The 57671-nt window shown below is 70.1% G+C and carries 49 protein-coding genes (2 of these 49 running past the window's edge); 33 read left to right on the plus strand and 16 right to left on the minus strand.

Annotated elements, in window-relative coordinates; genetic code table 11:
* A protein-coding gene (locus ABEA87_RS15005; RefSeq protein WP_345629958.1) for a glycoside hydrolase family 3 C-terminal domain-containing protein crosses the window boundary here: on the plus strand, positions 1–866 show its end. It extends 2884 nt beyond the left edge of the window; only the last 866 of its 3750 coding nucleotides appear in the window; its start codon lies beyond the left edge, outside the window; the stop codon is at positions 864–866.
* A gap of 130 nt (positions 867–996) precedes the next feature.
* Positions 997–2163, plus strand: a complete 1167-nt coding sequence (locus ABEA87_RS15010; protein WP_345629959.1) for an ROK family transcriptional regulator — start codon at positions 997–999, stop codon at positions 2161–2163.
* Between the two features lie 117 nt (positions 2164–2280).
* On the opposite strand, the gene ABEA87_RS15015 is transcribed toward ABEA87_RS15010, so the two are convergent.
* Positions 2281–3255 carry a GlxA family transcriptional regulator gene (locus ABEA87_RS15015; protein WP_345629961.1) on the minus strand — a complete coding sequence of 325 codons (975 nt, stop codon included), beginning with the start codon at positions 3253–3255 and terminating at the stop codon, positions 2281–2283.
* Positions 3256–3583: 328 nt separating this feature from the next.
* On the opposite strand from ABEA87_RS15015, the gene ABEA87_RS15020 reads away from it, so the two are divergent.
* The 5 genes from ABEA87_RS15020 to ABEA87_RS15040 all read left to right on the plus strand — a co-directional run bounded on the left by ABEA87_RS15020 (position 3584) and on the right by ABEA87_RS15040 (position 8563).
* Positions 3584–4276, plus strand: coding sequence for an HD domain-containing protein (locus tag ABEA87_RS15020; RefSeq protein ID WP_345629963.1), 693 nt, complete (start codon positions 3584–3586; stop codon positions 4274–4276).
* 59 nt (positions 4277–4335) lie between these two features.
* Positions 4336–5274, plus strand: coding sequence for an NADP-dependent oxidoreductase (locus tag ABEA87_RS15025; RefSeq protein ID WP_345629965.1), 939 nt, complete (start codon positions 4336–4338; stop codon positions 5272–5274).
* A gap of 209 nt (positions 5275–5483) precedes the next feature.
* Positions 5484–6674, plus strand: a complete 1191-nt coding sequence (locus tag ABEA87_RS15030; protein ID WP_345629967.1) for a cysteine desulfurase family protein — start codon at positions 5484–5486, stop codon at positions 6672–6674.
* A 102-nt stretch (positions 6675–6776) separates the two neighbouring features.
* A complete protein-coding gene (locus ABEA87_RS15035; RefSeq protein ID WP_345629968.1) occupies positions 6777–7520 on the plus strand; it encodes an AIM24 family protein in 744 nt (247 codons plus the stop codon).
* Positions 7521–7717: 197 nt separating this feature from the next.
* Entirely contained in the window at positions 7718–8563 is an 846-nt protein-coding gene (locus ABEA87_RS15040) for an HAD family acid phosphatase (RefSeq protein ID WP_345629969.1), read from the plus strand.
* A gap of 143 nt (positions 8564–8706) precedes the next feature.
* Here the strand turns inward: ABEA87_RS15040 and ABEA87_RS15045 are convergent, their stop codons facing one another.
* On the minus strand, positions 8707–8967 hold the full coding sequence (locus ABEA87_RS15045) for a hypothetical protein (protein ID WP_345629971.1): 261 nt from the start codon (positions 8965–8967) through the stop codon (positions 8707–8709).
* Positions 8968–9024: 57 nt separating this feature from the next.
* On the opposite strand from ABEA87_RS15045, the gene ABEA87_RS15050 reads away from it, so the two are divergent.
* The 5 genes from ABEA87_RS15050 to ABEA87_RS15070 all read left to right on the plus strand — a co-directional run bounded on the left by ABEA87_RS15050 (position 9025) and on the right by ABEA87_RS15070 (position 13957).
* On the plus strand, positions 9025–9663 hold the full coding sequence (locus tag ABEA87_RS15050; RefSeq protein WP_345629973.1) for a TetR/AcrR family transcriptional regulator: 639 nt from the start codon (positions 9025–9027) through the stop codon (positions 9661–9663).
* Positions 9664–9674: 11 nt separating this feature from the next.
* Positions 9675–9986, plus strand: coding sequence for a DUF6204 family protein (locus tag ABEA87_RS15055; protein ID WP_345629975.1), 312 nt, complete (start codon positions 9675–9677; stop codon positions 9984–9986).
* A gap of 603 nt (positions 9987–10589) precedes the next feature.
* Entirely contained in the window at positions 10590–11891 is a 1302-nt protein-coding gene (locus tag ABEA87_RS15060; protein ID WP_345629978.1) for a sensor histidine kinase, read from the plus strand.
* Positions 11892–11945: 54 nt separating this feature from the next.
* Positions 11946–12668, plus strand: a complete 723-nt coding sequence (locus ABEA87_RS15065) for a response regulator transcription factor (protein ID WP_345629980.1) — start codon at positions 11946–11948, stop codon at positions 12666–12668.
* A gap of 251 nt (positions 12669–12919) precedes the next feature.
* Positions 12920–13957, plus strand: a complete 1038-nt coding sequence (locus tag ABEA87_RS15070; protein ID WP_345629982.1) for a fatty acid desaturase family protein — start codon at positions 12920–12922, stop codon at positions 13955–13957.
* A gap of 109 nt (positions 13958–14066) precedes the next feature.
* On the opposite strand, the gene galE is transcribed toward ABEA87_RS15070, so the two are convergent.
* From galE to ABEA87_RS15085, 3 genes are read right to left on the minus strand one after another with little or no spacing between them, the layout of a single operon-like run.
* Positions 14067–15083, minus strand: coding sequence for a UDP-glucose 4-epimerase GalE (galE, locus tag ABEA87_RS15075; RefSeq protein WP_345629984.1), 1017 nt, complete (start codon positions 15081–15083; stop codon positions 14067–14069).
* Positions 15080–15829, minus strand: coding sequence for a polysaccharide deacetylase family protein (locus ABEA87_RS15080; RefSeq protein ID WP_345629986.1), 750 nt, complete (start codon positions 15827–15829; stop codon positions 15080–15082). The genes galE and ABEA87_RS15080 overlap by 4 nt, the downstream gene beginning before the upstream one ends.
* Complete coding sequence (locus tag ABEA87_RS15085) at positions 15826–17013, minus strand: glycosyltransferase (protein ID WP_345629988.1); 1188 nt, start codon at positions 17011–17013, stop codon at positions 15826–15828. The genes ABEA87_RS15080 and ABEA87_RS15085 overlap by 4 nt, the downstream gene beginning before the upstream one ends.
* Before the next feature lie 276 nt (positions 17014–17289).
* Between ABEA87_RS15085 and ABEA87_RS15090 the strand changes: the two genes are divergently transcribed.
* The gene (locus ABEA87_RS15090; protein WP_345629989.1) at positions 17290–17664 is read left to right on the plus strand and encodes a BlaI/MecI/CopY family transcriptional regulator; all 375 of its coding nucleotides are present in this window, start codon (positions 17290–17292) and stop codon (positions 17662–17664) included.
* Positions 17661–18716 carry a M56 family metallopeptidase gene (locus ABEA87_RS15095; RefSeq protein WP_345629991.1) on the plus strand — a complete coding sequence of 352 codons (1056 nt, stop codon included), beginning with the start codon at positions 17661–17663 and terminating at the stop codon, positions 18714–18716. The genes ABEA87_RS15090 and ABEA87_RS15095 overlap by 4 nt, the downstream gene beginning before the upstream one ends.
* 27 nt (positions 18717–18743) lie before the next feature.
* On the opposite strand, the gene ABEA87_RS15100 is transcribed toward ABEA87_RS15095, so the two are convergent.
* The gene (locus tag ABEA87_RS15100; protein ID WP_345629993.1) at positions 18744–19469 is read right to left on the minus strand and encodes an SDR family oxidoreductase; all 726 of its coding nucleotides are present in this window, start codon (positions 19467–19469) and stop codon (positions 18744–18746) included.
* A gap of 388 nt (positions 19470–19857) precedes the next feature.
* Here ABEA87_RS15100 and ABEA87_RS15105 point away from each other — a divergent pair, with 388 nt between their 5' ends.
* The gene (locus ABEA87_RS15105) at positions 19858–20694 is read left to right on the plus strand and encodes a helix-turn-helix transcriptional regulator (protein ID WP_345629994.1); all 837 of its coding nucleotides are present in this window, start codon (positions 19858–19860) and stop codon (positions 20692–20694) included.
* Between the two features lie 161 nt (positions 20695–20855).
* Here the strand turns inward: ABEA87_RS15105 and ABEA87_RS15110 are convergent, their stop codons facing one another.
* A complete protein-coding gene (locus ABEA87_RS15110; RefSeq protein ID WP_345629996.1) occupies positions 20856–21779 on the minus strand; it encodes an amidohydrolase family protein in 924 nt (307 codons plus the stop codon).
* A 277-nt stretch (positions 21780–22056) separates the two neighbouring features.
* Between ABEA87_RS15110 and ABEA87_RS15115 the strand changes: the two genes are divergently transcribed.
* Positions 22057–23166 (plus strand): ABC transporter substrate-binding protein, encoded by a 1110-nt coding sequence (locus tag ABEA87_RS15115; RefSeq protein WP_345629998.1) that lies wholly within the window; start codon positions 22057–22059, stop codon positions 23164–23166.
* 51 nt (positions 23167–23217) lie between these two features.
* Here ABEA87_RS15115 and ABEA87_RS15120 read toward each other — a convergent pair whose 3' ends face one another.
* Positions 23218–24009 carry an ABC transporter permease gene (locus ABEA87_RS15120; RefSeq protein WP_345630000.1) on the minus strand — a complete coding sequence of 264 codons (792 nt, stop codon included), beginning with the start codon at positions 24007–24009 and terminating at the stop codon, positions 23218–23220.
* Between the two features lie 340 nt (positions 24010–24349).
* Here ABEA87_RS15120 and ABEA87_RS15125 point away from each other — a divergent pair, with 340 nt between their 5' ends.
* The 3 genes from ABEA87_RS15125 (at position 24350) to ABEA87_RS15135 (ending at position 29253) form a co-directional block, all read left to right on the plus strand.
* Positions 24350–25300 (plus strand): hypothetical protein, encoded by a 951-nt coding sequence (locus ABEA87_RS15125; RefSeq protein WP_345630002.1) that lies wholly within the window; start codon positions 24350–24352, stop codon positions 25298–25300.
* Positions 25301–25550: 250 nt separating this feature from the next.
* Positions 25551–27599: a translation factor GTPase family protein gene (locus ABEA87_RS15130; RefSeq protein WP_345630004.1), complete on the plus strand. Its 2049-nt coding sequence runs from the start codon at positions 25551–25553 to the stop codon at positions 27597–27599.
* 193 nt (positions 27600–27792) lie between these two features.
* A complete protein-coding gene (locus ABEA87_RS15135) occupies positions 27793–29253 on the plus strand; it encodes a purine-cytosine permease family protein (protein WP_345630005.1) in 1461 nt (486 codons plus the stop codon).
* Between the two features lies 1 nt (position 29254).
* Here the strand turns inward: ABEA87_RS15135 and ABEA87_RS15140 are convergent, their stop codons facing one another.
* The 4 genes from ABEA87_RS15140 to ABEA87_RS15155 all read right to left on the minus strand — a co-directional run bounded on the left by ABEA87_RS15140 (position 29255) and on the right by ABEA87_RS15155 (position 32553).
* Entirely contained in the window at positions 29255–30040 is a 786-nt protein-coding gene (locus tag ABEA87_RS15140) for a helix-turn-helix domain-containing protein (RefSeq protein ID WP_345630007.1), read from the minus strand.
* Positions 30041–30085: 45 nt separating this feature from the next.
* Positions 30086–30847 carry an ABC transporter permease gene (locus ABEA87_RS15145; protein ID WP_345630009.1) on the minus strand — a complete coding sequence of 254 codons (762 nt, stop codon included), beginning with the start codon at positions 30845–30847 and terminating at the stop codon, positions 30086–30088.
* 9 nt (positions 30848–30856) lie between these two features.
* On the minus strand, positions 30857–31705 hold the full coding sequence (locus ABEA87_RS15150) for an ABC transporter ATP-binding protein (protein ID WP_345630011.1): 849 nt from the start codon (positions 31703–31705) through the stop codon (positions 30857–30859).
* Between the two features lie 107 nt (positions 31706–31812).
* Complete coding sequence (locus tag ABEA87_RS15155; RefSeq protein ID WP_345630013.1) at positions 31813–32553, minus strand: GntR family transcriptional regulator; 741 nt, start codon at positions 32551–32553, stop codon at positions 31813–31815.
* Between the two features lie 113 nt (positions 32554–32666).
* On the opposite strand from ABEA87_RS15155, the gene ABEA87_RS15160 reads away from it, so the two are divergent.
* From ABEA87_RS15160 to ABEA87_RS15195, 8 genes are all read left to right on the plus strand, one after another.
* Positions 32667–33713 (plus strand): Gfo/Idh/MocA family protein, encoded by a 1047-nt coding sequence (locus ABEA87_RS15160; RefSeq protein ID WP_345630015.1) that lies wholly within the window; start codon positions 32667–32669, stop codon positions 33711–33713.
* Positions 33710–34576 carry a sugar phosphate isomerase/epimerase family protein gene (locus ABEA87_RS15165; protein ID WP_345630017.1) on the plus strand — a complete coding sequence of 289 codons (867 nt, stop codon included), beginning with the start codon at positions 33710–33712 and terminating at the stop codon, positions 34574–34576. Before ABEA87_RS15160 ends, ABEA87_RS15165 begins: the two co-directional genes overlap by 4 nt.
* Positions 34576–35589, plus strand: coding sequence for a 5-dehydro-2-deoxygluconokinase (gene iolC / locus ABEA87_RS15170; RefSeq protein ID WP_345630019.1), 1014 nt, complete (start codon positions 34576–34578; stop codon positions 35587–35589). Before ABEA87_RS15165 ends, iolC begins: the two co-directional genes overlap by 1 nt.
* Positions 35579–36451, plus strand: coding sequence for a Cgl0159 family (beta/alpha)8-fold protein (locus ABEA87_RS15175; RefSeq protein WP_345630021.1), 873 nt, complete (start codon positions 35579–35581; stop codon positions 36449–36451). The genes iolC and ABEA87_RS15175 overlap by 11 nt, the downstream gene beginning before the upstream one ends.
* Positions 36448–37350, plus strand: a complete 903-nt coding sequence (iolB, locus tag ABEA87_RS15180) for a 5-deoxy-glucuronate isomerase (RefSeq protein ID WP_345630023.1) — start codon at positions 36448–36450, stop codon at positions 37348–37350. Before ABEA87_RS15175 ends, iolB begins: the two co-directional genes overlap by 4 nt.
* The gene (iolD, locus tag ABEA87_RS15185) at positions 37347–39224 is read left to right on the plus strand and encodes a 3D-(3,5/4)-trihydroxycyclohexane-1,2-dione acylhydrolase (decyclizing) (protein ID WP_345630025.1); all 1878 of its coding nucleotides are present in this window, start codon (positions 37347–37349) and stop codon (positions 39222–39224) included. Before iolB ends, iolD begins: the two co-directional genes overlap by 4 nt.
* Before the next feature lie 26 nt (positions 39225–39250).
* A complete protein-coding gene (locus ABEA87_RS15190) occupies positions 39251–40753 on the plus strand; it encodes a CoA-acylating methylmalonate-semialdehyde dehydrogenase (protein WP_345630027.1) in 1503 nt (500 codons plus the stop codon).
* Positions 40754–40860: 107 nt separating this feature from the next.
* Positions 40861–41712 carry a GNAT family N-acetyltransferase gene (locus ABEA87_RS15195; RefSeq protein WP_345630029.1) on the plus strand — a complete coding sequence of 284 codons (852 nt, stop codon included), beginning with the start codon at positions 40861–40863 and terminating at the stop codon, positions 41710–41712.
* Here the strand turns inward: ABEA87_RS15195 and ABEA87_RS15200 are convergent.
* The 4 genes from ABEA87_RS15200 to ABEA87_RS15215 form a co-directional block, all read right to left on the minus strand.
* Positions 41685–42182 carry a GNAT family N-acetyltransferase gene (locus ABEA87_RS15200; protein ID WP_345630031.1) on the minus strand — a complete coding sequence of 166 codons (498 nt, stop codon included), beginning with the start codon at positions 42180–42182 and terminating at the stop codon, positions 41685–41687. The genes ABEA87_RS15195 and ABEA87_RS15200 overlap by 28 nt on opposite strands.
* A gap of 100 nt (positions 42183–42282) precedes the next feature.
* Positions 42283–45381, minus strand: a complete 3099-nt coding sequence (locus ABEA87_RS15205) for an alpha-mannosidase (protein ID WP_345630033.1) — start codon at positions 45379–45381, stop codon at positions 42283–42285.
* A 23-nt stretch (positions 45382–45404) separates the two neighbouring features.
* Positions 45405–48185, minus strand: a complete 2781-nt coding sequence (locus ABEA87_RS15210) for a glycoside hydrolase family 38 N-terminal domain-containing protein (RefSeq protein WP_345630034.1) — start codon at positions 48183–48185, stop codon at positions 45405–45407.
* A 102-nt stretch (positions 48186–48287) separates the two neighbouring features.
* Entirely contained in the window at positions 48288–49559 is a 1272-nt protein-coding gene (locus ABEA87_RS15215; RefSeq protein ID WP_345630035.1) for an ROK family transcriptional regulator, read from the minus strand.
* A gap of 203 nt (positions 49560–49762) precedes the next feature.
* Between ABEA87_RS15215 and ABEA87_RS15220 the strand changes: the two genes are divergently transcribed.
* From ABEA87_RS15220 to ABEA87_RS15245, 6 genes are all read left to right on the plus strand, one after another.
* Positions 49763–50695: a carbohydrate ABC transporter permease gene (locus tag ABEA87_RS15220; protein WP_345630037.1), complete on the plus strand. Its 933-nt coding sequence runs from the start codon at positions 49763–49765 to the stop codon at positions 50693–50695.
* 10 nt (positions 50696–50705) lie between these two features.
* Positions 50706–51671, plus strand: coding sequence for a carbohydrate ABC transporter permease (locus tag ABEA87_RS15225; protein ID WP_345630039.1), 966 nt, complete (start codon positions 50706–50708; stop codon positions 51669–51671).
* 73 nt (positions 51672–51744) lie between these two features.
* Complete coding sequence (locus ABEA87_RS15230) at positions 51745–53097, plus strand: ABC transporter substrate-binding protein (RefSeq protein ID WP_345630041.1); 1353 nt, start codon at positions 51745–51747, stop codon at positions 53095–53097.
* A 33-nt stretch (positions 53098–53130) separates the two neighbouring features.
* Complete coding sequence (locus ABEA87_RS15235; protein WP_345630042.1) at positions 53131–55542, plus strand: glycoside hydrolase family 95 protein; 2412 nt, start codon at positions 53131–53133, stop codon at positions 55540–55542.
* Positions 55543–55575: 33 nt separating this feature from the next.
* Positions 55576–57390, plus strand: coding sequence for a right-handed parallel beta-helix repeat-containing protein (locus ABEA87_RS15240; RefSeq protein ID WP_345630044.1), 1815 nt, complete (start codon positions 55576–55578; stop codon positions 57388–57390).
* Positions 57387–57671 carry the beginning of a sulfatase-like hydrolase/transferase gene (locus ABEA87_RS15245; protein WP_345630046.1) on the plus strand. The gene runs 1026 nt beyond the window's last position, so only the first 285 of its 1311 coding nucleotides appear in the window; the start codon lies at positions 57387–57389; its stop codon lies off the right edge, out of view. Before ABEA87_RS15240 ends, ABEA87_RS15245 begins: the two co-directional genes overlap by 4 nt.

The following is a 57671-nucleotide window of genomic DNA, read 5'->3' on the forward strand; positions in this document are numbered from 1 at the left end:
CGCAGGTCTACCTCGGCGCCGGTCCGGCGGTCAGCGGCGTGCAGCAGGCGGTCCGCTCGCTGCGTGGCTTCGACCGGGTCACCCTCAACCCCGGCCAGACCCAGCACGAGAACATCCAACTCGACCAGCGCTCGTTCCAGTACTGGAGCGACCCGAAGCAGCAGTGGGTGACCGACTACGGCACCCGCGAGGTGCGGGTCGGCGACGCGGACTCACTGGCGAGCCTGCCGCTGTCGGGCACCGTCACCATCAACCCGACCCCGTCGATTGACAAGACGGTCAGCGTCAACGGCGCCAACACGGTGACCGCGAGAATCGCTCCCGCCAACCCGGGTGACCTGCTGGTGGCGTTCGTGGCCGCCGACGGCCCGTCCGGCAAGACGCAGAGCGCGACCGTCTCCGGCGGTGACCTGCACTGGACCCTGGCCAAGCGGGAAAACACGCAGTACGGCGACTCCGAGATCTGGACCGCACGGGCACCGGACTCGGCCGGCCCTGTCTCGGTCACCAGTAGCCTGGCCAGAACTGGCTACCGGCAGCAGTTGGCCGTGACCGCGTTCGCCTCGGCCACCGGTGTCGGCGCAGTCGCCGGTGCCAGCGCGGGTCGCGGCGCGCCGAGCATCACGCTGACCACCGCCGGCGCGGATTCGTGGGTGTTCGCCGTCGGCAACGACTGGGACCGCTCGGTGCCACGAACCCCGGCACCGGGGCAGACCATCCGCGCCCAGAGCACCGACTCCGTCGGAGACACCTACTGGGTGCAGAGCCCTGATGGCGTCACCCCGGATGCCGGTACCAAGGTCAGGATCAACGACACCGGGCCCAACAACGACCGGTGGAACCTGGCCGCGATCGAGATTCAGTAGCCCGAAGCGTCGCCGCCCGCCCTGCCTTGCGGCCGGGCGGGCGGCGTCGCCGGCAACGGCCGGCGCCGAACGGTGGGGCCGCCCGCGACGTCTCGCCCAACCGTGACCGACGGGTGGCTACCATGGTCCGGTGAGCCCACCCGTCGGCGCCGCGGAGATGATGCGCTCCGCCAACCGGACCCGCGTGCTCGACGCCCTTCGCGACAACCGCGCGGCCAGCCGGGCGGAACTCGCCAGACTGACCGGACTGTCGACCGCCACCGTGTCCACCATCGTCAAGGACCTGCGGCAGCAGGGCCTGATCGCCGACGCCGAACCGTCCGGTGACACCGACGAGCCGCGACGCGGTGCGGGACGGCCTCCCACCAGGTTGTGCCTGGCACCCGCGGCGGGATTGATCGTCGGTGTCGACCTCGGCGAAAACCACTCACGGGTATCCGTGGCCGACCTCGCCTACAACATCCTCACCGAGCAGGCCATCGACCTCGACTCCGGTTCGACCACGGACACCCGACTCGACGACACCGCTCACCTCATCCGCACCCTGCTCGACCGGCTCGCCATCGCACCGGAAACGATCCGCGCCGTGGCGCTCGGAGTGCCCGCCCCGGTCCACCCCAAGCTGCCGACCATCACCGACAGCAGCATCGCGTGTGGCTGGGCCAACCGCTCGCCCGGGGCGGAACTGGCTCAGCGGTTGGGAATTCCCGTCCGGGTGGAGAACGAGGCGAACCTCGGCGCGCTGGGTGAGGTCACCTTCGGCGCCGCCCGCGGCGTGTCCGACCTGATCTACCTCAACGTGTCCACCCGCATCAGCGCCGGCCTCATCCTCGACGGTCGCGTCTATCACGGGGCGCAGGGTGCCGCCGGCGAGATCGGCCACATCCGTTACGACAACCACGGGACCGTCTGCCGGTGCGGCAACCGCGGGTGCCTCGAATCGGCCATCGGCGCCCCGGAGATCCTCCGGCTCATCCAGCCGGCGCATCCCGATCCGCTGACCATCGCCCGCATCGTCGAACTCGCCGAGACGGATCCGGGCACGCAACGAGTCCTCACCGACGTCGGGCGCGCCGCCGGGCGCGTGCTGGCCGACCTGGCCAACGCGCTCAACCCCGCCGCGATCGTCATCGGCGGTCGGCTCAGCGCCGCCGGCACGCCACTGCTGGCCGGCGTACGGGAATCCCTCGACCGGTACGCACATCCGTTGGCGGCGCGTACCGCACGGGTCAGCATCGGTACCCTCGGCGACCGTGCCCCGATTCTCGGCGGACTCGCCCTCGCCGCGCGGAATTGAGCGGCCGGACACCGGCGCGACCCGCGGCGCCGGGACCCTTCCACCATCGCCGCCATCGCCGTCACCGACTCCATCGCCGTCACCGTCCGCTGGCTCCGATGACCTACCCGACCGGCGCTAGTTCGGGTTGGTGCGGCGGGCCGTGCCGAACCGGCGTTGGTAGGCGGCGGGGCTGATCGACAGCTTGGTGGCGAAGACCCGTCGCATGCTGTCGTAACTGGGAAACCCGGCCTGCGTCGCGGCCCGCGTCGCGGTGTGTCCCTGGTCGAGCAGTGCCCGGGCCAGGTCGAATCGGATGTTTTCCACGTAGCGGGCCGGGGTGGTGGACAGTTCGTCGTGGAAGAGCCGGGTGAGGTGCCGGGTGCTCACGTTGAGATGTTTGGCGAGTTCCGCGAGCGAGTGGTCACCGCCGGGGTTCGCCGTCACCAGGTCGGTGATGGTGCGCAGAGCCGGCGAGCGGGGCGGCGGTCCCTGCAACGGTGCCGAGAACTGGGACTGGCCGCCCGCACGTTGCATGTACACCACCAGCGCGCGGGCGACGTCACGCGCCAGGTCGGGCCCGTGGTCCTCTTCGACCAGAGCGAGCGCCAGATCGATGCCGGCCGTCACCCCGGCCGACGTGTACGTGGTGCCATCGCGAACATAGATCGCGTCGGGCTCGACGTGGCACGTCGGGCACCGGACGGCCAGCTCACGCGTGACCCGCCAATGCGTGGTCGCGCGCTTGCCGTCGAGCAGGCCGGCGGCGGCGAGAACGAACGCCCCGGTGCAGATCGACGCCACCCGGCCGGCCACCGCCGCCGGTATCCGTGCGGCGTCGGCCAGGTCGCCGCCGACCGGGGTACGCGGATAGCGGTCGGAACCGGGCACCAGCAACGTGTCGGGGGCCGGCTGCGAGGAGACGGCGCCGTCGACCGCCATCCGGACGCCGAGGTTCGACGTGACGTCCGCACCGCTCGGCGACAGCAGCACGATCCGGTAGTCGGCACCGAACCGGTTTGCCTCCTTGAACACCTCGGCGGGACCGGCGACGTCCAGCAACGTCACTCCGTCGTAGACGAGGATCGCGACGCGATGGGGGGAGGCGTTCACCACTCCGGAGCCTCAGAGCCGGATTCGTACGGTGACCGACCGGACCCGGTCGGCACCGACCGTCGTCGGGCCGGTGCATCGGGGGGCCTGGACACGGTTCATTGGTAGCACACCGTTACCGGAGGCGACGGGGATTCTGTGCCCTGTCGGGCGATTACCGCCTCTAAGCGAACTCTGACCGGCGACTCGACGTCGCGGGTGGGGTGGACCCCGGCCGGGCGAGTGCGGTGCCGCGCGTGGCCGGAGCCCCGGTTCGATTTCGCCCCGTCCGGATATCGGTGATTCCTGGCCGGACAAAGGCGGCGGCGCACGCCGATCGGTGGGCAGGATGGAAGCCGGACACCTTGTCCCCAGCCGACATCCTTCCGGAGAGTCAGAGATCATGTCAGAGGTCATCGCGGGATTGGAGATTCCTGAGACGGCGGCGGTCGCCGAGGCGACCAGGTTCGCGCAGGAGACGACCAGTCCTCTCATCTACCACCACTCCCGGCGGGTCTTTCTCTTCAGCCTGATCCACGCTCACCAGCTCGGCGTGCAACCGGATGCGGAGCTGCTCTACCTGGCGGCCATGTTCCACGACACCGGCCTGAAGACTCCCTTTTCCGAGGTCGAGCAGCGCTTCGAAGTCGATGGCGCCGACCACGCGCGCAAGTTCCTCCTGGGCCGGGGCTTCTCGGCGGCCGCCGCCCAGACCGTCTGGACGGCGATCGCGCTGCACACCACGCCGGGCATCCCCGGACGGATGGACCCGGAGATCGCGACCATGCACCTCGGCGTCCTGACCGATGTGATCGGCCTCGGCCTGGAACAACTGGAACGCGATCAGCTGGGTGAGATCCTCGCCGCCCATCCCCGTGGGGACTTCAAGAACGAGTTCCTGCGTGCCTACTTCGATGGGTTCAAGGACCGTCCGGAGACCACGAACGGCACCGTGAACTCCGACGTGCTCGAGCACTTCATCCCCGGCTTCAAGCGCGTGACGACGGTCGAGCGTATCGTCGGCTCGCCCTGGCCGAGCTGACCGGGCGCCGAGTCCGCACAACCACTCCACACCGACGACATTCTTGAGAGGACTCGAATATGCGAGCGATCACCGCGCGGGACCGTGACGCCGGCGTCGGCGGCCTCACCCTGGCCGACATGCCTTACCCGCACGCCGCGGAGAACGACGTCATCGTGCGCGTGCACGCCGCGGGCTTCACCCCCGGAGAACTCGAATGGCCGGCGACGTGGTCGGATCGTGCCGGCCGCGACCGGACACCCAGCATTCCCGGGCACGAGTTGTCCGGGGTCGTGGTCGAACTCGGCTACGGAACCACGGGCCTGTCCGTAGGCCAGCGGGTGTTCGGCCTGGCCGACTGGGCCCGCGACGGGTCGCTGGCCGAATTCACCGCGGTGGAGGCGCGCAACCTCGCCCCCCTCCCGGCCGACATCGACCACACCGTGGCCGCCGCGTTGCCCATCTCCGGACTGACCGCCTGGCAGGCACTGTTCGACCACGCCCACCTCACGACCGGCCAGACCGTCCTCATTCACGGCGCCGCGGGCGGCGTGGGCTCGATCGCCGTCCAACTCGCCCGGGAGGTGGGCGCCCGCGTGATCGGCACCGGCCGGGCCCACGACCGTGATGTCGCCCTCGGCCTCGGCGCGCAGACCTTCCTCGACCTGGACACCGAGGATCTGCGGGAGGTCGGGGAGGTGGACGTGGTGTTCGACGTCATCGGCGGCGACATCCTCGAGCGATCGACCGAACTGGTACGCCCGGGCGGCACGCTCGTCACCATCGCCATGCCACCTACCGTGCGGCCCAAGGACGGGCGAGCCATCTTCTTCGTCGTCGAACCCGACCGCGCCCGGCTGACCGATCTCGCCCAGCGCCTCCGGGACGGACGGCTCAACCCCATCGTCGGCGCCGTGCGACCGCTCGCCGAAACGGCCGCCGCGTTCGCCCGGCACGGCCGCCCGCCCGGCAAGACGATCATTCAGGTCGCGGACGAACCAGAGGCGCGGCACTCGTGATCGGTGCGCGAATCACGGCGCCCCGCTGATCGCCGGTACGGCGGACGGCACGCGGGAGGTCACCCGGAAGGAATTGCGCAACCGCCTCCGGGCGGGCGATGTGATAGTGCTGAACGGGTGGCCGGTGAGATCGAGGTTGTCGGGTGCTGCCGTGCCGGGTACGTCCATCGGGGTCCGGTCGGCGTTCCCGTTGACGCGGGGCGGCCGGCGTGACCCACCCTCCGCTTGCCGCGCACCCCGGACTGATCGGCGGGCGAGTCTATCTGGACTACAACGCCACCACTCCCGTCGACCCGCGCGTGGTCGAGGCGATGCTGCCGTACCTGACCGACCTGTTCGGCAATCCGTCCTCCGATCACTCGTACGCCGAGGGGCCGTGCAAGGCCCTCGCCGCCTCCCGTGATCAGGTCGCCGCCCTGATCGGCGCCCGAGCGAACGAGGTCGTGTTCACCGGCTCGGGATCGGAGTCCAACCTGCTCGCGCTGCGCGGCGCGGCACTGGCCGCCGGTCGTTCGCATCCGCACGTGATCACCCAGGCCACCGAGCATCCGGCCGTGCTGGCGACCTGCCGTGCCCTGGAGCGTCTGCACGGGGTCCGGGTGACGGTGCTGCCCGTTGACGACGACGGTCGGGTCGACCCCGCGGCGCTGGCCGCCGCCCTCACCGAGCAGACCGTGCTGGTGTCGGTGATGGCCGCGAACAACGAGACGGGTGCGCTGCAGCCGATAGCCGAACTGGCCGCGCTCGCCCACCAGCGCGGGGCGTTGATGCACTGCGACGCGGCACAGGCCGCCGGCAAGGTACCCCTCGATGTTCGGGCACTGGGCGTGGATCTGCTCACGGTCGTCGGGCACAAGATGTACGCGCCGAAGGGCACCGCCGCCCTGTACGTGCGCGAGGGGGTGCGGCTGGAGCCGGTCGTCTACGGCGGCGGCCAGGAACATGGTCTGCGTGCCGGCACCGAGAACGTCGCCCTGGCCGTCGCCCTGGGTGCCGCCGCCGAACTGGCCGCCGCCGAACTGGCCGACGGTGCGCCCGCCCGGATCGCGGCGCTGCGCGACGGCCTGCACCGGCGCCTCGGCGACGCGCTGCCCGGCCGGGTCCACCTCAACGGCCCCGCCACGCAGCGGTTACCGAACACGCTGAACGTCAGCATCGATGGCGTACGCGGGCACGAACTGCTCGCCGCCACGCCGCGGATCGCCGCCTCCGTCGGCTCGGCCTGCCACAGCGGCACCCACACCCCGTCGCCCGTCCTGACCGCCCTGGGCCTGCCCATCGAGCGCGCGCTCGGGGCGGTACGGCTGTCGTTGGGGCGCTGGAGCACAGCCGCCGACATCGACACCGCGGTAGCCGCCCTGACCAGCGCGACCGCCGCCGTCGAACGCCAACTGACCTGACGGCGGCGGGTACTGGAACGGACGACCAGCGGGCACCGATATCCGGGTTCGCTCCGGGACATCCCGGAAGCGTGGGTTGCGCAGGACTGGCACAGTCGTCATATGCGCAGCGATCTCTTCGCCTCTGACAAGCAGGAGCACGAGTCTCCGCGGGCCGGTCTCGCCCTGCAGAACAGCAAGATGCTGAAGGTCGAACTCGAGGGCGAGTGCCTGGCCCGGACCGGTTCGATGGTGGCCTACCAGGGGGACGTGCGGTTCCAGGCGCTCGGCTCCGGCGGGGTCGGCCGGTGGATTAAGCAGAAGGTCACCGGCGAGGGGGTACCGCTGATGCGGATCTCCGGCCGGGGTGACGTGTTCCTGGCCGACCGGGCGGCCGACATCCACCTCATCGACCTGGACCCGGGCGACTCGCTGACCATCAATGGCCGCAATGTGCTGGCCTTCGACGCGACACTCGACTACGACGTGCACATGGTCCAGGGCGTGGGCATGATGTCCTCGTCCGGCATGTTCAACTGCGTGTTCAGCGGCCAGGGCCGGATCGCCATCACCACCCGGGGCACGCCGGTGGTGCTGAGGGTGGACCAGCCGACCTACGCCGACCCGCAGGCGGCGATCTGCTGGTCGGCGAGTCTGCGGACCGGGTACCACCGGGCCGAGCAGCTCGGTCTCGGCACGCTGCTCGGCCGGCGTACCGGCGAGGCGTTCACGATGAGCTTCGCCGGCCAGGGATTCGTGGTGGTGCAGCCGTCCGAGGAGGACCACGGCCCGGGTTCCGGCGGTTCCGGCGAGGGCCAGCGCGGTTCGGGCAACCAGGGGCTGCTCGGGGGTTTGCTGGGCGGGTAGGCGGAGGGCTGCTGGGCGGGCGGGCCGCCGGGCGGAGCTCCCATGCGCACGGCCCTTCGGGCGCCGCCTGGCCGCGCTTCGCCGGCGGCAACCTGGACGCCGTGGTGTGGCGGCAATCCCAACTTGAGGTTAAGTTCCGGTGAACGGATCTCAAACGAGGGCTGCCGTGAGAGGCGTCCATGAAAGGAAGTCCAATCGTGCCCGTGCAGTTCTGGCGCAAACCCTCACGTCGAATGCTGGCGATCGGGGCCGCGGTCACCGCGGTCGCCGCGCTGGCCGGCGGCGGAGTCGCGTACGCCGCCACCCAGCAACCGGCTATCAAGACGAGCACACCGCGTTCGGCGAACCAGGTAACGAATCTGGATGTGCTGCGTCAGCAGATTCGCAACTACTATGGCGACCCGCTCGGCACCGGCATGGCGTCAGGGGACAGCAACTACGCGAAGGAGGTGCGGTCGGTCGAGGCCTCCGGCCAGCGGTGGCTCGCATCGGCGCATCACTCGAGGGGCACCAAGGCGATCGTCCTCGACGTCGACGACACCGCGCTGCTGAACTGGAACTACGAGGTCTTCAGCAACTGGGCGTACAACCCGACGACGAACGCCACGTTCGTGAACAACCAGCAGTTCCCCGCCGTGTTCGGGATGGTCGATCTGGTCCGGGCCGCCCAACGCGAGGGATACGCGATCTTCTACCTGACCGGCCGACCGGCCGACCAGGAGGCGGCCACCCTCGGCAATCTCACCTCCGACGGGATCGGGGTCGACGCCGGGTACCCGGGGCCCACCGTGCTTCGGGACGGCGAGGACGGGCTGTTCACCAAGCCGGCCGCGGCCAACTACCCGGGCTACCTGAAGGCCGCCTGTACCGACGATCCGAACGGGGCGTGCACGACCGTCCACTACAAGTCGGCGACCCGTGCGCACCTCGAGTCGCTCGGGTACGACCTCGTGGCCAACTTCGGCGATCAGGACAGCGACCTGGCGGGCGGGCACGCCGACCGCACCTTCAAGCTGCCCAACCCCAACTACTACCTGCCCTGATCCCGTCCGGGCTCCGGGCGGTGCCGGGCGCGCCGTCGCGAGAGTCGCCGTCGCTCGCCCGCGGGCCCCGTACCGCGAGCGGCGCCACCCTTCCTGGGGTTGGCGCCGCTCGCGCCGGTTCGGCCGCCTTCGGCCCTGGCGGGTCAGATCAGGTCGATGCGTTCCTGGGCGATGGGATAGCCGGCCTTCGCGAACGCGACGGACATGCGCGTGCAGCGGTGACCTGCGCAGCAGTTGCACCGCCGCATCCGGGTCGGTGAAGTCGAACCAGTCCAGCGCGAGCGGCCTGTCGTCCGTTCGGCCTGCCACCAGGCGGCTCGCGCCACGACGGTGCCGTCACGCAGGGCGATCCAGGTCCACTCCGGACGGTATTCGCCGACGCCGCTCACCAGCAAGGTAGCCACAGTCCATCCCATAATTGCAGTGGACTTCAGATTTGGTGTCCAGTTAAGATTCCGCCCATGGTCGAAGGGCTCCGGGAGCGCAAGAAGCGGCAGACGCAGCAGCGCATCTCCGAGGTGGCCACCAGCCTGTTCGTGGAGCGTGGTTTCGAGCACGTCACGATTGCCGAGGTGGCCGCGGCGGCGGAGGTCTCCGTGAACACCGTCTACAACTACTTCCAGGCCAAGGAGGACCTTGTCCTGGCGCCCGATCAGGCATCCGCGCAGCGGCTCGCCGACATCGTGCGGCACCGCCGCCCCGGTGAGTCCGCCACCCGCGCCGTGCTGGCCCACCTGCGCGATGAGGTGCATCGCCGCGACCGGAGACTGGGTCTGACCGAGGGGTTCGGCCGGGTCTACGAGATGATGCGGGCCGCACCCACGTTGACCGCCCGGCTGGAGGAACTCGGCCGTCAGATGACCGACGCGCTCGCGGTCGTGCTGGCCGAGGAGACCGGCGCCGAGCCGGACGACCCGATGCCCCGCGTGGTCGCCGCCCAACTCGGCTCACTCCACTCGCTGGTCTTCGCCGACATCGGCAATCTCACCACCGCGGGCGCGGGCCCAGACGAGATCGCCAAGGCTCTGCTGAAGCTTCTCGACGTCACAGAGGACCTGCTCAGCGAGCGCCTGCTGAGCTATGCCGTACGGAGGGACTGATCGTGTTCAGGGTGACGATCCAGGGAACGTTCGGCGACCTGAGCGCCGCCGGTCGCGCCAGCCTCCTCGCCGGGGTCGATGTCCTCCAGGCCGCCTACACCCCGGCGGGCACGTTCACCTGCGACCGGAGCATCTCGGCATTCACCTTCCGGTGCCAGGTGCCCGCAGACCCGACCGACGGTGAGCACGAGGCCGTCCAGCGGGCCGTCGCTGTGCTGGAAGCGCACGGGCACCCGTACCGGATTCTGCGCGTCGCGGCGACGGACCTGCGCGAGGTGAAAATCCGCCGAAAGGGCGGCAGCGGTGGCCCGGCCAACCATTAGGCCCAGCGACCGGCTCCGCTACAGGCCGGTCACGTCGTGCGTGATCCTGGCCAGTCGTTCCGCCAGCCGGGCCCGGCACGCCGGCCATTCCGACGCGAGGATCGAATACATCGCCGAGTCGCCGACGCGGCCAGCCACGTGAACCCCACCTCGATCGCGCACAGCCCGCCGCCGTCCGGCCACGGCCGGGGATCCCAGTAGGCCGTGGCGCCGCGAGCCGGGGCTCCGCGCTGGCACTCGTGACCTCGCGCGACCGTAGCACCACGGATTCACCGGCGCGGTCCCATAAGTACGCCGTGCCATGCCTGCCATGCCACCACAACGGCAGCTCCCGGAGCCGTAGCGGCGGATTCCCGATCGCGGCGCTAGGATTACGCTCGCATCACGGAAGCATGAACGGCTGTAGCCGTACAGGTTGCGAGAAGGGGAGGGGTGGCGCGCCATGGCGAAGAAGTCGAAGAAGGACAAGAAGAAGGACAAGAAGAGCAAGAAGAAGTAACGACCGGGTCCTTCCCTGCCGGGGCATTGGGTGGGGAAGGACCGGAGTGCGCGATGCTGGGCGGGGCGCCCGGGACGCGCACCGCGACCGGGTACGGTCGTGCGATGAGCAGCGTCGAGATTCCCGGCGTGCGACTGGCTGTCCAGGCGTTCGACGCGGTACTCGACGCCGCCGCGCGCACACCGGTCACCCAGGTGCCCGGATGGCCCTGGCCGGCGCGCCCGACCCGGGCCCGTCTGGTCGTCAGCATCATCTGGGCCGTGCTGGCCTCGGGTCTGACGGCAAGCGCGGTCGCCGAGCTCATCGCGGGCAGGATGCTGTCGTCCATCCTGGGCACCGTGATCGGGGTCGCGCAGTCCCTCCCGCTGCTGCTCGCCGTGCGCCGTCCCCTGGTCGCCTGGCGGATCATGGTGCTCGGCCAGTTCGCCGGGGTGCTCGCCTCCTACCCGCACGATCCGATCTGGCCCTGGCCCGTGGGCGGGTGCCTGGCGATGATCGTGGTGCTGTTCCAGGTCGCGGCGTCCTACCCGCGCCGCGCCGTGGTCGGCGTGGGCCTGCTGACGGCGGTGTTCATGCTGCTGCCCGCGGTACCGCTGGGGGACACCCCGCCGTGGCTGGTGTTGATCCTGTGCGGCGCGGAGGCTCTCGTACTGGTGCTCGGCGACGCCATCCTCGGCCGCCGTACCGCCGAGGCGCGCCTCGCCGAGCAGGCCGAGCTGCGCCGCCAGGACCTCGCCCGGCAGGCCGTGCTGGAGGAGCGCAGCCGGATCGCCCGGGAACTGCACGACGTGGTGGCGCACCACATGTCGATGATCGCCATTCAGGCGGAGGCGGCGCCACTGAAGATCCAGGACCTGCCGCCGGCGGCGCAGGCCACCCTCGCCGCCATTCGCGGCGCGGCGCGGGAGGCGCTCGCGGAGACCCGGCGGGTGGTCGGCCTGCTGCGCAACGGCGACGAGCTTCCCGAGCGGGTACCGCAGCCCGGACTGGCCCGGCTCGACGAACTGGTCGAGGCCGGCCGGGTGTCCGGGCTGGCCGTCGAATCGGCCGTGGTCGGGATGCCCCGCCCGCTCGAGGTCGGCGTCGACCTGTCCGCGTTCCGCATCGTCCAGGAGGCGCTGAGCAACGCGGCGCGGTACGCGCCCGGAGCACGGGTGAGCGTGCTGGTGCGCTACGGCCGGGACAGCCTGCGGGTGTCCGTGACCGACAACGGTTGCGAGGTGCCGCTGGTGGCCCAGGCGGGCGGGGGGCACGGGCTGGTGGGCATGCGGGAGCGGGTGGCCATGCTCGGCGGTACGCTGTCGGCCGGTCCGAGCGAGGACGGCGGCTTCGCGGTCATCGCGGACCTGCCATGCGGCGGGTCCGCGGCGGTGGGATGGCCCGGTCCGGGCGTGCCGGGGCGATAGCGGTGGCACGCTCCGGTGGCCGGGGTGGCCCGATTGGCCGCGTAGGGTAGCGGTGTGACCATTCGGGTCCTGGTCGTCGACGACCAGGAGATGATTCGTGACGGCCTGGCTACCGTGCTTTCCGCCGCGCCGGACATCGAGGTGGTCGGCCTGGCCGGCGACGGGCGCGTCGCGGTCGACCTGTGCCGGGAACTGTCTCCCGAGGTGGTCGTGATGGACGTGCGCATGCCGGTACTGGATGGGCTCGCGGCCACCGCGGAGATCCTTGGCGAGCGTGGTCGAATCGGCCCCTGCCGCGGTGACGCGGCCGCGCGGGCCCGACCCACGCCGCCGGAGGGGGACGCCTCCGCCTTGCCGAAGGTGCTGATACTCACCACGTTCGATCTGGACGAGTACGTCTACGAGGCGCTCGGTGCCGGCGCCAGCGGATTCCTACTGAAGGACGCCTCCGGTGCCGATCTGATCGCGGCGGTACGCGTGGTGGCGGGCGGAGACGCGCTGCTGGCACCGTCGGTGACCCGCCGGCTGATCGGCGACTTCGCCCGGCGGCGGCGCCACGAGCGGCCGAGCCCGCAGGCGGTCGCGACGCTCACCCCACGGGAGCGGGATGTGCTGCGCCTGGTCGCCCGCGGGCTGTCCAACGCGGAGATCGCCGCCGAGCTGACGCTGGCCGAGCAGACCGTCAAGACGCACGTCGGCAACATGCTGACCAAGCTGGGGCTGCGGGACCGCACCCAGGCCGTGGTCTACGCCTACGAGAACGGCCTGGCGGGCTGAACCGAGGCGCGGGTAGCGGTTGCCGGATTCAGGCGATACCTAAGTACTAGGTGCGAATCGCGCCTCAAGCGGGACGCGGTCAGGCCGCCGCTCTCGTAACGTGCGAGTTAATCCGTTCCACCCGGTTCGCGCGGCCGAACCATCAGGCTCGACGGCCACGCGTCCGGCGAATACTCCTGCCCCCCGCCGGGCCCGCCTTGCCGATTGCCCGGTCCCCGATGCCCACGCCAGAAGCCGAGGATCCGACCAGCATGTCGATCGCTACCATCGCGCCGCCGGCCACTCGCCGCAGCGACTTCGCGACCTTGTCCGACCGCATAGCCGCCGCCGGCCTGACCACCCGCCGCCCCGGCTACTATGTCGCCCGGATCGGCCTGGTCGCCGGGATCTACATCGCCCTGTGGGCGGTGTTCGTCGCGGTCGGCGACTCGTGGTACCAGCTCATCGTCGCGGCGGTGCTCGCGGTGGCCTTCGCGCAGCTCGCGTTCGTCTCACACGACATCGCGCACCGGCAGGTCTTCCGCACCCGGCGACCCAGCGAGATCGCCGGTCTGCTCGCCGGCAACCTCGGCATCGGCATGAGCTACGGCTGGTGGATGGACAAGCACACCCGCCACCACGCGAACCCCAACCACGAGGAGCGGGACCCGGACGTGGTGCCGGACGTCCTGGTCTGGTCCACCCGGCAGGCGAAGGCCAGCCGGGGCATACCCCGGTTTCTGGGGGGCGCGCAGGCGTACCTGTTCTTCCCGCTCCTCACCCTTGAGGGGCTCAGCCTGCACGTGAACAGCCTCAGGGCGCTGGCCAGGCCCTCGCTGCGACACCGGTGGGCGGAGTCCGGCCTGCTGATCCTGCACTTCGTGGCCTACCTCGCCGTGCTGCTGCTGGTGCTCTCCCCGGGCAAGGCTCTGGCCTTCTTCGCCATCCACCAGGCGCTGTTCGGGGTGTACCTCGGCGCGACGTTCGCGCCGAACCACAAGGGCATGGAGATGCCGTCCGACGACCGGCAGCAGCCCGATTATCTGCGCCGGCAGGTGCTCACGTCACGTAACGTGCGGGGCGGCCACCTGATCAACACGCTGCTCGGCGGGCTGAACTACCAGATCGAGCACCACCTGTTCCCGAGCATGCCGTCGGTGAACCTGCGCCGCGCCCAGCCGATCGTCCGGGACTACTGCGCGGAGATCGGCGTGCCGTACACCGAGGCCGGGCTGATCGGCTCGTACCGGCAGGCGCTGCGGTACCTGCACGAGGTCGGCGCGCCGCTGCGGCGCCGTCGCGACGCCTGAGCCCTGCCGCTGCGCCCTGTCGCTCTGCCGCCCTGCCCGCCGGACCTGTCCCTTGGGACGGGCCCGGCGGGCAGGGCTGCGTCGGCCTGCGGGCCGGTCGTGCCGTGGATCAGCGAACGGGGACGGTGCCGGACAGCTCCGACCACGCCAACCAGCTCGACGCGATCATCTCCGTCAACCCGTACCGGGACCGCCACCCCAACTCGTGCCGGATCCGGGACACGTCGGCCACCACCTCCGGTGGGTCGCCGGCCCGGCGGGGACCGATCTCATGCGCGACCGGCTGACCGGTCACCACTCCGATGCGGTGGAGCACCTCCAGTACCGAGTGCCCCTGCCCCGTCCCCACGTTGTACACGCCGTCCGCCGCCGGGCCGGCCATCAGTCGATCGGCCGCGGCCAGGTGCGCGGAGGCCAGATCCAGCACGTGCACGTAGTCCCGTACCCCGGTGCCGTCCCGGGTCGGGTAGTCCGCCCCGGTGACGGTGATCGGGGTGTCGGCGCTCATCGCCGCGAGCGCGATCGGTACCAGGTTGGTCGGCACCCGGTCGGCGAGCACCGGCAGGGCCGCGCCGACCACGTTGAAGTAGCGCAGAGCCAGCCAGGACAACCCGTACCCGCGACCGGCCGCCGCGATCAGCTGCTCGCCGAGGAGCTTGGTGAGCCCGTACGGGTTGATCGGCGCGGTGGGCGTGACCTCGCTGACCGTCGGTCCGGGCGGGATGCCGTACACCGCCGCCGATGAGGAGAACAGCAGCCGGTGCACGCCGGCACCGGCCATCGCGTCGAGCAGGGCGGCCAGGCCGCCCACGTTCTCCCGGTGGTACCAGGCCGGCCGGGCGATCGACTCGGTCGGTGATTTGCGGGCGGCCAGGTGGATCACGCCGTCGATCCGGTACCGGTTGAGCACCTCGGTGACCAACGGTCGGTCGGCGACGGCGCCGACCACCAGCGGTACCTCGCAGGGCAGTCGTTCGGCCCGACCGGTGGACAGGTCGTCGAGGACCACCACGCCATGGCCGGCCTCGACCAGGCCACGGACCACGTGCGCGCCGATGTACCCGGCCCCGCCGGTGACCAGCCACGTCACCCGGCCGAGGTCGACCGGTCGTCGCCCGGCGCTCACGGCCATACCGCCGATCCGGCGGGAACGCCGCCCACTCCGTGCTCGGCGAGCGGCCCGACCCGCAGCCCGCGCTCGTGACAGGTGGCTGCCAGCCGGGGCATCGCGGCGAGGGTGGCCTCCCAGGAGCCGGGGCTGGCGGTGACGTCGGAGTCGTGCAGCAGGATCGTGCCGCCGCCGTGGAGGTCGGCGAGCACGGTGCGGTACACCGACTCCGGGGTGGCCCGGGCGGTCCAGTCCTCGCCCCAGGCGGTCCACAGCACCGGCGTCAGGCCGAGCCGGGCCGCGCCGGCCAGGGCGGCCGGGGTGAGCACCCCGTACGGTGGCCGGAACCAGCGGGGCGGCTGGCCGGTCGCGTCGGCGATCACGTCGCGGGCCCGGGTCAGGTCGTCGCGGGTGGCCCGCACGCCCCGGGCCAGCAGGCACCGGTGGTCGTACCCGTGCACCCCGACCTCGTGCCCGGCCGCGACGATCTCCTTGGCCAGGCCGGGCGCGCGGTCCGCCCAGCGGCCGAGCAGGAAGAAGGTCGCGCGCAGGTCCAGCCGCTCCAGCAGGGCGAGGAACCTCGGCGTGGACAGCGGATGCGGGCCGTCGTCGAAGGTCAGCGCCACGTGGTCCGGGCGGCCCACGCCGGCCAGCCGGGGAGCGAACCGGTTGCGTAGCGGGCCGATCGACGCCAGGGTGGGCAGCGCGTGCAGCGCGGCGAGCGCGCCGCCCGCCATCGCCGCCGAGCGCAGCAGCCGGCTCACCGCAGCGCCCCGACGCGCGTGCGGTCGGTGCGGGTTCGCGGGATCACGGCGGGTGCGACGCGGTCGGCCAGTGCGACGATCGAGTCGATCGGCGACGGTGCCGCGAACAGTTCGACGCCCGCCGCCCGCTGGCGCCGCCCGGGCTCCCCGTCCAGGACGCCGGCCAGCGCCTCGGCGAGTCGCGCGGGTCCGTGCACCCACCGGGCCAGCCCGGCCTCGTCCAGTGCCCGCGCGTTCGTCGTGCCGTGTCCGGGCAGGCACCGGTACGTGATCACCGGTACGTCGGCCGCCATCGCCTCCAGCGAGGTGAGCCCGCCGGCGTTCTGCACCACGACGTCGCTGGCCCGGATCAGTGCCGGCATCTCGTCGACCCAGCCCAGGGGCACCCCGATGCCGGCCCGGCTCAGCCGCGCGCGCAAGGCACGGTTGTGCCCGCAGACGGTGACCGGGGTGGCCAGGCCGGTCGAGGCGACGTCGGCGGCGGCTTCGGCCAACTCACCCACCCCCCAGGAGCCGCCCACCAGCAGCGCCAGCCGTCCGGTCGGTGGCAGCCCGTACCGGGCCCGGGTCCGCGCCACCTCGGTGCCACCGTCGACGGCGGGGCGGAACGCGCCCCGTACCGCGGGGGCGCACACCTGGATGCGGCCATCGCAGCGGTGCCGGACCTGCGCCGCGGCCACCTCGTGCAACGCCAGGTGCAGGTCGACGCCGTCGGCGATCCAGAGCGCGGGTACGGACAGGTCGGTCAGGAAGGTCACCACCGGCGCGGCCAGGGCGCCGGTCCGGCGCAGCCGTCCCAGCACCTGGCTGGCCAGCGGGTAGGTGGACACCACCACCCGTGGCGGCACGGGTCCATCGAGCGCCTGGATCGCCCGCGCACTGGCCACCCGGGCGGCCGACCGGCCGACCGCCGCGGCCATCCGGTCGCGCTTCTCCAGGTTGGTCAGCAGCCAACCCCAGGTGCGCGGCGCCACGCTCAGCTCCATCGCGTACGCCCGGCGCAGGGCGCGCCCCGTCCGGCGACCGACGAGGTCGAGGAAGTCGTGACAATCCACCGCATAGCCGAGCTCGCGCAGGCGGCGGCTCAACTCCGCGCTCGCGCCGTCGTGCCCGGCCCCGACGCTGCCCGAGATGACGGTGATCCGCCCCGCGGGTGCCGCCGAAGGCTCCGCCCATCCGCCCACCGCGCCTCGTCCCTTCGTGCCGGGGCGTGGGCCGGCCGGCCGCTCCACGCCGCTTCTTTCGCACCTGCCGGCAGGCCGGGGCGCGCCCCTTGCCGCACTGGTCGGCAGGTACTACTACTGAACACGTAGTAGGCCGAGATACTACTCAGTTGGTAGTACTCAGGCCAAGGGGAGTGAGATGAACTTCAGGCCGAAGCCCCGGTGGAGGTACTACGCTGCGGGTAGTAGCGTCGAGGGACGCTGAGTAGTCCCACCGAGAGCCGATCGGGGTGCCGCGTGGATATCGGGCGGCGGGCCCGCGGAACGCTGGAGCAGGAGGTCGTGGCCGCGCTCGCCGCGGCGGCGGAGCCGATGACTCCGGGGCAGGTACGCGACCAGCTCGGCGGTGACCTGGCCTACACGACGGTGATGACCGTGCTCACCCGGTTGGCCGAGAAGGGCGTGGTGACCAGGCAGCGGATCGGCCGCGCCTACGCCTACTGCGCGGTGAGCGACGAAGCCGAGGTCACCGCGCGGCAGATGCACCGGCTGCTGGACGCGGGGGACGACAAGGCTGCGGTACTGTCCCGCTTCGTGGGTGTGCTCTCCGACGAAGACGAACGGCTGCTCATCGACCTGCTTCGCCGCGTCGAGGAGACCGGCGACCAATGACCGTCCCGGTCGTGGTGGCTCTGGCCGCCACGCTGGCCTTCGCGTTGGTCGGCCCGCGCCTGGCCAGGCTGCTCCCGCCGGCGGTGGCCACCCGACTGCTGGTACCGGCGTGCCTGATGATGGCCGCCTCGGGCGTGTGGGTACTCGTGACCATCAACTTCACCTGGGTCGCCCAGCTCGGCCCAGTCAGCCGGTACGCGGACTGGTCGGCCCCGGCGATCCGGGAGGACACTCCGTTCCCGGGGATCGTCACGATCGGGTGCGGTCTGCTCGCGATCGGCTCGATGGCCCGAGCGGCGCGACTGCTCACCCGCCGGCTGCGGCACGCCCGTGCGATCGAGCGCACCTGCGCCCAGCACGGCGCGGCCGGCTCGCTGGTCGTGCTGGACACCGACCGCCCGGACGCGTTCGCCACGCCCGGCGCCACCGGCCGGATCGTCGTCACCACCGGTCTGCTGAGGGCGCTGAGCCCGGCCGAGCGGCGGGCTTTGATCGCACACGAAGCCTCGCACCTTGCGCACCGGCATGCCTGGTGGCTGCTGGCCGCCGACGTGGCAGCGGCGGCCAACCCGTTGCTGCTGCCTACCGCCTCGGCCATCGAACACGCCGCGGAGCGGTGGGCAGACGAGGACGCCGCCCACGAGGTGACCGACCGCCGCCTGGTCGCCCGGACCCTCGCCCGCACCGCGCTGCTCATCCGCGGCGCCGCCGCGACCGGACTGACGCCCGCCGCCGGCGGGAACGTGCCGTGCCGGGTACGCGCCCTGCTGGAGCCCCCGCCCCGACCCCGGGTGCTGCCGTTGACCCTGGTCCTGGCGCTGGTGCTGGCCGGTACGGTCGCCGACGCCACGGCGGAGCGCCGGGACGATCAGCTACTGGACCGGGCCGGCAGCGTGGCCGCCGCACACCGGGGACCCGCACCGCACGGGGACCAGCCCCGCCGGCACTGGGCCGCGCCCCGTGTCCCGCACCTCCGGTCCGGGCCGCCCCGCCCCGGCGACCCGGCCGGTGTACCCGGCTGGCTGGGGGCGGTCCTCACCCGGGTCACCTGACCGCCGCGCGGGCGGGCGCACGGGGACTCAGCCGAGCGAGATGAGACGCATGCCGCCATCGGCCTCGATGACGGTACCGGTGAGGTTGGGGTTCGTCGCCACCAGAACCAGCGCCTCGGCCACGTCCTCCACGCTCGCCACCCGCCGGGCCGGCAGCACGCGGCTGACCTGAGCGAAGTAGTCACGACGCGCCTCGTCCGTCATGCCGGCCCCGGTCCACCAGGACGAGTCGACCACGCCGGGGGCCACCGCGTTGACCCGGATCGGGCCGAGCTCGACCGCGAGAGGCTTCACCATGGCCTCGATCGCGCCGTTGATGGCGGCGACACCCGCGCTGCCGGGAATGCTGCTCCGGGCCGTGATCGCGCTCAGCAGGGTGATCGAGCCCTCGGGCGCGAGCCGGGGCAGCACGGACTGGATCGTCACGAGGTGGGCCCAGAACTTGGCGTCGAACTCCCGGCGCAGCATGTTCAGGTCCAGGTCGGCGATCGGCCCCGGGCCGCCGAAGCCGCCGAGGGTCACCAGCAACCAGTCGACGGTACCGATCTCGGCGGCCAGCGCGCCGACCGCGTTCGGATCGCTCGCGTCAACCTGGTGGCCGATCAGTTCGGGATCGGTGCCGGCGACGGTGGCCAGGCGTTCGCCGCTGCGGCCGGCTACGTGCACGGTGGCGCCCCGTTGGCGCAGCATCCGGGCGGTGGCCAGGCCGATTCCCGACGTTCCTCCGACGACGAGAGCGGTGCGTTCAGACATGACGGATCTCCTCAATGTGGATCAGTTACCGGTTTCTTTCAATGTGTCCGCGGGGCGCGGACGCCGAGCGGGGGTCGCTGGGAACTCTGGGTGCCTTCGACCCGTTTGGGTCACTTCGAGGCTCCTTCCGGATGGCCGCCGCTCGGCAGCCGCGCAACCAGCGGCGGCCCGACGATCGGCCGTGGTGCGGTGAGGCGTGCTATCCGAGCGGGTGGGCATCACGAACTACCCAGTTCGCCACGGGATCAGTCGGTGATCTTGGTGGCTGTGACGGGACACTGAGGTCATGACACCAGCCTGAGATTCCCGGGCCGGGCGTGCCAGGCCCGGGTTTGCGTAGGTCTGTCAGGGCCAGGCTGGCGGGCTCCAGGCGAGACATACTTGGCGTATGCAGCAGCGCGAGGTGGGTGCCTTCCTCCGGGCCCGGCGGGCGCGGATCCAGCCGGCGCAGGTGGGCCTGGCGACGTACGGGCGTCGCCGGGTCCCGGGGCTGCGCCGCGAGGAACTCGCCCGGCTCGCCGGGGTCAGCACCGACTACTACGTGCGCCTGGAGCAGGGGCGCAGCCCGCACGCCTCGGACGCGGTCCTGGACTCGATCGCCCGTGTCCTGCGGCTCGACGACACCGAGCGGGCGCACCTGCGCAACCTCATCACCTCCGCAGAGGCCCGGCGGGGCGGACCGTCGCCCCAGGCGAGCGTCCGTCCGGGACTGCGCCGGATGCTGGAGTTGATGCCGGATGTTCCCGCGTTCGTCTCCGGGCGCTATACCGACTACCTGGCCTGGACCGCGCTCGGTGACGCCGTACTCGGCATCACCGACCGGGCACCACGCGAGCGCAATGGCGCCCGGCAGGTCTTCCTCGACCCGTCCTCCCGTGAGCTGTTTCCCGACTGGGCGGACGTCGCCGAGGAGACCGTCGGCTACCTGCGGCTCGCGGCCGGACGCAACCCCGACGACCCCCGGCTGAGCAGCCTCGTCGGCGAACTGTCGGTCAAGAGCGCCGACTTCCGCCGGGTCTGGGCCAGGCAGACCGTCCGCGACAAGACAACCGGAAAGAAGCGCGTCCGGCACCCGGTCGTCGGCGAGTTGGAGTTCGACTACGAGGCACTCGCCACGCCCGGCGACGGCGGACAGCTCCTGGTCGCCTACACGTTCGCGCCGGATTCGCCCACGGACGAGCGGCTGCGGCTGCTGTCCAGCTGGTCGGCGACGACCGCGCCGTAGGCCGGGACCTGAGCCTTCCGCGACCGGAATCCAAGAGCGGGTACTTCAGTCGACGGGATGCGGGTGGGAGCCCGCGGGCCGAACGGGGTGAGGGCTCCGACGCTCGTGCGCCGGAGCCCTCGTTGCCGTGCAGGTGTTGCGCCGTGGCTGTGGACCGATGCTCAGCGAGCGTGCTTGGCCACGTCGAGCTTGAGCAGGCGGGCCACCCGCGCGCCCTTGATCTCACGCAATTCGTCCTCGGACAGCCCCAGCCCGTCGAGATAGGTAAGGCGCTCGACGAACTCGTCGTTGTTCGGGGAGTACGGGTAGTCCGTGCCGTAGAGCAGCCGGTCGGCACCGAGCGTGGCGGCGGCGCAGGCAAAGCTTTCCGCGCCGGCGCCGGCGACCGTGTCGAACCACATGCTGCGCAGCGCGGAAAGCTTGTTTCCGGTCTGCCGCCGGATCCGCTCGTGCAACAGCGGGATGATGCCACCGAAGTGCGGCACAATCCACTGGATGTTGCTGTACTTCTCGGCGACCCCGGAAAAGATCAGCCGCAAGGCCGTGGCGGAGTCTTCGATAGGTGCGCCGATGAGCCAGTTAAGGCGGAAGTCCTCGAATCCGGGCGGGACTGACTCGCCCTGGGGGTGCAGGAACACCACCGCCTCGCGCCGGTGCAACTCGGCCAGGATCGGGTCGAATGACGGGTCGTCCAATTGCTTGCCGGCGACGGTACAGCCGAGAGTGACGCCCACGAAGTTGAGGTCGTCGAAGACCCGGCGGACTTCCGCGATGGCTGCGTCGGTCGAGGTCATCGGCAGCGTGCCAAACGCGTAGAACCGGCCTTGGTACTTTTCCACTACCGCGGCGTATTCGTCATTCCCGATCGTTGCGGCTGCCGCGGAATCCTCCGCCGTGGCCAGGTACGGCTGAGCCTGCGACACAGACAGTACCTGCGCCGTCACTCCAGCGCGGTCCATGAGTTCCAGCCGCTCCTCCAGCGACTGATTGGCGAGACCCGCGGCCGGACGCGGGGGGAGGTCGGGGCGGCCGATGCTTTCGAGGTAGTTCTGGGGGTAATAGTGAGCGTGCACGTCGACGATCACGGGGACTGTCCTTTCCCGGAGGGGTGCGAGAGCTCGACAGCGGGCGTTGCACAGCGCGCCCGAGACGCCGAACCGCTCGCCGGCGCGAAGATCGTAACCTAGGCGCCGACGCCAGAGGTCGTCGCCGGCGGTCGACAGCAAGCCGTCCAAATAGGACACGCACCGCCGTTGACGTCGGCCGATGCCATGGTTCTTACCGAGCGTGGAGGTTGGACATATCCACCACCCGGATCCGGACACCACAGGAGGATCTACGGGTTCTATGCTGTGTCCGATCATGATCGGCGTGATCGTGTCTGACCTGACCCGGGACCGCCGCACGGCGGTTACCCACGCGGGTTCATCGAAAGGACAGAGTTCCATGCAGTTCTTCAGGGCGCGCACGTTGGCCGCGCCGGTGCTGGCGGCGGCCCTCTTGGTCGCCAGCGCCGGGTGCTCATCATCGAAGAGTGACGGCACCCAGTCCAGTGGGAAGATGGACAAGGTCACCTACGTGACCGCCTTCGGCAACTTCGGCCGGGATTCCTTTGTGTGGGAGGCCAAGGAAAAGGGCTATTTCAAGCAAGCGGGAATTGACGTACAGGTTGTTCCGGGTAACGGCGCGGACAACGGCAAGGACCTCGCGACTGGCAAGGCCCAGTTCGCGATCATTGACTTCGCGTCCGCCGTACTTCAGATGACCAAGAGCAAGCTGGACATCCGGGCTGTGGCTGCCATCAACCAAACCAGTTTGATGGCGTTCATGGCGCTGCCCGGCTCGAGCGTCAAGTCGCCGCAGGACCTCGCCGGCAAGAAGATCGCCATTCAGCCGGGCGGGGTTGAGCAGACACTTTTCCCGAGCTACGCGAAGTTGGCGGGCTTCGATCCATCGCACGTCCAATTCGTCACGTCGTCCCCAGCCACGCTGCCGCAGGAATTGGCGCAACACCAGGTGGACGCGATCAGCCAGTTCGTGGTTGGTGTTCCCACCGTTGAGACCGCGACCAAGAACCAGAGCCTGACCGTGCTGCCGTGGAGCAAGTACATCGGCGACCTGTACGGCAATACACTGTTCACGAGCCAGTCGCTCATTCAAAAGAACCCCGGCCTGGTGACGCGGTTCGAGACCGCCCTGCTCAAGGGTCTGAACGACTCGCTCAACGATCCCGCGGGTGCGGCCAAGGCGCTTCAGAAGAACGTGCCCACCGCCAACGTCGCCAACGCCGAGGCCGAGCTCAAGTTGATGAAGCAGTACTGCCAGGGACCTGACGGACTCGGAGCCCTTGACCAGAGCCAGGTCGCGAAGATGGTCGGCATCCTGCAGGCATCCGGGGCCGTCAGCGCTCAGCTGACGCCGGACGACCTCGCTGACTTCAAGCTCGCCCCGAACGCGGACAAGCAGAGCTGAGAACGCTCGGGGGCGGCGCACGTCGACCGTGCGCCGCCCCCAACCGCCTGCCTACGCCTTGGCCGTGTCCCGTGCCCAGGGAACGACCAGCCGCTCCAGCCCAGCAAGCGCGTAGTACACCAGCATGCTCTCCACCGTGAGCAGTACGACCGCTGCGAACGCGATGGCGGTTTCGCCCTGCGCCGACTCGTTGATCAAAACGAAGCCCAGTCCTTCACTTGAGTTGGACAGCTCCGAGACCACCGCTCCGACGATCGCCAGGGGTGCGGCCACCTTCAGCCCGACGAACACCTGGGGCAGGGCGCCGGGCAGTCGAATTTTGCTGAAGGTCTTCCACCACGGTGCGTTGAGGGCCCGGGCCAACTCGCGCAAGTCGGCGGGCACCGACCCCAGGCCGTTCGCGGTGGACAGCACTATCGGGAAGAACGAGATGAGCGCGGCCATCACGATTTTCGGTGTCCCGCCGAAGCCCATCCAAAGGACGAGTAGCGGCGCCACCGCCAGCTTGGGCACGGCGTTGATGGTGACCACCACAGGCCAAGCCGCGCGCTGAATGCCATCGAATGTGGTCAGCAGCAGCGCCACCACGAGGCCGCCCACGGCGGCGATCAGGAAGCCGATCAGCGTCTCCCGCAACGTGACCCAGGAGCTTGAGAACAGCAACGATGCCTGGTCGCCGAACGCCGTGACGATCTGAGGCGGCGCGGGCAGCACGAACTGCTGAATATGGAAGACGATCGTCGCCAGCCACCAGGCTGCGATGAAGACGACCGGCCCGAGGATGGGCAGCCCGACTGTGTACAGCGGCCCGGTCTTGGGGCGGGCCTGGGTTTTCATAAGCATGGGGCAACTCCGCTGGAGGGGTCCGGCTTCTCGAAGCCGCTGATCGCGTCAGTAGCAACGCACACGGTACTGGCCGCCGCTGCTCGTTGATCACTTGGCCCTGACGCACGGATCGGGTAACGGCCGCCGCCGCATGGTCTCTTACCGATACGGGATCATCGGCCGCCCCGTGATTCCTGTCGCGGTGGTCGCGCAGTTACAACTCGTCGATCAAATGCGCAATGCACTCGTCGACATCGAGCATGTGCACGACACCGCGGTAAAGGAGGTCTGGGCCAGGCGGGTGTCGGACCGTGAGGCAGACCTAGGAATGTCGGATCATCCGACATAGAGTCGGCGCATGGATTCCGTGGACCTACGGACGGAGACCCTGGCCGCCTTGCGACGCTGGGCTGCCACCGACCGCTCCACCCTCGTCGCCGCCGCTTGGCGAGCCGGCAACCGCAACGTCTCCGAGCTGGCACGCACTGCCGGGGTGGGCCGGGACGCGATCTACGCGGACCTGCGAGCCAAGGGCATCGATCCCACCAGCCGTGAAGAGCCCGCTGCCACCATAAAAGCCGCCGTCCTTCCTATACCCGGGTGGCGACACCCGCACCTCCTAGCCGTTGCGGAAGCCGGCCTCCCGTACGGCACCCGCTACGACTACACCGTCGCGCCGTTCAGCGGCCAGGAGCCCGAACCCGAGCTGCCCGACGAGTGGCGGGGCATACACCCCAGCGACGGCAATGGTCCGCGGAGCTGGGAGCGGTCCGCTCAGCGGCACAGCGAGATCGAACTGGTACGGCGGGCGTGGGCACGGTCCCACTTCACCTTCCAGGTCGGACAGCTGCTGACCGCACGTCAGTATCCGTACCGCGCGCCGGCAGAGGACTGGCAGGCGTACGTCGAGGCTCGCGAGACGCTGCGCGCCGCGTACTCGGCGCTGGACACCACGCCAGACAACATGTGGCGCTCGGCGCTGCTGCATACCGTCGACGCCCAGGGCCCGGCGCGGCATGCGGCGGAGCAGTGGGACCAGCGTGCGGCAGCCTTCGCGAAGCTGGACCACTGGCTGCTGCGCCAGTTGGGCGAGAGCGAGCACCCCACCCACGCCATCCGGGATGCTGCCGCTGAGCACGGCATCGACACCAGCGCCTGGCTCATCGAGGACCACTATGACTACTCCGAGGGCTTCACCTCCATGATGCCGGCGGCCGAGGAGATCGAGGAGATCGTCAAGAAGGGGGACGAGCGGGTCCGGCGGGTCGCCGCGCTGACCGACGCCGGTCACCGTCAACCGAACGCGTGAGGCTTATCCCACCCGCGAACTGTGGCCCGTCGCCCAGGGAGCTAGGGCGGTCGGCCGATCGTTACTCCGGACCCGACACGGCCACGATCGGCCCCAATGGTCGGAGCGCCGGATAACTCGGTCGTGCGTCAAGACGCGACGTGGTTGACTCACCCAGTTGGTTCAGCGTCCATTCGGCAAGGAGATGACATGCGAGCGACCTTCACCTCCATCGGGCAGGGGATTTTCATCTCGTCGAGGGGCGTGAGGGTTGCCGCGGAAAACGCTGAACCTGGGGATTCTGGCGCATGTTGACGCCGGTAAGACCACACTGACCGAACGGCTGTTGTACGCGGCCGGAGCCATCGACGCCGTCGGCGACGTCGATGCCGGCACGACGCAGACCGACACGCTCGCGCTGGAGCGGCAGCGTGGCATCACCATCAAGTCCGCCGTGGTGTCGTTCGAGATCGCCGGAGTGACGGTCAACCTGATCGACACGCCGGGCCACCCGGATTTCATCGCCGAGGTCGAGCGGGTGCTCAGCCTGCTCGACGGCGCTGTGCTGGTGGTCTCGGCAGTCGAGGGAGTCCAGCCGCAGACTCGCGTCCTGATGCGGGCGCTGCGCCGGCTGCGGGTACCGACGCTGTTGTTCGTCAACAAGGTCGATCGCCGCGGCGCCGACCCGGGGCGGGTGGTCGAGGCGATCGCGAAGCGGCTCACGCCCGCGGTGATTCCGATGGGTACCGTCGAGGGGCCCGGCACCCGTGCCGCGCGGTTCACGCCGTACGGCCTGGGCGATCCGGCCTTCCGCGCCACGCTCACCGAGGCCCTCACCGACCGGGACGACTCGCTGCTGGCCGCGTACGTCGCCGACGAGCACGCCGTCACGGATCGGCGCCTGCGCGCCGAACTCGCCGCGCAGACCCGCCGGTCGCTGGTGCACCCCGTCTTCTTCGGCTCGGCGGTCACCGGTGAGGGGGTGCCGGCGCTGAGCACGGGGCTGGTGGAGTTCCTGCCCGCCGAGGCCGGTGACGCGGAGGCCGCCGCCTCGGGTCGCGTTTTCAAAATCGATCGTGGGCCGGCGGGGGAGAAGATCGCCTATGTCCGCATGTTCTCCGGCGCGGTGCGCGTTCGGGAACGGTTGCCGGTCGAGACCGTCGGCGACGCGGAGACCGGGGCGGTCGGGCCGAGGGCGGCCGAGGTCAAGCCGACGGCCATCGCGGTCTCGGACGGCGGCGGCTGGGCCCGGCGCCCGCAAGTCGTGGCCGGTGAGATCGGCCGGCTCTGGGGCCTGACCGCGGCCAGGATCGGCGACACGATCGGTGGGTCGGCCGGGGCGGTGGCCAGGCACCAGTTCGCGCCGCCGACCCTGGAGACACTCATCGCCGCGGTGCGCCCGAGCGACGACGGCGCACTGCGCGCGGCCCTGGCCCGGCTGGCCGAGCAGGATCCGCTCATCAACGTCCGGGTGGACGACACCGGCCGGGAGGTCTTCGTCTCGCTGTACGGCGAGGTCCAGAAGGAGGTCATCCAGGCGACGCTGGCGATGGAGTTCGGCATCGACGTGACGTTTCGCGAGACGACCGTCATCTGCGTCGAGCGTCCGGCCCGCACCGGTGAGGCCGCCGAGATCCTGAACACCGAGTCCAATCCCTTCCAGGCCACCATCGGCCTGCGCGTCGAGCCGGGGCCGCCCGACTCGGGGATCGAGTTCCGGATGGCGGTCGAGCCGCAGACCATGCCGCTGTACGTCTATAAGAACGCCGACACGTTCACCGAGTTCATGGGCCGGTACGTGCGCCAGACCCTGCGCGAGGGCCGGTTCGGCTGGCAGGTCACCGACTGCGTGGTGACCATGGTGGACAGCGGCTACAGCGTGGCCGACGGTCCGCCGTCGCGGCGGGGACCGGTCAGCGCGCCGGCCGACTTCCGCAACCTCACGCCGATGGTGCTGATGCGGGCGATCGAGGCGGCCGGCACGGTGGTCTGCGAGCCGGTGCTGCGGGTCAGCCTGGAAGCCCCGGTATGGGCGATCAGTGCCGTGTTGACGGCCCTGGGCCGCCTTGGCGCGGCGGTGCGGCACCAGTCGGTGCGGGGCGACCTGACCACCATCTCGACCGTGGTACCGGCGGCGCGGGTACCGGATCTGCAGCGGCAACTGCCGGGGCTGACCGCGGGAGAGGGGGTCATTGAGTCCACATTCGACGGTCATCGGCCGGTGTACGGCGACCCGCCGACCCGGCCGCGTACCACGCCGGATCCGCGGCACCCCGCCGAGTACCTGATATCCCTGACGAGACAGGGCGGCCGGGGCTGATCCCTCGGGTCGCGGCGAGGGGCGGCACGTTCCCGGTCGCCGGTCGCCGGTCGCCGGTCGCCGGTCGCCGGTCGGCGGTCGCCGGTCGGTGGTCAGTGCGGGCAGGCCGGCTCCGCACCTATAATCGTGTCCCACATTGGGGCAGGATGAGCGTGGTCGCCCTCAGCAGAGGGCCCGCACGAGGCGGTGAACGATGGCCCGTACGGAAGAGGTGACGCCGGCCGCGGCGGCCGGCAGCCGGATCGAGTTGAACGGCATCGAGGTCATCGCCGAGAGCGAGCGCTCCGGGCGGCCACGGTCGCTGTTCTGGCCCTGGTTCGCCTCGAACATCTCGGTGCTCGGGGTCAGCTACGGGGCGTTCACGCTGGCCTTCGGGGTCTCGTTCGCGCAGGCGGCGATCGCCGGGGTCGTGGGCATCGTGGTCTCGTTCGCGCTGTGCGGTGTGATCGCACTGGCCGGCAAGCGAGGCTCCGCGCCGACCATGGTGCTGTCCCGCGCCGCCTTCGGGGTAAACGGCAACCGGCTGACCGCCGGGCTGTCCTGGTTGCTCACGGTGGGCTGGGAAACGGTACTGGTCATCCTGGCCACGTTGGCCACCGCCACCGTGTTCACCCGGTTGGGCTGGGGCGGCGGCACCGGTACGAAGGTTGTCGCGCTGATCGTCGTGTCGGCCATCACCGTGCTGGCCGGCGTGGCCGGCTTCACCGTGGTCATGCGGCTGCAAACGGTGATCACCGTTGTCACCGCCGTACTGACGGTGATCTACATGGTGTTGGCCGCGGGACACATCCACTGGTCGACCGTGTCGTCGCTGCCCGCCGGCTCCACCCAGAACGTGATCGGCGCGCTGGTCTTCCTGATGACCGGCTTCGGCCTGGGCTGGGTCAACGCGGCCGCGGACTACTCGCGCTACCTGCCCCGGGCGGCGTCCGGCCGGGGCGTGTTCGGCTGGACCACGTTCGCCGCCGCGCTCGGACCGGTCGTCCTGCTGATCTTCGGGCTGCTCCTGGCCGGCTCGTCCCAGAGCCTGTCCGGCGCGATCGGCGCGGACCCCATCGGCGCGCTGACCACGCTGCTGCCGACCTGGTTCCTGGTGCCGTTCGCGATCGCCGCGGTGCTCGGCCTGATCGGCGGCGCCGTGCTGGACATCTACTCCTCGGGCCTGGCCCTGCTCACCGCCGGCGTCCGCATCCCGCGATACCTGGCCGCCGGCGTGGACGGCGTCATCATGGTCGCCGGAACTATCTACGTGGTCTTCTTCGGCAGCAGCTTCATCGGTGAGTTCCAGGGCTTCCTGATCACGCTGGGCGTCCCGATCGCGGCCTGGTGCGGCGTGATGCTCGCCGACGTGGCGCTGCGCCGCCGCGACTACGCGCAGGACGAACTGTTCGACCCGCGCGGCCGCTACGGGAACGTGCGGCTACTGCCCTTGACGCTGGTCGTCGCGGGCACCGCGGTCGGCTGGGGCCTGGTCACCAACACGTACGCCGGCTGGCTGGACTGGCAGGGGTACCTGCTCGGTCCGCTCGGACTGGGCGGCAGGCAGGGCGGCTGGGCCTTCGCCGGGCTGGGCATCCTGGTCGCCCTGGTGATCGGCCTGGTCGGGACGCTGGTCGGCAGTGCCGGTACGGTCCGCCGCCAGGAAAGCGGCTGAGTCAGTCGGGCGGTTGCGCCAGCCGCTCCATCCGGTTCCAACCGGCCCAGCCACGCTCGCGCATCAGGTCCACCATCCACCGCGCCCGCGGGTCGGACTCGATGGCGAGCGCGTCCAGAAGGTCAAACGCCAGGTCGTCGTCGTACGGTGCGTCGCCGGAGTCGATCTCGCCGGAGGCGTATGCCTCCTCGGCCATGCCGGCCATGATGTCGGCGGCCTCCTTCAGGCGCGGGTCGTCCTTGCCGGCGTCGCTGTCCAGCAACTCCGACAGGAGACGGTAGAGCCGAACGAGTCGCGGGTCATCGAGCTGAACGTGCTTCGCGGCCATGATCTCGCGGATGTGATCGGGCCAGCGAGCCGCGAGCAGGATCCACCCGTTCCGCTCGGCCGCCACCATCCGTTCTGACGCCCCGATCCTCCGTAGCCGTTCGAGATAGCAGGTCACCTCCGGTGGGAGCGCGAGACTGTCCCCGGCGGCGAGCTGCGCGATCTGCTTGCGGCTGGTCTCCAGCCGCTCGATCTCGTCGCGCAGGTGGCCGTCGATCCTTTGAACCGCTTCGGCGAAGGTCGATGGGTCGGCTTCGAGCAGCCGACCGATCTGAGACAGCGGCACGCCGGCGTTGGCGAGGGTGCGGATCCTGATCAGGGACACAACCGCCGTGGCGCCGTACCGCCGGTAGCCCGACGCATCCCGCTGCGGCTCGGGCAGCAGTCCGATCTGGTGATAGTGCCGCACCGTCCGCATCGTCACGCCGGCGTACGCCGCCAGTTGGCCGATCGTCAGCATGCTCTCATCCTGCCCTCAATTCGCCCGACCCGGTCCGACGCCGGCTCAGGAGATCCGGCGACGGTAGGAGACGTTCGCGAACAGGTACGCGACGACGAGGATGCCGACGCACCAGGCGAGGGCGGTCCAGATGTCGGTGCCGACCGGCCGCTGAGTGAACAGGTCTCGGATCACGTTGACGATGGAGGTCACCGGCTGGTGGTCGGCGAAGGCGCGCACCGGGCCGGGCATGGTGCCGGTGGGCACGAACGCCGAGCTGATGAACGGCAGGAAGATGAGTGGGTAGGCGAACGCGCTCGCCCCGTCAATGGTCTTCGCGGTGAGGCCGGGGATGACGGCGATCCAGGTCAGCGCCAGGGTGAACAGGGCCAGAATGCCGGCGACCGCGAGCCACGCCAGCACTCCGGCGCCCGAGCGGAAGCCCATCAGCAGGGCGACGCCGACGACGAGCAGAAGCGAGATCGCATTGGCGAGCAGCGAGGTCAGCACGTGTGCCCACAGCACGCCCGACCGGGCGATCGGCATGGATTGGAATCGCTCGAAGATCCCGCCCCGCAGGTCGTTGAAGAGCCGGAATGCGGTGTAGGAGATGCCCGACGCGATGGTGATCAGCAGGATGCCGGGAAGCATGTAGCTCACGTACGAGACCGACCCCGTGTCGATCGCGCCGCCGAACACGTAGACGAACAGCAGCATGATGGCGATCGGTGTGATCGCGGTCGTGATGATGGTGTCCAGGCTGCGGGTGACGTGGCGCATGGTCCGTCCGGTGAGGACGACGGTGTCGCCGAAGAAGTGCGTGGCCATTGTTGTTCCTCAGCTCTTGGTCGACTTGGTCAGGCGGTGCCGGCTGCCCTTGTCTGCGTCGCCGTCCCCGTCTTGGTCGCCGGTGTCGCCGACGACCGCGAAGAAGACGTCTTCGAGGGAGGGCTGCTTCTCGACGTACTCGACCTTGGCCGGCGGCAGCAACTGCTTCAGCTCGGCCAGGGTGCCGTTGACGATGATCCGACCCTGGTGGAGGATCGCGATCCGGTCGGCGAGTTGTTCGGCCTCGTCCAGGTACTGCGTGGTGAGCAGCACGGTCGTGCCACCCTCGGCGAGTTCCTTGACGGCCTGCCACACCTCGACGCGCGCCTGCGGGTCCAGCCCGGCCGTCGGCTCGTCGAGGAAGATGATGGGCGGACTCCCGATGAGGCTCATCGCGATGTCCAGGCGGCGGCGCATGCCACCGGAGTACGTCGCTGCCTTCCGGGTGCCCGCCTCGGTCAGCGAGAAGCGCCGCAGCAGGTCATCCGCGATCGCGCCGGGGTTCTTGAGGTGCCTCAGCCTGGCGACCAGGACGAGGTTCTCCCGCCCACTGAGGATCTCGTCGACGGCCGCGAACTGCCCGGCGAGGCTGATGGACTCGCGTACGTCGGCGGCCTGGGTCGCGACGTCGAAGCCGTTGACACGGGCGGTGCCCGCGTCGGCCCGCAGCAGCGTGGACAGGATCTTCACAGCGGTGGTCTTGCCGGCCCCGTTCGAGCCGAGCAGGGCGAAGATGCTGCCCCGCGCGACCTCGAAGTTCACCCCGCGCAGCACGCGCAGTTGCTGGTACGACTTCTCCAGGCCCTGCACCTGGATCGCGGGCCCCTGGCCCTGATTGGTTGTCGCCGGGATACTCATGCAGCCAGCATGCAGGGTTGACGTAGCGTCAGGGTCAAGCCCGCGGGGCGGATTCGCCTCGTCGGATCACCGGGGGAGCCGCCGCCCGAGGCCCGGGCAACGGTGGCTCAGCGGTTGATCAGCGTCGTTTCGAAGGAGTAGGTCTCGGCGCGGTAGACGTGCGTGCCGAACTCGATCGCCCGGCCCGTGTCGTTGTAGGTGACCCGTTCCATCGTCAACAGGCACGCGTTGCGGCGCTCGTTGAGCAGGCGTGACTCGCGGGTGCTGGCCGCCCGGGCGCCGATGCGTTGTCGCGCGATGCGCATGTGAACGCCGGAGTTGCGTAGTAGTTCGTAGAGTCCTTCGTCGGCCAGGTCGTCGGCGGTGAAGGTGACCAGGCTTGGTGGTAGCCAGTTGCGCAGGATCGCCAGCGGTTCGCCGCGGGTGAACCGGAGGCGTTCGAGATGGACCACCTCGTCGCCGGCGGTCATGGCGAGTGCTTCGGCGACCGGGGCGCTGGCCGGGGTCAGCTCGTGGAGCAGTACCTTGGTGCTCGGTTCGGCTCCGCTGGTGGACAGGTCGTCGTAGAGGCTGGTCAGCGCGACGGATCGTTTGACGTGCCCGTGTACGACCTGGGTGCCGACGCCCCGCTTGCGCACGAGCAGGCCCTTGTCGACGAGTTCCTGGATCGCTCGGCGCAGCGTCGGGCGGGACAGGCCGAGCTGGTTGGCGAGGTCCACCTCGTTGTTGAGCCGCTGACCGGCGTCGAGCACCCCCGTCTCGATGGCCCGCTCAAGCTCCCTCGCGGCCTGGAAGTACAGAGGCGTGGGGCTGGACCGGTCGAGCTTGAGCCGCAGCGGTCTTGTCAACTGGCTACCTCGTTCTCGCGCAAGATTTCGGTCATCCTACATATCCGTCGGCGCCGCGGTCGAGTCCGGTTCGAATGTCGGTTTGTTCGAACAAACCCTTGACTAATCATCGGATGTTCGCCTACAAACATGGAACGACCTGTAAACCGGAGGTTCTTGTGCGCGTCGGAGTACTTGGTGTCGGACGCATCGGCGTCCACCATGCGGAGACCCTCGCGCGACATCCCGATGTCGCCGACCTCGTGCTGGCGGACGATGATGCCGAGCGTGCGCGTGAGGTTGCGCAACGTATCGGCTGTCGCGTGGTTGCCGGCGTGGACGCCGCGTTCGCGGTCGGGTTGGACGCGGTGGTCGTCGCGACCCCGACGGCCACTCACCCGCAGATGATTATCAAAGCCGCGGGGTTCGGTGTGCCGGTCTTCTGTGAGAAGCCGGTGGCCGACGGTATCCCGGCCACGTTGGAGGTGCTGGCGCAGGTCGAGAAGACCGGCACGCCGGTGCATATCGGGTTCCAGCGCCGGTTCGACGCGGGTTACCTGGCCGCGGGTGCGGCGTTGCGGGCCGGTGAGTTGGGCGAGTTGCGCAGGGTGCATCTGGTCACCGCGGATCGGGAGCCGCCACCGGCGCAGTACGTGGCCAACAGCGGCGGCATCTTCCGGGACATGCACGTACACGACTTCGACATCCTGCGGGCCGTGACCGGCCGGGAGGTCGTCGAGGTGTACGCGACCGGCGCGAACCGGGGCGCGGACTACTTCGGCGAGGCCCAGGACATCGACGTGTCGGCCGCGGTGTTGACTCTGGATGACGGCACGGTGGCCACCCTGCAGGGCTCACGCTACAACGGCGCCGGCTACGACGTGCGCATGGAGTTGGGTGGGACGAAGGCCACCTGGGCGGTGGGCCTGGACGACGGGGTGCCGCTACGCTCGGCCGAGCCGGCCGTGGACTTTCCCGCGGGCCCGTCGTGGGATGGTTTCCTGCGCCGGTTCGCGCCGGCCTACCGGGCGGAGTTGGGTGCCTTCCTCGACCTCGCCCGGGGTCGTATCACCAGCCCGTGCGATGTGCGTGACGCGCTGCGCGCGCTGTACATCGCCGAGGCCGCCGATCTGTCGCGCCGCTTGCACCGTCCGGTGCGGATTGACGAGGTCCAGCAGTGAGCCAGCAACGTATCGCCGCGGCACCCATCTCATGGGGGGTGTGCGAGGTGCCCGGTTGGGGTTACCAGCTGCCCGTTGAGCGGGTCCTGGCCGAGATGCGGCAGGTCGGGGTGACGGCCACCGAGTTCGGGCCCGACGGGTTCCTGCCCGACGCGCCGGCGGACAAGAGTGCCCTGCTCGGGTCGTACGGGCTCAGCGCGGTGGGTGGGTTCGTGCCGGTGGTGCTGCACGACCCGGCCCAGGACCCGATGCCGGAGGTTGACCGGACGCTGCGCACGTTCCTGGCCGCGGACGCGGGCATGGTCGTGTTGGCGGCGGTCAGTGGGTTGGATGGCTACGACACCCGACCCGAACTCGACGAGGCGGGCTGGCGCACACTGTTGTCGCGGCTGGACCGCATCGCCGCGGCCGGTGCCGAGGTGGGCCTGCGGGTCACGCTGCATCCGCACGTCGGCACCATGGTCGAGACCCGCGACGAGGTGCACCGGGTACTCGACGGCTCGGCTGTTGGTCTTACCCTCGACACTGGTCATCTGCTGATCGGGGGTACCGACCCGGCGGAGTTGGCCCGGCAGGTACCGGACCGGATCGGGCACACCCATCTCAAGGACGTCGACGCCGACTGGGCGGCGCGGGTGCGCTCCGGTCAGGCCAGCTACACCGACGCGGTGCGCGCGGGCATGTACCGGCCGCTCGGGCAGGGCGACATCGACATCGCCGGGATCTGGTCATCGCTCGAATCGTCCGGTTACACCGGCTGGTACGTCATGGAACAAGACACCATCCTGTCCGCTGAGCCGGAGGGCGAGGGGCCGCTGGCCGATGTGAAGGCGTCGGTGGCCTACCTACGGGGGCTGAGCTGATGGAGGTGGCGGACCCGGCTCCGACCTCGGACTCGGCTCCGGCTCCGGACTCGGCTCCGGCCGGGGGGTATGAGGTGCTCACCGTGGGGCGGGTAGGGGTTGATATCTATCCGTTGCAGGTCGGGGTCGGGCTGCAGGATGTGGAGACGTTCGGGAAGTATCTGGGTGGGTCGGCCACGAACGTCGCGGTGGCCGCGGCGCGGTACGGGCGGCGCGCGGCGGTGGTTACCCGTACCGGTGAGGACCCGTTCGGCGGCTTCGTGCACGAGGCGTTGCGTGGCTTCGGGGTGGACGACCGGTATGTGACGGCGGTACCGGGTCTGCCGACGCCGGTCACGTTCTGCGAGATTTTCCCGCCGGACAACTTCCCGATCTGGTTCTACCGCTGGCCCAAGGCGCCGGATCTTCAGATCCGGGCCGAGGAGTTGGACCTCGACACGGTCCGCTCGGCCGGGGTTTTCTGGGTTACCGCGACGGGGTTGTGCGAGGAGCCGAGCCGTTCGGCGCATCTGGCCGCGTTGGCCGCCCGCGAGCGGCGCGCGCCCACGGTGCTGGATCTGGACTACCGGCCGATGTTCTGGCCTTCCCGGCAGGCCGCCCGGGAACAGCTGCAACGGGTCCTGCCTCAGGTCACGGTGGTGGTGGGCAACCTGGATGAGTGTGAGACGGCGGTCGGTGAGCGCGACCCGCACCGGGCGGCCGAGGCGCTGCTGGGGTACGGCGTGGAGTTGGCCGTGGTCAAGCAGGGTCCGGACGGCGTCCTGGCCCGCACCCGGGAGCAGACGGTGGAGGTGCCCGCGATCCCGGTCGAGGTGGTCAATGGGCTCGGCGCCGGGGATGGCTTCGGTGGGGCCCTGTGTCACGGGTTGCTGGCCGGCTGGCCGCTGGAGCGGGTGCTGCGTTTCGCCAACGCCGCGGGCGCGATCGTCGCGTCGCGGCTGGAATGCTCGTCGGCCATGCCCACGGCCGCCGAGGTCGAACAGCTTATGGGGGAAACTACCAATGGTCGCTGAGTCGTACGCCGAACTGCGGGAGCTGCGTGCCCGCCGACCCGCCGCGGTGGCCGAGGCGGCCGCACGTCGCCGCCGCCGACCGCTGCTCGGCGAGGCGGGACGGCTGATGATTATCGCGGCGGATCATACGGCGCGGGGGGCGTTGGACGTGCGGGGGATCACCGGGGCGATGGCCAACCGGTACGACCTGCTCGACCGGCTCGTCACCGCCCTGGCCCGGCCGGGTGTGGACGGGGTGCTGGCCACCCCGGACGTCGTCGAGGACCTGTTGCTGCTCGGCGCATTGGACGACAAGGTCGTGATCGGGTCGATGAACCGGGCCGGCCTGCAGGGGGCACGGTTCGAAATCGACGACCGGTTCACCGCCTACGACTCGGCCACAATCGCGCGGATGGGGCTGGACGGTGGGAAAATGCTGTGCCGCATCGAGCCCGAGGACCCCGCGACCGCGCCCACCCTGGAAGCCTGCGCTCAAGCGGTCACCGAACTGGCCGGCCACGGCCTGATGGCGATGATCGAACCATTCCTGTGTCAACGAGCGCAGGGCAAAGTCGTCAACGACCTGAGCACCGCCGCGGTCGTCAAATCAGTGGCCATCGCCTCCGCGCTCGGCGCCACCAGCGCCTACACCTGGCTCAAACTCCCCGTGGTCGACGCGATGGAACAGGTCATCGCCGCCACCACCCTGCCCACTCTGATCCTCGGCGGCGACCCGACCACCGCCACCGCCCAGATCCACGACTCCTGGGCCAAAGCCCTGGCCCTACCCGGCGTACGCGGCCTGGTCGTGGGCCGCTCACTGCTCTACCCACCCGACGGTGACGTGGCCGCCGCCGTTGACGCCGCGGTGGCCCTACTATGACCCACCAGAACCCCCGACGCGACGACCTGCACCTACCCGCCGGTGGCACCACCACCGGGCCCTGGGCCGTGTCGGTCACACCCGAAACCGCCAGCTGGTCCTACTCCGGGCTGCGGGTGCTCACTCTCGAACCCGGCGGCCGTGCCGAACTGCAGTTCGACCGGGACGAGGCGATCGTGCTCCCGCTGGCGGGCGGGTGTGCGGTGGAGTGTGACGGGCAGCGCCTCGACCTGACCGGCCGGACCAACGTGTTCGCCGCCGTCACCGACTTCGCCTACCTACCACTCGGCTCAACCACCAGCGTCAGCAGCACCGGCGGGGGCCGGTTCGCGCTACTGACCGCGCGCGCCACCCGGCGACTACCGTTTCGCTACGGCCCCGCGCGGGACGTGCCGGTCGAGCTACGCGGGGCGGGCAACTGCTCCCGGCAGGTCAACAACTTCGCCACACCCGGAGTGTTCGAGACCGACAAACTCATCGCCTGCGAGGTACTCACCCCCGGCGGGAACTGGTCGTCCTACCCGCCACACAAGCACGACCAGGCACGCCCCGACGAATCCGTACTCGAAGAGATCTACTACTTCGAGGTCCGCGACGGTGCCAACGGCCCCGGCATGGGCTACCAACGGGTCTACGCCAGCGAAACCGGCCCCGCCGACACGCTTACCGAGGTACGCACCGGAGACGTCGTACTGGTGCCCTACGGCTGGCACGGGCCGTCCATGGCCACCCCGGGATACGACCTGTACTACTTGAACGTGATGGCCGGCCCCGCCCCGGAACGGGCCTGGCTGATCTGCGACGACCCGGCACACGCCTGGGTCCGCAACACCTGGACCGGCATGGCGGTGGACCCACGCCTGCCGATGACGTCGGCCGAGACAAGGGGGCTTTCGTGACGCACGTTCGGTTGACCGTCGGGCAGGCGGTCGTTCGGTTCCTCGCCGCGCAGCGCACCGAACGCGACGGTGTGACGCACCGCCTGTTCGAGGGCTGCTTCGGCATCTTCGGCCACGGCAACGTCGCCGGCATCGGCGAGGCATTACTCGAGGCGGAACTCCAGGACCCGTCCGGGCTCCGCTACCTGCAGGCCCGCAACGAACAGGCCATGGTGCACGCCGCGGTCGGCTTCGCCCGGATGCGAAACCGGCTCTCGACGCTTGCCTGCACCACCTCCATCGGCCCCGGCGCGACCAACCTCGTCACCGGCGCCGCCCTGGCCACCATCAACCGGATCCCGGTCCTGCTACTACCCGGCGACATCTTCGCCACCCGCGCCGCCAGCCCCGTACTGCAAGAACTGGAAGACCCCCGCACCTACGACGTGAGCGTCAACGACTGCCTCCGCCCGGTATCCCGGTTCTTCGACCGCATCTGGCGCCCCGAACAGCTACCCGCCGCCCTACTCGCGGCGATGCGGGTACTCACCGACCCCGCCGAGACCGGCGCGGTCACCCTCGCCCTACCCCAGGACGTGCAGGCCGAAGCCCACGACTGGCCGGTCGAACTGTTCACCGAGCGAACCTGGCACGTACCCCGCCCGGTACCCGAACCCGCCGCGCTGGACCGCGCCGTGGAGGTACTACGACGGGCCCGCCGCCCGCTGATCGTGGCCGGTGGAGGCGTCATCTACTCCGAAGCCACCGAACAGCTCCGACGCTTCGCCGAGAGCACCGGGATCCCGGTCGCCGAAACCCAAGCCGGCAAGGGCGCCCTGCCCTACGACCACCCCCTGTCGGTCGGCGCACTCGGCGCCACCGGCACCACCGCCGCGAACACCCTGGCCCACGACGCCGACGTGATCCTGGGCATCGGCACCCGCTACACCGACTTCACCACCGCCTCCCGAACCCTGTTCACCAACCCCGACCTACGGTTCGTCAACCTGAACATCACCGCCCTCGACGCGGCCAAACACGCCGGGACGTCCCTGATCGCCGACGCCCGCGCCGGCCTGACCCAACTCGAAACCGCCCTGACCGGCTGGCACACCCAACCCGACTACCAGGCCCTGGCCGGGCGATTGGCCCAAGACTGGGACCGCGTCGTGGACCACGCCTACCACCTTGACCATGGGCCACTACCCGCGCAAAGCGAGGTACTCGGCGCCGTCAACGACCTGAGCCAACCACGCGACGTGGTCGTCTGCGCGGCCGGTTCGATGCCCGGCGACCTGCACAAACTGTGGCGCACCCGGGACCCCAAGGGCTACCACGTCGAATACGGCTACTCGTGCATGGGCTACGAAATCGCCGGCGGACTCGGGGTGAAAATGGCCGCCCCGGACCGGGAAGTGTTCGTCATGGTCGGCGACGGCTCCTACCTGATGATGGCCCAGGAACTCGTCACCGCCATCCAGGAGGGCATCAAACTGGTCGTCGTGCTGGTCCAGAACCACGGCTTCGCGTCCATCGGCGCCCTGTCGCAGACCGTGGGCGGGCAACGGTTCGGCACCGCGTACCGGTACCGCAACGAGCGCACCGGCCGGCTCGACGGCGACGTGCTGCCGGTGGATCTGGCGGCCAACGCCGAAAGCCTCGGCGCCCAGGTGCTGCGGGTGGCCGGCATCCGGCAGCTGCGCGAAGCCCTGACCACGGCGCGGCAAGCGAGCCGGACCACCGTCATCCACATCGAAACCGACCCGATGGTCCCCGCCCCCGACAACCACACCTGGTGGGACGTACCCGTCGCGCAGGTCGCCGCCATCGACGACACCCGCACCGCTCGACACGCCTACGAACAGGCCAAACGCGCCCAGCGCCACTACCTGTAACCGGCCACCAAGGGAAAGAAGACACCGTGAAGACCGTGCGACACTGGATCGCGGGCGCGTCCACCCCAGGTACCTCCCACCGATTCGCACCAGTGTTCAACCCCGCCACCGGACAACAACAAGCCCAGGTCGCACTGGCCGACAACACCGACGTTGATGCGGCCGTGCGGGCCGCCGCCACCGCGTTCCAGTCGTGGCGGGAAGCCTCACTGACCCGCCGGGCCGGGGTGCTGTTCGCGTTCCGGGAACTCCTACATCACAACATCGACCGCCTCGCCGCGATCATCACCGACGAACACGGCAAGGTACTCGCCGACGCGCGCGGCGAAGTCATCCGCGGCCTAGAGGTTGTCGAGTTCGCCTGCGGCATCCCACATCTGCTCAAAGGCGACTACTCCGACCAGGTATCCACCGCGGTCGACTCATTCAGCTTCCGCCAACCACTGGGCGTGGTCGCCGGCATCACCCCGTTCAACTTTCCCGCCATGGTCCCCGCCTGGATGTACCCGATCGCCATCGCCTGCGGCAACACCTTCGTGCTCAAGCCCAGCGAACGCGACCCCTCCGCGTCCAGCCTCATCGCCGAACTCTGGGCCGAGGCCGGCCTGCCCGACGGCGTGTTCAACGTCATCAACGGCGACAAAACCGCCGTCGACGCGCTCCTCGACCACCCGGACGTCGCCGCGGTATCGTTCGTCGGCTCCACCCCCATCGCCCGATACGTCCACCAACGCGCCACCACCAACGGCAAACGCGTCCAAGCCCTCGGCGGGGCGAAAAACCACGCCGTCGTCATGCCCGACGCCGACCTCGACTACACCGCCGACCACCTCGTCGCAGCCGCCTACGGCTCCGCCGGCGAACGATGCATGGCCGTCTCCGTCGCCGTCGCCGTCGGCGACGCCGCCGAATCCCTCATCAAAACCCTCCAGGCCAAAACCGCCGAGGTACGGGTCGGACCGGGAACCCAGCCAGGCACGGACATGGGACCCATCGTCACCGAACAAGCACGCGACCGCATCCGCGGCTACGTCGACCGCGGCGTCGAAGCGGGCGCCACGCTGATAGTCGACGGCCGAGACTTGACCGTGACCGGCCACGAACAAGGCTTCTTCATCGGACCCAGCCTCCTGGACCAAGTCACCCCCGACATGGAGGTCTACCGGGATGAGATTTTCGGGCCGGTGTTGGCCGTGGTCCGAGTCCCCGACCTGGACAGCGCGATCACGCTGATCAACAACAGCCCGTTCGGCAACGGTACGGCCATCTTCACCGCCGATGGCGAAGCCGCACGCCGGTTCCAGCGCTCGGTCACGGTCGGCATGATCGGCGTCAACGTCCCGATCCCCGTACCCATGGCCTACTACTCCTTCGGCGGCTGGAAAGACTCCCTGTTCGGCGACAAGCACGTCCACGGCGCCGAGGGCATCTCCTTCTACACCAAAGCCAAAACAGTCACCACCCGCTGGCCCAGCCCCACCCACCCGACCACCAGCCAGGCGAACTACAGCTTCCCCACGAACTCCTAGGCCGGTGGGGATTGTGTCAGCAAAACCGATCCGGTGATGGGGTAAGAAAAGTCGCCGGGGGTGATGCCGACCGGAGCCGCGTCGCGCCCATGAGAGATCATGGCGCGATGCGCCCGGACGAATGGCACCTCACCGAAGACGTCGACGCCTTCTTGGCGAGAGCCGGGGACTTCCTGCGTTCGCGCCCCGCCCTGCACAACACGCAGCTCACCACCGTCGAAAGACTGCGAACCCGTGGGGACGCGGCCGGCACCGAGGCCACCGTCTTCGGCTGGCTGGAGTCGGGGGGCGAGGTCCGCGCCGTCTTCTATCGGCGCGCGACCCGCCGCCTGACCCTCACCCCCCTCGCGCCCGAGCAGGCCGACACCCTCGCCGCCCACCTGGCCGACCTCGGCCACCCCCTCGCGGCCGTCATCGCGGACCACGACACCGCCACCGCCTTCGCCGAGGCCTGGCGGCGGCACGTGGGCGCGGAGTCGGTGCGCGGCTGGGCGGCCCGTCTCTACCGGCTCGGCACGCTCACCCCGCCTGAGCCGTGCCCGGACGGTCGTGGTCGAGTCGTGGACGACCGTGAGCAGATCATCCGGTGGTGCGGTGAGTTCGTCGCCGCCGTCGGAGAGATGCCCGCCGACTCCTGGGCCGACTCGCGCTTCGCGGACAAGCACTTCACGTTCTGGGAGAGCCCGGACGGCACTCCCGTCTCGATGGCGGGCTCGACGTCGATGGTCGCCGGCATGGTCCGGGTGGATCCCGTCTACACCCCGGCCCGCCTCCGGGGCCGCGGGTACGCGGGCGCCGTGACGGTCGAGGTGAGCGAGGCCGCCCTGGCCGCGGGTGCCACGGACGTCGTGCTGTTCGCGGACCCGACCAACTCCACCAGCAACGCTCTCTACCAGCGGATCGGATACGTCCCGGTCACCGACTTCACCGGCTACGACTTCTCACAAGGCGCACCGTGACCAAGCCGCGCCGGCACCTCGGGTACGGCCGGGGCCGGCGCGCGCACCATGAACACATCCACCGGATCCTCGGTCTCCAGTGTGAATCCGTGCCGTTCGTACAGCCGCCGGGCCGGACTGCCCCGCAGTACGTTCAGCCGGACCAGGATGCCCTCGCGGTCGCACTGCCCCAACAACCCACGCAGCACAGCCGTACCGATGCCGCTGCCCTGCAGGTGCGGGGCCAGGTAGAAATGCTCCAGCCAGTGGGCGTCCTCGGCCGGCCGCAGCGCCACGCATCCGGCGAACGCACCAGCCGACTCGATCACCCAGGTATGGGCCGGCGCGAACCCGTCCCGCAGTCTTTGCCGTACCCGCTGCTCGTCGTACCGTCCGAGCCGCTCCAGATCCGCCCGTAGCACCACGGCCCGCAACTCGGCCGCCGCCTCGATGTCCGCCGCCGAGGCCGGCCGAATCTCCCAGTCCGCCATGATCGTCAGACTACCGCGCCAGACTTTTCCGGCCTTGTTGATCTCCTGGCTTCGCGAACCCGCGAATCGAGAGACCGAGCCGGAGGCAGCCATAATGTGGTCACGGACGCGGACTCGTGGCCGCAGCCGGATCGGCCGAGCGCCGGATCCGCAGGGTCACCAGCTCGAACGGGCGCAGCGTGAGCGCGCAGGACTCTTCCTCCGCGCCCCAGCGCGGGACATCCGCCTCGGGCTCTTCGAGCAGGTTCGTGCGCACGATCTCCTCAAAGGCGAACCGCGGGTACGCGCGCACCGACGCTCGTTGCCCCAGGGACTCGTACAGTCGCACCACCACGTCGCCGGAGCCGTCGTCGGCGAGCTTGATCGTGTCGATCAGGACGCCGGCGCCGTCGAGCGCCACCAGCGGCTCGACGTCGCGGTGGCCTTCGATCTCGCGTACCGGGAATGCGAGGTCGTAGCCGAGCTCCACCGCGCGGGCGATGTCGGCGCCGACCGCGAGCACCGTGACGAACGAGTGCCTGCCCTGGTCGGTTTCCGGGTCGGGGTACAGCGGACCGCGAAGCAGGGTTTCGCGCACGATCGTGAGGGCGCCGTCCGCGTCGCGACCGCGAACGACGTCGTGGCCGTAGACGGTGGCGTTGGCGACGGCCACCCCGTACCCGCCCTCGGCGACGTGCAGCCAGCGGTGGGCGCAGATCTCGAACTTCGCCTCATCCCAGCTCGTGTTCGTCGTCGTGGGCCGGGTGAGGTGGCCGAACTGCGTCTCCGCGGTGGACGCCACCGCGTCCAGTCGCAGCGGAAAGGCGAGCTTGAGCACCTTCTCCCGTTCGTGCCAGTCGACGTCGGTCTCGATGCGGATCGCTTCGCTGCCCCGGGTGAGGATGATGCGCTGCTCGACCGTCGAGCCGTGGAACCGCCGGCGCACCACGAGACGCGCCGCCGCCCCGCCCGCCTCGACGAGTTCCACCTCGGTGGGGCCGTCGAGGTCTTCGGTCGTGTTCCGGTAGTGCTCGTCGAGGTCCCAGGCGTCCCATTCGGCCGGCAGGTCGCGGTGCAGTTGCAGGAGGTTGCCCGGCCGCGCGGCGGTCAGCAGGTCGCGGCCGTCGCGCAGGTCGCGCAGCCCGATGATGAGGCCGCGTTCGTCCACCACGAGGCGTACCCGATCGTTCTCCACGGTTGTCGTGCCATCGACGACGCGGGTCGTGACCGGCTGCCCCTGCGGCGCGGCGCCGGCCGCCGCGGCGAGGGCGGGGACGCCTTCGCGTGAGAGCGGCGACGCGTTGAACCGCACCATCCGGTCTCCGGTCCCGGCGAGCGTGGACTGTGCCGTCGCGATGAGCTCACGCAGCGTGGCGGCGATCTCCTCGTGCATCCGCACCGCCTCCCGATGTACCCAGGAGATCGCGGAGCCGGGAAGGATGTCATGGAACTGCAGGAGCAGGACCCGGCGCCAGGCGTCCGCGAGCAGTTCGGCGGGGTAGGCGGCACCGGTGCGCACGGACGCGGTCGCCGCCCAGAGCTCCGCCTCGCGCAGCAGGGACTCCGAGGTGCGGTTGCCGTGCTTGGTGCGCGCCTGCGAGGTGTAGGTGCCCCGGTGCAGTTCGAGGTACATCTCCCCCTTCCACACCGCGAGTTCGGCGGGGTCGGCCTCGGCCTGCGCCTCGCGGAAGAAGCGGGCGGGGGAGGACAGCTCGACCCGGGGAACGCCTTCGAGGTCCGCGCTGCGACGGGCGGCGCTGACCATTTCGCGGGTGGGACCGCCCCCGCCGTCGCCCCACCCGAACGGCGCGAGCGAGCTCGTGTGGGTCAGGTGGTCGGCGAAGCGTTGCTCGGCCCAGCGCAACTCCTCGGGTACGAGTCGCGAGTTGTACGTCTCGATCGGCGCCATGTGGGTGAACAGCGACGAGCCGTCGTGGCCTTCCCACCGGAAGGTGTTGTGCGGCATGGCGTTGACGCGGTTCCACGACAGCTTCTGGGTGAAGAACCACTGGGCGCCGGCGCCCCTGGCGATCTGGGGGAGCGCCCCGGTGTACCCGAAGCTGTCGGGCAGCCAGACCTCCTCGCACCGCACCTCGAACTCGGCCTCGAAGAATCGCTGGCCGAAGGTGAACTGGCGCACCAGCGACTCGCCCGACGGCATGTTCGTGTCGGACTCGACCCACATCCCGCCCACCGGAATGAACCGGCCCTCGGCGACGCGCTGCCTGATCCGCTCGAACAGCGCCGGGTAGTCCCGCTTGATCCACGCCAGCTGCTGCGCCGAGGAGCAGGAGAAGACGAAGTCCGGGTCGCGGTCCATGAGGTCGAGGACGTTGGAGAAGGTACGCGCGCACTTGCGTACCGTCTCGCGCAGCGGCCACAGCCAGGCGGTGTCGATGTGCGCGTGCCCGGTGGCGTGGATGCGGTGCGCGCTCGCGTGCGCCCGCTTCGCCAACTCCGGACGCAGCACCGCCCGCCCCGCCGCGGCGGTGCCGGACACGTCGTCGGGGTCGACTGTCTCGATCATGCGCTCAAGCGCGCGGGCGATCCGCCAGCGGCGAGGCTCGGTGTCGGGCAGCTCGCGCATGAGGCCGAGGAGCACGGCGGTGTCCTGCACCAGCTCGTACACCTCGAGGTCGAGCAGGGCGAGGTCGGCGGCGCGAAGCCGGTAGATGGGCTCCTCGCCCGCGGTCTCCCACGATCCCAGCGGGGTGGGGGCGAAGGTGACGCAGTCGCCCCCGGCGACGTTCGGGTTCGCGGCGGCCTCGACCCAGAAGTCGATGGCCTCACCGGCGTTGCGGTCAAAGGGCACGTGGTGGTTGAGGGGCGAGATCCCCTTGACCGGTGCGCCGTCGAGCGAGAAGGCGAGACCTTCGGCCTGGAACCCGGGCTGCGCCTGGCTGAAGCCGAGGTCGACGATGGCCTCCAGGCTGGTACCGGCGCGCAGCGCGCCGTCGCGGGCCCATTCGGCCGGAACGACACCGTGCAGCCGCATCCACACGGTGTCCCAGGCGCGTCCCCACGCCGAGCCGACCGGCAGCGGCGCGAGTTCGCCGGTGGTACCCACCTCGAATGGCACCGGTTCGCCTCCGACCACGCGGTGCGTGACGTCGAGCGCGACCCGCGCCCGGTACAGCCGGGGCCGGAGCTTGCCGGCCACGAAGCGGTCGACGCGGTCCTCGATCTGCCGGGTGCGGGATTTCTGGTGGCCTTGCAGCATGGTTCTCCTTCAGGCGGCGGCGGCTAGAAGTCCGCCGGGTTCCAGCCGCGCAGCACGATGCTGCGAATTTCCCAGGGCGCGAGCCGCAGCTCGTGGCGGCCCTCCGTCGCCGGCTGCGTGCCGAGCGGCCCACCGAGCAGGTCGATCGTCTCGACCTCGGTGAACGGGCCGGTCACGGTGGCCGCGACCGGGCCGTCGCTCATCGCCACGAGCCGGACCTCGATGCCGTTGTCTGTGCGTCGGATCGTGCTCACCGCTACCCCCGCGCCGTCGACCCGCACGCCGCCGGGCAGGGCGGGCAGTCGCGCGTCGCCGCCCGTGCCGCGCAGGACGAGCGCCTCGCCGCGGAAGTGCGCCGAGCGGCGGACCGCCTGCGCGCGCTGCCATCCCTGCGGGGACAGCACCACGCCGAACCGGGCGGTGATGGTCTCGCCGAGCGACTGTGCCCCCGGCGCCGGAATCTCGCTGGCGGCGGGCTCGTCACGGAACGGATGCACGTTTCGACTGATCGAGCCGACGGCGCGCAGTACCGTGAGCGCCAATTCCTCGCCGTCGACGACCTCGTACTCGGTTGCGTGATCCAGCAGCACGGTGACCGGTCCGGCGCAGACGAAGCCGTGCGCCGGGTAGGTCGGGATCGGATGCTCGCCCCAGCCGCCCTCGGCGGTCAGCGGTCGCCGGGTCACGGCGAACTGGCCCTCGGAGGCCGATTCGTCCACCCGGTACGGCAGCGGGATGTGCATCCGCAGGCGGTGGTCGCGCATCTCGTTGACGAAGGAAACGGTCAGCCGCAACATGTCTTCGCCGCGGCGCAACTCGCCGATGGTCTCGATCCGCAGCGTCTCCCGGGCCGCGCCGCGCCGGTCCGGGGCGTCGGAGAGGCCCTGGGGGATCGGGTAGTCGCGGGTCACCCGGATCGCCCAGCGGACCGGGCCGGTCTCGACGACCTCGACGGCGACCGCCGTCGGCTCATCGACGAGTTCGTCCTCGGCGGGCGGCCCGTAGTTGTAGCTGTCGCCCCGATCGCCGCCGTCGACCAGCCGGCCGATCCCCGACTGTTGCGTGCCATCCGCCGCGTGCAGCGTGAAGGTACCGTCCGTCGCCACCTCGACCCGGACGCGACCGTTGTCGACGACCGGTCTGGGTCGCGGCACGGCGCCAGACGCGCCGGGCCAGTCCGGTCGGACAACCCGCCCGTCGGCTCCGGAGGCGGCCGCGGGCGGATCGACCTCGGGCGCGGCGGCGACCATGAACGACGTCGCGCCGGACGCCTGCACCGGCACCGCGACCAGGGCGCGGTGCACGGGCGCCGTGGTGGTCAGCACGCGCCAGGGTCCGGGGTGCGCCGCGGTCGCGGCGGCGACGGCGACCCGCAGTTCAAGCAGGTCGAACGGCTCGGGGCCGGCGTCCTCGGCCAGGCGGAAGGTGAGCTGCCCGGGCTCGAGTTCGACGGACACGATCTGTCGCCCGAACAGCTCGCGACGGTGGATGCGGCGCAGCACGCGCTCGAGTTCGGCGGCGTCGAATCTCTCGTCGCCGAGTACCGTGCCGGTGGCGGACAGCAGTTGCAGCGGGAGTTCTCGCCCACCGGCGGTCCGGGCGCGCAGCGAGGCTGCCGGCGCGGTCGCCTCAAGGTCGATCTCGGCGAGCATCTCCCGCGGGAAGGGCAGGGTGTTGACCGCGAGGTGTCCGCTCGTCGGAACCCGGGCCGCCAGCGACGCCAGCACGCCACCCCGCACGGCGCGGGCGATCTGGGTCGCCTCCGCCAGTCGCGCGGCGACCTGGTCGCTCGTCTCGTCCGTGCCGGAGCCGACCACGGAGTCGTGTGCCGTCGACTCGATGATTTTGTGCCACGCCCGCCTCAGGTAGGCGTCCTCCGGCCCGGTGCCCCAGGCCGCGAGCACCCGCTCGGCCTCGTCGATGGTGTGTTCGGCCCGAGCCATCGCCTGCTTGAGGTCGCGGCGTACGGAAAGCACGCCGGGCAGGATGTTGCCTCGCGCGTGGCTGCGCAGTTCACCGCGCACCAGTGAGAGGGGACCGCGCGTCGGCACCCCGTCGAGGTACTCCGCGAGCGTGGCCACCGCGATGCGGCGATCGGGGCGGGCCGCGGCGCGCAGCCAGTCGAGCAGCCGTCGGTCCGGCACGGTGTGGTCGGTGCCCGCCATCGCGAGAACCGGGTCGTCGCCCCACCGCTTAGCGCTGATCGCCGCGTAGTCGTCAAGGGCGCGGCCGATCGCGTCGGGTACGAGAAGCACGTCGAGGCCGTTGTCGTAGCCGTCGAAGAGGTACTCGGTGAGCACGGTCGATCCATCGGGAGACTGCCACTCGAAGCGGTGACCCTCGACCGAGGCCGGGACTCCCCGCCACAGAGCCGCCTGGTCGATCCCGGCACGGCGCAGGATCTGGGGCATCTGCGCGATGTGGCCGAACATGTCGGGCAGGTAACCCACCGGCATGGCAGCGCCCAGAGCCCGTGCACCCTCGACGCCGAGGCGCAGGTTACGCACGATCGTCTCGCCGCCGCAGAGGAACTCGTCGAGCAGGATGAGCCACGGCCCCAAGGCGAGCCGACCCTGCTCGACCAGCCGTCGTACCCGCTCGCGGTTCTCCGGCCGGATCTCAAGGTAGTCCTCGATCGCCGCCGTCTGTCCGTCGAGGGTGAATCGAAACTCGGGATCGGCTTCGGCGGCCTCGAGCAGGCGGTCGAGTTCGGTCACGAGCCGGTGGCGAAACACCTGGAAAGGTTCGTACCACTCGCGGTCCCAGTGGGTGTGTGGCACGAAGACGGCGTCGGACTCATTCAACGGCGAGAGAGTAGAAGGGCGGACGGGGCCAGGGGAGGGCATAAACGGGATCCACTCAGCACGGAACAGGCGGGGTTCGACCTGAAGGTCAAGATTATCTAATCAGAGTGTTGAAAATCGTGCAACAGCCTCGTCCGGGTTGCGGATGCGCAGTGCCTCCGCCCGCGGCGAGAACGAGTCGTCCAGCACGAGGGTGGCGGCACCCACCGCGGCGACATCGCTGGCGATGGCCGACTCGCTGAAGCGAATGCGATGGGGCACCACGAGCCCGGGGTCGGAATGCACCGCGTCGGGCAGTGTTGTCAGGGCAAAAGGCGCGATCTGCGGCCAGAACGGGCCGCCGAACACGACTTCTCCGACGTCGAGCAGGTCGACGACGACGACCACGGCGCGGGCGATGTGGCGGGCGGCGCCGGTGAGAATCTCCATCGCCTGCGCGTCGCCGACGGCGGCCGCATCGGCCAGGAGGCCGAACGCGGTGCCCACCTGCAACACATCGGCGGTGTCGCCGACCTGAGCCCCGGTCAGCACGCCATCACGCACCGCCTGTTCGACCAGTGCCCGGGGCACCGTCACGACGCCGACGCAGCCGCGCCGACCGCAGGCGCAGATGGGTCCATCGGGGTCGACCGAGATATGGCCGGCGTCACCGGCGTTGGAACTCACCCCGCGAACGGCCGAGCCGGCGATGGCGATGCCGGTCGCGAAGCCCGTCCCGTAATACACGAAGGCGAAGTCGCGTCGCTCGTCCGGCTCGCTGAACCACAACTCGGACACCACCGCGGCCGTGGCGTCCTTCTCGATGAGCACCGGCAGGCCGGTGACGATACTCAGCGCCCTTCGCAGCTCTACCCGATGCCACCCGGGCAGCATCGGAGGGTTGAGCACGACGCCCGTCTCCGGGTCGATCGGCCCCGGCGACGCCACGCCGATGCCGAGGACTTTGGCACGATCGACGCCCGCGCTCAGCAGGAGAGCGTCGAGCCGGGCCGCCATCTCTCCCACCACTTTTGCCGCGTTCTGCACCGTGGGGGTTGCTGTACGCATTCGTTCGCGCACTCGTCCGGCAAGGTCGATCAGTACATAGGTGACCACAGCGGGGTCGATGTGCACGCCGACCGCGAATCCGCCATCTGGGTTCAGGGTCAGGATTTTCGGTGGCTTGCCTCGGCCTCTGGCCGGTGCCGCCTCCTCGGTGACGAGCCCGGCCTCAACGAGCCTTCGGCATACGTTGGAAACCGTCATACCGCTGAGGGCCGTGAGCGTGGAGATCTCGGTGCGGGCCACGCCCGACGGGTGGCGCCGAATCGCATCGAGGACGACAGCTACGTTGAACTCAGCGAGAGCGCCCAGGTTGACCCCGGTACCACTCATCCGCGCGTGTCCTCTCGTTCTGCCACTGGATGTCGCTCTGCCACAGGATGCTCACAGTAGCGCCCACGGTGCTCACTTTGTCTGCGTGCCTTGCCACACCTGTCTTGGACGCTCCTACCAGCCTGCAGATCTTGACGTGCGCTGCGCAAGCCCCTAAGTTCGGATTAACTAAGCACTGTGTTGAAAATAACGAAGGGACAACGGTGTCCACACTGACACCCTCGCGGCGCTCCGCGCGCGAGTCGAAGTCCGGTCGACGGCATCCGGCCTATCGCGGGCACGCGACCGCTGCCTGGCTGCTCATCACGCCGGCGCTGATCGGGTTCATCCTCTTCGCCGTATACCCGACGCTGCGCGGGATCTACTTCAGCTTCACGACGTACCACATCCTCTCGCCCGCGGTATGGACCGGGCTCGCGAACTTCCGGCAGATGCTCCACGACTCGACGTTCTGGCACTCGCTCCTGGTGACGGTGTACTTCGTCGTCATCAGCGTCGTGATCGGCATCCTGCTCTCGCTCGTCACCGCGGTCGTTCTCCATCGGCTGACGCGATCCACGGTGATCCGCGGGCTGGTCATCCTGCCGTTCCTCATCTCGGGAGTCGTCGCGGCCGTCGTCTGGTCGTGGATGCTCGACCCGCAGCTGGGCATCGTGAACGTCGCGCTCAAGGCGCTGACCGGGCATCGCGTCATATTCCTCGGGTCGAACACGCTCGCCATCCCGACCGTCGCGATGATCAGCGTCTGGAAGTCGATGGGGTACAACGCGATTCTGATTTTCGCGGGACTTCAGACGATCCCTGGCGAGATCTACGAGGCGGCCCGCCTGGACGGGGCGAGCGAGATGAAGATGTTCCGCCGCATCACGGTGCCGTTGCTGCGGCCGATCCTGGCCATGGTCGTGATCCTGGCCGTCATCAGCTCCTTCCAGGTGTTCGACATCGTGCAGGTGGCGACCCAGGGTGGTCCGGCCAACGCCAGCAACGTGCTGCAGATGTACATCTACGACTCGGCGTTCAGCCAGTACAACTTCGGCTACGCGTCCGCGATGTCACTCGCGCTCTTCGCGATGCTCATCATCATCACCTTCATCCAGCTGCGCGTGACCCGCGCCAACGAGTCCGACACGAATTGAGGACAGCGCCGTGTCACAAGTGTCATCGAGCCAGCGAGCCGCGGGTCGACTGCGCATCCCCACGCAGCCGTCCGCGGGCGGACGTCGCGCGTCGACGCAGCCGTCCCGCAGGTCGATCGGTCGCATCGTCGCGTGGGTCTACGTCGCGATCATCCTGATCGTTACGATCTTCCCGTTCTACTGGATCCTCCGGACCGGGTTGTCGTCGAACGACGCCCTGTCCGTGAAGCCGCAGTCGTTGTGGCCGGTCGGCTTCACGCTCAACGGCTTCGAGCGCGTCCTCGGGCTGGTGCACGGCAACGCCACGGGCACGGTGAGCGCGCTCGACACCGGTGACTTCCTGCTGTACCTGCGCAACTCGACGCTCTACGCCGCACTCATGACGGCGTTCGTCGTCTTCTTCTCCACGACCGCGGCGTACGCCTTCGCACGGCTGCACTGGCGGGGCCGGAACCTCATGTTCTCGCTGTTCCTCGTCGCGCTCATGGTGCCGGGCATCATGACGATGCTGCCGAACTTCGTCCTCATCAAGGACCTGGGCCTGCTGAACACGATCCCCGGCCTGATCCTGCCGGGCGCGCTGTTCTCGGCGTTCGACGTCTTCTTCCTCCGGCAGTTCATGCTCGGCCTGCCGAACGAGATCGACGACGCGGCCCGGATCGACGGGGCAGGGCCGATCAAGGCACTGTTCCGCGTCACGATCCCGATGACGGCGGGGCCGATCACCACCCTGTCGATCCTGACCTTCATCAACACCTGGAACGAGTACTTCTGGCCGCTGCTTGTCACCAACGACAAGAGCACTGAGCCCCTCACGGTGGGGCTCGCCTCGTTCCAACAGAACGCCCCGACGGTCGCACCCGACTGGAGCGGGCTCATGGCGGCGACGCTCGTCTCCGCGCTGCCGATGCTCGTCGTGTTCGTCATCTTCGGCCGGCGAATCATCAACTCCATCGGTTTCACCGGCATCCGGTGAGACCGGCGGTGCTCATCGTTTCACAAGCTCCTCTGTTTCACCCCGCACAGCACACCCTACAAGGAGTAACGGAATGAAGCGAAAGTCGCTGACCGCGCTCGTCGCGGTAGCGCTGGCCGGCGTTACGGCCCTTACGGGCTGTTCGTCCGACGGCGGAAAGTCCGCCGACGGCAAGACGGTCATCAACTACTGGAACTGGGACCCGAACATGGTGACCGCCATGGGTGCCTGTGTTCCGGGCTTCGAGCAGGCCAACCCCGGCTACACGGTCAAAATTTCCCGTTACAACGTGCCGGACTACTTCACGAAGCTCACGGCCGACTTCACCGCCGGCAACGCGCCGGACGTGTTCCAGGCCTCGGGTCAGTACTACCCGACCTACATCTCGCAGCACCAGATCCTCGACATCGGTTCGCTGCTCAAGCAGAACAACTACACGAACAACTTCGCCAAGGGCATCGACCCGGTCACGGGAACCGACGGCAACACCTACGGCCTGACCGTGGACTGGAACGCCACCAGCTTCTACTACAACAAGGACATGCTCGCCAAGGCCGGCATCACCGACGCGCAGATGCAGGACCTGACGTGGAACCCCACCGACGGTGGCACCTTCGGCCAGGTCGTCAAGGCGCTCACCGTCGATGACAAGGGCGTGCACGGCAACCAGCCCGGATTCGACCCGAAGCACATCGCGACCTACGGCGTCCAGCTCATGGCCCCGCAGGACCCGAACGGCTCGGAGACGTTCAGCTCGTTCGCCGGCGCCCTCGGCTGGAAGGCGGGCGACACGTTCCCGTACCCGACGCAGATCCCGTACGCGGACCCCCGCTTCAGCCAGACCATGAACTACCTGCGCTCGCTGTCGGACGACGGCTACTCCCCGAAGATCGGCGAGTTCGGCTCGAACACGAGCGTCGAGGACCAGCTCACCAGCGGCAAGGTCGCCATGATGATCCAGGGATCGTGGGACGTGGCCACCTTCGACGGCAACTCGAAGGTCAACGTCGGCGTCGCGCCGCTGGTCAAGGACAGCCAGACCAACAACCGCCTCGTCCAGGTCGGCGGTGACCTCGAGTTCATCTGGCAGGGTTCGAAGCACCAGCAGGCCGCCTACAAGTGGCTGACGTACATGACCTCGGACGCTTGCCAGCAGGCTGCCGCGCAGGCCAACCCGGCCTTCTTCTCGGGCGTCCCGTCGGTGTTCGCCTCGACGGTCAAGCAGGTGGCCGCGAAGGGCATGGACATCTCCGCGTTCAGCGACTACCTCCAGCAGGGTCTGAGCGAGGGCGCCAACTACACCAACGGCGCCGGATTGCAGACGGCGATCGTGCCGGTCTTCCAGCAGTACTGGGAGCACCAGGCTGGCGACAACGTGTTCGCGCAACTGCAGTCGCAGAGCAAGCAGATCATCGCACAGAAGTAAGGTTCATTGAGCGAGATTGAGAGCGGACGCGGGATGGATGAGACTGGCATCGACAGCGACGTTCATCAGATCGTCTTCGACGCCCCCGCGCGGAGTTGGCTTGAGGCCGCGCCGTTGGGCAACGGGCGCCTCGGTGGGCTCGTGCACGGCGGCACCGCGCGGGAGCGCATCTCGCTCAACGACGGAACAGCGTGGTCGGGGGGGCCGGCAAGGGCCCCCCGACCGCCCGTCGACGGGCCGGCGATCGTCGAGCGGGCGCGCGGCCACCTCGCCCGTGGCGAGTACGGCGCCGCGACCCGGGAGGTGCAGCGGATCCAGGCCGGATGGGCGCAGGCCTATCTTCCCTTCGCCGACCTCATCCTCACCCTGACGCCGACCAGTGGGTCCACATCGGACTCTCCAGAAGTCGAGGACGACGGGTACCGGCGCGTCCTGGACCTGCACGACGCGGAGGTCGAGACCCGGTTCCGCCTCGGTGCCGTCGAGGTCCGTCGGCGGGTGTTCGTCTCGGCCCCCGACTCGGTGCTCGTCGTCTCGATCGAGGCCGACGCGCCACTGGACATCGCCGTCGAGTTGACTACCCAACTCGCGACCCTGCGAAGCGAGGCGGGGGAGGGCTCGGCCGAACTGCGCTTCCGGATGCCGTCGGACGTGCCGCCGCCGCACGAGCCGGACCACTCGATCGAGTGGTCCGAGTCGCCGGCCGAGGCCCTGCGCGGCGTCGTGCACGTGCGGCCGGTGCACAACGGGATCGCCTCCTCGCCCGTTGCGGGCGCGCTGACCGTGCGGTCGGCGACCCGGCTCGATCTGGTGGTCGCGACGGCCACGACGTTCGGCGGGATCGCGCGACCGCTGTTGACGGACGACGTGCTGGACGCGGCGGCCGACACGGTCGGCGCGGCGCTGGGTCGGGGCGTCCCGACGCTTCGCCAACGCCACCGCGCCGACCACGCCGAACGGTACGGTCGCGTCTCGCTACGCGTCGGGCCCGGGCCCGGGCCCCGCGACGCTAAGACGGACAACACCGCCGCGCCGGTCGCCACCTGGCACCGGGTCGTGGCGGCGGTCGAGGGCGACGTGCTCGTCGAGGATCCCGGGCTCGCCGTGCTGCTGTTCCACTACGGCCGGTACCTGCTGCTGGCCGGCTCGCGGCCCGGCGGCCTGCCCGCCACCCTGCAGGGGCTGTGGAACACCGAACTGCGCGCGCCGTGGAGTTCGGGCTACACGGTGAACATCAACACCGAGATGAACTACTGGGCGGCCGGCGTCACCGACCTCGCCGAATGCGCCATCCCGTTGCTCGACCTCGTCGAGGCGCTCGCCGTGACGGGTGCCGCCACCGCGCGCGAGTTGTACGGGTCGCCCGGATGGGTGGCCCACCACAACACCGACGCGTGGGGCTACACACCGCCGGTCGGCACGGGCGACGCCGACCCGGCCTGGGCGTTCTGGCCGATGGCCGGAGTCTGGTTGTCGCTGGAGTTGGCGAATCTGGTGCGGTTCGGCGTGCCCGAACTGCTCGGCCGGGTGCGGCCGGTGTTGCGCGGCGCCGCCGAGTTCGCGTTGCGTCAGCTCGTCTCCGTGGGCGACGACGCGCTCGGCACGAGCCCGTCCACGTCGCCGGAGAATCACTTCCACACCCCGGATGGCGGCGTGAGCGCGGTGGGCCAGTCGTCCGCGATGGACCTCGCCCTCATCGCCGCCCTGTTCGACGCCGTCGTCGAGGTCGGCCCCGACGACCCGGCGGATGATCTGCTCGCGAGCGTGCGCCAGGCCCGTGCGATGATCCCCGGCCCGGCGATCGGGCGGGACGGTCTGATCACCGAATGGCACGCCGACCCGCCGCAGGCCGAGCCGCACCACCGTCACCTCAGCCATCTGTGGCCGCTCTACCCCGGTCCGGGCCTCCCGGACGCCCTGCACGCGGCGGCCGGCGCGTCGATCGACGCCCGCGGCGACGAGTCGACCGGTTGGTCGCTGGCCTGGCGGATCGCGCTGCGCGCGCGCCTCAGGCAGCCCGAGCGCGTCGCGCAACTCATCCGGCTGATGCTGCGCCCCGCCCCGCCCGAGCAGATCGGCCAGCGGGCGGGCCTGTACCCCAACCTGTTCGCCGCTCACCCCCCATTTCAGATCGACGGCAACCTCGGGTACGTCGCGGGTGTCGCCGAGGCACTCGTGCAGAGCCACGCCGGCGAGATAGAGCTGTTGCCGGCCGTACCCGCGGCCTGGGCGCGAGGAGCGGTACGGGGACTGGTCGCCCGCCCCGGCGTGCGCGTCGACATCGAGTGGGATGCCGATGAGCACGGCCGCCCGAGGCTGGTGGCCGCGACACTCACCCCACGCGGCGAGCACGCGCGGGCACCGATCACCGTCGTCGCGTACGGCAACCGCCTCGGCATCGACCTGACACACGGGGCCGTCACCCTCGACGGCCACAGCTTCTGAACGTCCATAGCTTCTGAAAAGGACAACCCACCGATGACCGAACCGACCACCACCGCATCCCGTCGCCTGGTCGAGGTGAGCGCCTACGGGGCGGACCCCACCGGGCAGCGGGATTCCTCGGGCGCCGTGCGGGACGCGATCGCCGCGGCCCGCCAGGCGGGCGGTCCCGTCACCATCCGCTTCGCACCCGGCACCTACGCCTTCTGGGCGTCGGCGGCGACCCGCCGCGAGCTGTACGTCTCGAACACCGTCGGCGTCGATCCGCGCTACCGCGAGAAGGCGATCGGCATCCTGCTCGAGGGATTCGACGACGTCGAGATCGACGGGGGCGGTGCGCTGTTCGAATACCACGGCCGTCAGACGACGATCGCCGTGATCGACGGTGGCCGGGCCGACCTGCACGACTTCACCGTCGACATGGTGCAGCCGACCGTTGTCGAGCTGACCGTGCGGCAGGTCGGAATCGCCGAAGGCAGGCCGTTCCGCGTGGTCTCGGTGCCATCCGAAACCGATGTGCGGCCCAACGGCCGCACCGTGACCTGGATGGGCGAGATCGACCCGAGCACCGGCGATCCGGCGTGGACGGGCGAGGGGGCGCTGGACTACTGCCAGGTGCTCGACCCCCGCGCGAACCGTACCTGGCGCACCGAATGCCCACTGTTCGAGCACGTCGAACGGGTCACGTCCACGCCCGACGGCCTGCGCATCGACTACCGGCCTGACGCTGCGGTACCCGGCGATCAGGGGCTGGTCTACCAGCTGCGGCACACCGACCGGGACCACCCGGGCGTGTTCGTCCTGGAGAGCGGATGGGCCCGGTTCCGCGACGTGCGATTCGGGTACCTGCACGGTTTCGGGCTGCTGGCGCAGAGCGGCGGCGACCTGCTCGTACAGGGCTGCACCTTCGCCACCCGTGAGGGCACCGGGCGGACCACGGCCGGCTTCGCGGACTTCGTGCAGGCATCCGGCCTGCGCGGCCAGGTCGTGGTCGAGGACTGCCGGTTCGATGGCGCGCACGACGACGCGATCAACGTGCACGGCCTGTACCTGCGGGTCGACCGGGTCGACGGCGACGAACTCGACGTGTCCTACCCCCATCCGGAGACCGCCGGCTTCCCGCAGTTCTCGGTCGGCGAGCTGTGCGAGATCGTGAAGGTCGACGATGGTGCCGTGGTGGCCACCGGCGTGGAGGTGCTGGCCGTCGACGGGCCGAGCGGGCGGGACCACGCACACGACCTCACCCGCATGCGCATCCGGTGCGCGGGTCCGCTGCCCGAGGCGGTCGCGACCTCGGCGCCCGGCGAGCTGGCCGTGGAGAACATCACCCGCACGCCCGCCGTGACGGTTCGGCGCTCGATCTTCGAGAACCTGCCGACCCGCGGGGCGCTGGTGTCCACGCGCAAGCCGATCCTCATCGAGGACTGCGTGTTCCGGGGGCTCGGCATGGCCGGCGTCCTGATCACCGCCGAGGCCGGCAGCTACTGGGAGACGGGCCCGGTGACCGATTGCACCATTCGGGGCAACCGGTTCGAGGACCTCGGCGGCCCCGCGGTGTTGGTCAGCCCCGGTCAGGTGTCCACCGAGGACGCGTCCATTCATCGCGACATCCGGATCGTCGACAACCAGGTCGACAACTGCGCGCCTTGGCCGCACGACGGCGAGGAGCCGGGCGCCGAGGCTGGCAACTGGATAGTCGATGCGACGAGCGTCGCGAATCTCGTCGTCGCCGACAACACCACGGCCGGAGACGTCCTCTCGGTGCGGCTCGACCACTGCCCGGACGCTCGGGTGAGCGCGGGCTCCGGCGGTCAGATCCGGATCACGGGGCCCGACGCGAAGGCATCATGAAGAACGTCGTCATCATCTACGCCGACGACCTTGGATGGGGTGACGTCGGCTGCAATCAGGACCTCGAGCCCGGGGCCCCGTCGCCGACGCCGTACCTTGACGCCCTGGCGGCGGACGGGGTGCGGTGCACCCAGTGGTACTCGAACTCACCGGTCTGCTCGCCGTCCCGTGCCGCGCTGCTGTCGGGGCGGCATCCCGACGCGACCGGCGTGTCGGAGATCCTGGCCGGCCGGCGGCACTCCAGCGGGCTGCCGACCACGGTGCGCACCATCGCCCGGATT

Source organism: Rugosimonospora acidiphila (assembly GCF_039543385.1).
Classification (GTDB): domain Bacteria; phylum Actinomycetota; class Actinomycetes; order Mycobacteriales; family Micromonosporaceae; genus Rugosimonospora; species Rugosimonospora acidiphila.

Excerpts from the sequence above, each read along its gene's own strand:
- ABEA87_RS15020 (WP_345629963.1), top strand. The coding sequence starts at position 3,584 with ATGGAAGCCGGACACCTTGTCCCCAGCCGACATCCTTCCGGAGAGTCA.
- ABEA87_RS15025 (WP_345629965.1), top strand. The coding sequence starts at position 4,336 with ATGCGAGCGATCACCGCGCGGGACCGTGACGCCGGCGTCGGCGGCCTC.
- ABEA87_RS15035 (WP_345629968.1), top strand. The coding sequence starts at position 6,777 with ATGCGCAGCGATCTCTTCGCCTCTGACAAGCAGGAGCACGAGTCTCCG.
- ABEA87_RS15050 (WP_345629973.1), top strand. The coding sequence starts at position 9,025 with ATGGTCGAAGGGCTCCGGGAGCGCAAGAAGCGGCAGACGCAGCAGCGC.
- ABEA87_RS15060 (WP_345629978.1), top strand. The coding sequence starts at position 10,590 with ATGAGCAGCGTCGAGATTCCCGGCGTGCGACTGGCTGTCCAGGCGTTC.
- ABEA87_RS15070 (WP_345629982.1), top strand. The coding sequence starts at position 12,920 with ATGTCGATCGCTACCATCGCGCCGCCGGCCACTCGCCGCAGCGACTTC.
- ABEA87_RS15095 (WP_345629991.1), top strand. The coding sequence starts at position 17,661 with ATGACCGTCCCGGTCGTGGTGGCTCTGGCCGCCACGCTGGCCTTCGCG.
- ABEA87_RS15100 (WP_345629993.1), bottom strand. The coding sequence starts at position 19,469 with ATGTCTGAACGCACCGCTCTCGTCGTCGGAGGAACGTCGGGAATCGGC.
- ABEA87_RS15105 (WP_345629994.1), top strand. The coding sequence starts at position 19,858 with ATGCAGCAGCGCGAGGTGGGTGCCTTCCTCCGGGCCCGGCGGGCGCGG.
- ABEA87_RS15115 (WP_345629998.1), top strand. The coding sequence starts at position 22,057 with ATGATCGGCGTGATCGTGTCTGACCTGACCCGGGACCGCCGCACGGCG.
- ABEA87_RS15120 (WP_345630000.1), bottom strand. The coding sequence starts at position 24,009 with ATGCTTATGAAAACCCAGGCCCGCCCCAAGACCGGGCCGCTGTACACA.
- ABEA87_RS15125 (WP_345630002.1), top strand. The coding sequence starts at position 24,350 with ATGGATTCCGTGGACCTACGGACGGAGACCCTGGCCGCCTTGCGACGC.
- ABEA87_RS15135 (WP_345630005.1), top strand. The coding sequence starts at position 27,793 with ATGGCCCGTACGGAAGAGGTGACGCCGGCCGCGGCGGCCGGCAGCCGG.
- ABEA87_RS15140 (WP_345630007.1), bottom strand. The coding sequence starts at position 30,040 with ATGCTGACGATCGGCCAACTGGCGGCGTACGCCGGCGTGACGATGCGG.
- ABEA87_RS15145 (WP_345630009.1), bottom strand. The coding sequence starts at position 30,847 with ATGGCCACGCACTTCTTCGGCGACACCGTCGTCCTCACCGGACGGACC.
- ABEA87_RS15150 (WP_345630011.1), bottom strand. The coding sequence starts at position 31,705 with ATGAGTATCCCGGCGACAACCAATCAGGGCCAGGGGCCCGCGATCCAG.
- ABEA87_RS15160 (WP_345630015.1), top strand. The coding sequence starts at position 32,667 with ATGTTCGCCTACAAACATGGAACGACCTGTAAACCGGAGGTTCTTGTG.
- iolC (WP_345630019.1), top strand. The coding sequence starts at position 34,576 with ATGGAGGTGGCGGACCCGGCTCCGACCTCGGACTCGGCTCCGGCTCCG.
- ABEA87_RS15175 (WP_345630021.1), top strand. The coding sequence starts at position 35,579 with ATGGTCGCTGAGTCGTACGCCGAACTGCGGGAGCTGCGTGCCCGCCGA.
- iolB (WP_345630023.1), top strand. The coding sequence starts at position 36,448 with ATGACCCACCAGAACCCCCGACGCGACGACCTGCACCTACCCGCCGGT.
- ABEA87_RS15195 (WP_345630029.1), top strand. The coding sequence starts at position 40,861 with ATGCGCCCGGACGAATGGCACCTCACCGAAGACGTCGACGCCTTCTTG.
- ABEA87_RS15200 (WP_345630031.1), bottom strand. The coding sequence starts at position 42,182 with ATGGCGGACTGGGAGATTCGGCCGGCCTCGGCGGCGGACATCGAGGCG.
- ABEA87_RS15205 (WP_345630033.1), bottom strand. The coding sequence starts at position 45,381 with ATGCTGCAAGGCCACCAGAAATCCCGCACCCGGCAGATCGAGGACCGC.
- ABEA87_RS15215 (WP_345630035.1), bottom strand. The coding sequence starts at position 49,559 with ATGAGTGGTACCGGGGTCAACCTGGGCGCTCTCGCTGAGTTCAACGTA.
- ABEA87_RS15230 (WP_345630041.1), top strand. The coding sequence starts at position 51,745 with ATGAAGCGAAAGTCGCTGACCGCGCTCGTCGCGGTAGCGCTGGCCGGC.
- ABEA87_RS15235 (WP_345630042.1), top strand. The coding sequence starts at position 53,131 with ATGGATGAGACTGGCATCGACAGCGACGTTCATCAGATCGTCTTCGAC.
- ABEA87_RS15240 (WP_345630044.1), top strand. The coding sequence starts at position 55,576 with ATGACCGAACCGACCACCACCGCATCCCGTCGCCTGGTCGAGGTGAGC.